This is a genomic window from Priestia sp. HNGD-A6 (assembly GCF_045784335.1).
Taxonomy (GTDB): Bacteria; Bacillota; Bacilli; order Bacillales; family Bacillaceae_H; genus Priestia; species Priestia zanthoxyli.
In genome coordinates, this window is record NZ_CP138622.1 from 1 (window position 1) to 57,671 (window position 57,671).

The 57,671-nt window shown below is 32.9% G+C and carries 67 protein-coding genes and 1 other annotated feature (1 of these 68 running past the window's edge); of the genes, 36 read left to right on the top strand and 31 right to left on the bottom strand.

Annotated features, from left to right (window positions below; translation table 11 throughout):
• On the top strand, positions 1-645 hold the full coding sequence (locus SCI76_RS26570) for a hypothetical protein (RefSeq protein WP_071277272.1): 645 nt from the start codon (positions 1-3) through the stop codon (positions 643-645).
• Positions 646-668: 23 nt separating this feature from the next.
• Here SCI76_RS26570 and SCI76_RS26575 read toward each other — a convergent pair whose 3' ends face one another.
• The 7 genes from SCI76_RS26575 to SCI76_RS26605 form a co-directional block, all read right to left on the bottom strand.
• The gene (locus SCI76_RS26575) at positions 669-953 is read right to left on the bottom strand and encodes an AbrB/MazE/SpoVT family DNA-binding domain-containing protein (RefSeq protein ID WP_155017619.1); all 285 of its coding nucleotides are present in this window, start codon (positions 951-953) and stop codon (positions 669-671) included.
• Positions 954-1,053: 100 nt separating this feature from the next.
• Positions 1,054-1,266: a hypothetical protein gene (locus SCI76_RS26580; protein ID WP_155017618.1), complete on the bottom strand. Its 213-nt coding sequence runs from the start codon at positions 1,264-1,266 to the stop codon at positions 1,054-1,056.
• Positions 1,267-1,744: 478 nt separating this feature from the next.
• On the bottom strand, positions 1,745-2,227 hold the full coding sequence (locus SCI76_RS26585) for a hypothetical protein (protein WP_155017617.1): 483 nt from the start codon (positions 2,225-2,227) through the stop codon (positions 1,745-1,747).
• A 27-nt stretch (positions 2,228-2,254) separates the two neighbouring features.
• Complete coding sequence (locus SCI76_RS26590) at positions 2,255-2,440, bottom strand: hypothetical protein (RefSeq protein WP_322745148.1); 186 nt, start codon at positions 2,438-2,440, stop codon at positions 2,255-2,257.
• 64 nt (positions 2,441-2,504) lie between these two features.
• Positions 2,505-2,654 (bottom strand): hypothetical protein, encoded by a 150-nt coding sequence (locus tag SCI76_RS26595; protein WP_170960180.1) that lies wholly within the window; start codon positions 2,652-2,654, stop codon positions 2,505-2,507.
• Between the two features lie 51 nt (positions 2,655-2,705).
• Positions 2,706-3,011, bottom strand: coding sequence for a YolD-like family protein (locus SCI76_RS26600; RefSeq protein ID WP_155017616.1), 306 nt, complete (start codon positions 3,009-3,011; stop codon positions 2,706-2,708).
• Between the two features lie 202 nt (positions 3,012-3,213).
• Complete coding sequence (locus SCI76_RS26605) at positions 3,214-4,116, bottom strand: AraC family transcriptional regulator (RefSeq protein WP_155017615.1); 903 nt, start codon at positions 4,114-4,116, stop codon at positions 3,214-3,216.
• Between the two features lie 244 nt (positions 4,117-4,360).
• Between SCI76_RS26605 and SCI76_RS26610 the strand changes: the two genes are divergently transcribed.
• Entirely contained in the window at positions 4,361-5,116 is a 756-nt protein-coding gene (locus SCI76_RS26610) for a carboxymuconolactone decarboxylase family protein (RefSeq protein WP_155017614.1), read from the top strand.
• Positions 5,117-5,198: 82 nt separating this feature from the next.
• Positions 5,199-6,179 (top strand): aldo/keto reductase, encoded by a 981-nt coding sequence (locus SCI76_RS26615; protein WP_155017613.1) that lies wholly within the window; start codon positions 5,199-5,201, stop codon positions 6,177-6,179.
• 173 nt (positions 6,180-6,352) lie between these two features.
• Here the strand turns inward: SCI76_RS26615 and SCI76_RS26620 are convergent, their stop codons facing one another.
• Positions 6,353-7,618, bottom strand: coding sequence for a Y-family DNA polymerase (locus SCI76_RS26620; RefSeq protein ID WP_407545264.1), 1,266 nt, complete (start codon positions 7,616-7,618; stop codon positions 6,353-6,355).
• A gap of 502 nt (positions 7,619-8,120) precedes the next feature.
• Between SCI76_RS26620 and SCI76_RS26625 the strand changes: the two genes are divergently transcribed.
• The 7 genes from SCI76_RS26625 to SCI76_RS26655 all read left to right on the top strand — a co-directional run bounded on the left by SCI76_RS26625 (position 8,121) and on the right by SCI76_RS26655 (position 18,785).
• Entirely contained in the window at positions 8,121-11,198 is a 3,078-nt protein-coding gene (locus SCI76_RS26625) for an NACHT domain-containing protein (RefSeq protein WP_407545265.1), read from the top strand.
• A gap of 399 nt (positions 11,199-11,597) precedes the next feature.
• Positions 11,598-13,388 (top strand): ATP-dependent nuclease, encoded by a 1,791-nt coding sequence (locus SCI76_RS26630; RefSeq protein ID WP_407545266.1) that lies wholly within the window; start codon positions 11,598-11,600, stop codon positions 13,386-13,388.
• Positions 13,360-14,979 (top strand): UvrD-helicase domain-containing protein, encoded by a 1,620-nt coding sequence (locus SCI76_RS26635; protein ID WP_407545267.1) that lies wholly within the window; start codon positions 13,360-13,362, stop codon positions 14,977-14,979. Before SCI76_RS26630 ends, SCI76_RS26635 begins: the two co-directional genes overlap by 29 nt.
• 797 nt (positions 14,980-15,776) lie before the next feature.
• The gene (locus SCI76_RS26640) at positions 15,777-16,007 is read left to right on the top strand and encodes a hypothetical protein (protein ID WP_074895535.1); all 231 of its coding nucleotides are present in this window, start codon (positions 15,777-15,779) and stop codon (positions 16,005-16,007) included.
• A 78-nt stretch (positions 16,008-16,085) separates the two neighbouring features.
• Positions 16,086-17,405, top strand: coding sequence for a hemolysin family protein (locus SCI76_RS26645; protein ID WP_099331479.1), 1,320 nt, complete (start codon positions 16,086-16,088; stop codon positions 17,403-17,405).
• A gap of 392 nt (positions 17,406-17,797) precedes the next feature.
• A complete protein-coding gene (locus SCI76_RS26650) occupies positions 17,798-18,421 on the top strand; it encodes a hypothetical protein (RefSeq protein WP_226556483.1) in 624 nt (207 codons plus the stop codon).
• Complete coding sequence (locus SCI76_RS26655) at positions 18,408-18,785, top strand: hypothetical protein (RefSeq protein WP_048018855.1); 378 nt, start codon at positions 18,408-18,410, stop codon at positions 18,783-18,785. The genes SCI76_RS26650 and SCI76_RS26655 overlap by 14 nt, the downstream gene beginning before the upstream one ends.
• Before the next feature lie 99 nt (positions 18,786-18,884).
• Here the strand turns inward: SCI76_RS26655 and SCI76_RS26660 are convergent, their stop codons facing one another.
• Positions 18,885-19,364: an Imm26 family immunity protein gene (locus SCI76_RS26660; RefSeq protein ID WP_407545318.1), complete on the bottom strand. Its 480-nt coding sequence runs from the start codon at positions 19,362-19,364 to the stop codon at positions 18,885-18,887.
• Between the two features lie 556 nt (positions 19,365-19,920).
• Between SCI76_RS26660 and SCI76_RS26665 the strand changes: the two genes are divergently transcribed.
• On the top strand, positions 19,921-20,142 hold the full coding sequence (locus SCI76_RS26665; protein ID WP_048018852.1) for a hypothetical protein: 222 nt from the start codon (positions 19,921-19,923) through the stop codon (positions 20,140-20,142).
• A 71-nt stretch (positions 20,143-20,213) separates the two neighbouring features.
• Here the strand turns inward: SCI76_RS26665 and SCI76_RS26670 are convergent, their stop codons facing one another.
• The 3 genes from SCI76_RS26670 to SCI76_RS26680 all read right to left on the bottom strand — a co-directional run bounded on the left by SCI76_RS26670 (position 20,214) and on the right by SCI76_RS26680 (position 21,889).
• Positions 20,214-20,837, bottom strand: coding sequence for a suppressor of fused domain protein (locus tag SCI76_RS26670; RefSeq protein ID WP_407545268.1), 624 nt, complete (start codon positions 20,835-20,837; stop codon positions 20,214-20,216).
• A 126-nt stretch (positions 20,838-20,963) separates the two neighbouring features.
• Entirely contained in the window at positions 20,964-21,443 is a 480-nt protein-coding gene (locus SCI76_RS26675) for a hypothetical protein (RefSeq protein ID WP_407545319.1), read from the bottom strand.
• 110 nt (positions 21,444-21,553) lie between these two features.
• Positions 21,554-21,889 (bottom strand): hypothetical protein, encoded by a 336-nt coding sequence (locus SCI76_RS26680; protein ID WP_407545269.1) that lies wholly within the window; start codon positions 21,887-21,889, stop codon positions 21,554-21,556.
• A gap of 155 nt (positions 21,890-22,044) precedes the next feature.
• Here SCI76_RS26680 and SCI76_RS26685 point away from each other — a divergent pair, with 155 nt between their 5' ends.
• The 6 genes from SCI76_RS26685 (at position 22,045) to SCI76_RS26710 (ending at position 25,295) form a co-directional block, all read left to right on the top strand.
• Positions 22,045-22,962, top strand: coding sequence for a DUF4240 domain-containing protein (locus SCI76_RS26685; protein ID WP_407545270.1), 918 nt, complete (start codon positions 22,045-22,047; stop codon positions 22,960-22,962).
• Between the two features lie 118 nt (positions 22,963-23,080).
• Positions 23,081-23,467, top strand: coding sequence for a hypothetical protein (locus SCI76_RS26690; protein WP_407545271.1), 387 nt, complete (start codon positions 23,081-23,083; stop codon positions 23,465-23,467).
• 135 nt (positions 23,468-23,602) lie between these two features.
• The gene (locus tag SCI76_RS26695) at positions 23,603-23,839 is read left to right on the top strand and encodes a hypothetical protein (protein WP_048018824.1); all 237 of its coding nucleotides are present in this window, start codon (positions 23,603-23,605) and stop codon (positions 23,837-23,839) included.
• A 24-nt stretch (positions 23,840-23,863) separates the two neighbouring features.
• Complete coding sequence (locus SCI76_RS26700) at positions 23,864-24,367, top strand: barstar family protein (protein ID WP_407545272.1); 504 nt, start codon at positions 23,864-23,866, stop codon at positions 24,365-24,367.
• Between the two features lie 89 nt (positions 24,368-24,456).
• Positions 24,457-24,726: a CPCC family cysteine-rich protein gene (locus SCI76_RS26705; protein ID WP_407545273.1), complete on the top strand. Its 270-nt coding sequence runs from the start codon at positions 24,457-24,459 to the stop codon at positions 24,724-24,726.
• Between the two features lie 104 nt (positions 24,727-24,830).
• Positions 24,831-25,295: a hypothetical protein gene (locus SCI76_RS26710; protein WP_407545274.1), complete on the top strand. Its 465-nt coding sequence runs from the start codon at positions 24,831-24,833 to the stop codon at positions 25,293-25,295.
• Between the two features lie 79 nt (positions 25,296-25,374).
• On the opposite strand, the gene SCI76_RS26715 is transcribed toward SCI76_RS26710, so the two are convergent.
• The gene (locus SCI76_RS26715) at positions 25,375-25,671 is read right to left on the bottom strand and encodes a hypothetical protein (RefSeq protein ID WP_048018827.1); all 297 of its coding nucleotides are present in this window, start codon (positions 25,669-25,671) and stop codon (positions 25,375-25,377) included.
• 200 nt (positions 25,672-25,871) lie between these two features.
• Between SCI76_RS26715 and SCI76_RS26720 the strand changes: the two genes are divergently transcribed.
• From SCI76_RS26720 to SCI76_RS26755, 8 genes are all read left to right on the top strand, one after another.
• On the top strand, positions 25,872-26,051 hold the full coding sequence (locus tag SCI76_RS26720) for a hypothetical protein (protein ID WP_407545275.1): 180 nt from the start codon (positions 25,872-25,874) through the stop codon (positions 26,049-26,051).
• Between the two features lie 31 nt (positions 26,052-26,082).
• On the top strand, positions 26,083-26,574 hold the full coding sequence (locus tag SCI76_RS26725; RefSeq protein WP_272812599.1) for a hypothetical protein: 492 nt from the start codon (positions 26,083-26,085) through the stop codon (positions 26,572-26,574).
• A 30-nt stretch (positions 26,575-26,604) separates the two neighbouring features.
• Positions 26,605-26,859, top strand: coding sequence for a hypothetical protein (locus tag SCI76_RS26730; protein ID WP_407545276.1), 255 nt, complete (start codon positions 26,605-26,607; stop codon positions 26,857-26,859).
• 164 nt (positions 26,860-27,023) lie between these two features.
• Positions 27,024-27,707, top strand: a complete 684-nt coding sequence (locus tag SCI76_RS26735) for a DUF2711 family protein (protein WP_407545277.1) — start codon at positions 27,024-27,026, stop codon at positions 27,705-27,707.
• Between the two features lie 224 nt (positions 27,708-27,931).
• Complete coding sequence (locus tag SCI76_RS26740) at positions 27,932-28,531, top strand: hypothetical protein (RefSeq protein ID WP_407545278.1); 600 nt, start codon at positions 27,932-27,934, stop codon at positions 28,529-28,531.
• A 110-nt stretch (positions 28,532-28,641) separates the two neighbouring features.
• Positions 28,642-28,866, top strand: coding sequence for a hypothetical protein (locus SCI76_RS26745; protein WP_407545279.1), 225 nt, complete (start codon positions 28,642-28,644; stop codon positions 28,864-28,866).
• 78 nt (positions 28,867-28,944) lie between these two features.
• A complete protein-coding gene (locus tag SCI76_RS26750) occupies positions 28,945-29,127 on the top strand; it encodes a hypothetical protein (RefSeq protein ID WP_078082517.1) in 183 nt (60 codons plus the stop codon).
• Positions 29,128-29,201: 74 nt separating this feature from the next.
• The gene (locus tag SCI76_RS26755) at positions 29,202-30,110 is read left to right on the top strand and encodes a DUF4240 domain-containing protein (RefSeq protein WP_407545280.1); all 909 of its coding nucleotides are present in this window, start codon (positions 29,202-29,204) and stop codon (positions 30,108-30,110) included.
• A 63-nt stretch (positions 30,111-30,173) separates the two neighbouring features.
• Here SCI76_RS26755 and SCI76_RS26760 read toward each other — a convergent pair whose 3' ends face one another.
• The gene (locus tag SCI76_RS26760) at positions 30,174-30,665 is read right to left on the bottom strand and encodes a HEAT repeat domain-containing protein (RefSeq protein ID WP_407545281.1); all 492 of its coding nucleotides are present in this window, start codon (positions 30,663-30,665) and stop codon (positions 30,174-30,176) included.
• A 166-nt stretch (positions 30,666-30,831) separates the two neighbouring features.
• Between SCI76_RS26760 and SCI76_RS26765 the strand changes: the two genes are divergently transcribed.
• Together SCI76_RS26765 and SCI76_RS26770 are read left to right on the top strand one after the other, a co-directional pair.
• Positions 30,832-31,314 carry a hypothetical protein gene (locus SCI76_RS26765; RefSeq protein WP_407545282.1) on the top strand — a complete coding sequence of 161 codons (483 nt, stop codon included), beginning with the start codon at positions 30,832-30,834 and terminating at the stop codon, positions 31,312-31,314.
• Between the two features lie 107 nt (positions 31,315-31,421).
• Positions 31,422-32,555, top strand: a complete 1,134-nt coding sequence (locus tag SCI76_RS26770; RefSeq protein ID WP_407545283.1) for an aminotransferase class V-fold PLP-dependent enzyme — start codon at positions 31,422-31,424, stop codon at positions 32,553-32,555.
• An 87-nt stretch (positions 32,556-32,642) separates the two neighbouring features.
• Here SCI76_RS26770 and SCI76_RS26775 read toward each other — a convergent pair whose 3' ends face one another.
• Complete coding sequence (locus tag SCI76_RS26775; protein WP_407545284.1) at positions 32,643-33,200, bottom strand: hypothetical protein; 558 nt, start codon at positions 33,198-33,200, stop codon at positions 32,643-32,645.
• Between the two features lie 166 nt (positions 33,201-33,366).
• Between SCI76_RS26775 and SCI76_RS26780 the strand changes: the two genes are divergently transcribed.
• The 4 genes from SCI76_RS26780 (at position 33,367) to SCI76_RS26795 (ending at position 35,084) form a co-directional block, all read left to right on the top strand.
• Positions 33,367-33,624 carry a hypothetical protein gene (locus tag SCI76_RS26780; protein WP_407545285.1) on the top strand — a complete coding sequence of 86 codons (258 nt, stop codon included), beginning with the start codon at positions 33,367-33,369 and terminating at the stop codon, positions 33,622-33,624.
• A gap of 180 nt (positions 33,625-33,804) precedes the next feature.
• Complete coding sequence (locus tag SCI76_RS26785) at positions 33,805-34,041, top strand: hypothetical protein (protein ID WP_377585973.1); 237 nt, start codon at positions 33,805-33,807, stop codon at positions 34,039-34,041.
• A 111-nt stretch (positions 34,042-34,152) separates the two neighbouring features.
• Positions 34,153-34,638, top strand: coding sequence for a hypothetical protein (locus tag SCI76_RS26790; RefSeq protein WP_407545286.1), 486 nt, complete (start codon positions 34,153-34,155; stop codon positions 34,636-34,638).
• A 149-nt stretch (positions 34,639-34,787) separates the two neighbouring features.
• Positions 34,788-35,084, top strand: a complete 297-nt coding sequence (locus SCI76_RS26795; RefSeq protein ID WP_074898420.1) for a hypothetical protein — start codon at positions 34,788-34,790, stop codon at positions 35,082-35,084.
• A 275-nt stretch (positions 35,085-35,359) separates the two neighbouring features.
• Here the strand turns inward: SCI76_RS26795 and SCI76_RS26800 are convergent, their stop codons facing one another.
• From SCI76_RS26800 to SCI76_RS26835, 8 genes are all read right to left on the bottom strand, one after another.
• The gene (locus SCI76_RS26800) at positions 35,360-35,992 is read right to left on the bottom strand and encodes a hypothetical protein (protein WP_407545287.1); all 633 of its coding nucleotides are present in this window, start codon (positions 35,990-35,992) and stop codon (positions 35,360-35,362) included.
• 357 nt (positions 35,993-36,349) lie between these two features.
• Positions 36,350-37,183 carry an STAS domain-containing protein gene (locus tag SCI76_RS26805; protein ID WP_407545288.1) on the bottom strand — a complete coding sequence of 278 codons (834 nt, stop codon included), beginning with the start codon at positions 37,181-37,183 and terminating at the stop codon, positions 36,350-36,352.
• A gap of 783 nt (positions 37,184-37,966) precedes the next feature.
• Positions 37,967-38,392 carry a hypothetical protein gene (locus tag SCI76_RS26810; protein WP_407545289.1) on the bottom strand — a complete coding sequence of 142 codons (426 nt, stop codon included), beginning with the start codon at positions 38,390-38,392 and terminating at the stop codon, positions 37,967-37,969.
• Between the two features lie 198 nt (positions 38,393-38,590).
• Positions 38,591-38,839, bottom strand: a complete 249-nt coding sequence (locus SCI76_RS26815) for a hypothetical protein (RefSeq protein ID WP_407545290.1) — start codon at positions 38,837-38,839, stop codon at positions 38,591-38,593.
• A gap of 658 nt (positions 38,840-39,497) precedes the next feature.
• The gene (locus SCI76_RS26820) at positions 39,498-40,598 is read right to left on the bottom strand and encodes a GerAB/ArcD/ProY family transporter (RefSeq protein WP_407545291.1); all 1,101 of its coding nucleotides are present in this window, start codon (positions 40,596-40,598) and stop codon (positions 39,498-39,500) included.
• A gap of 94 nt (positions 40,599-40,692) precedes the next feature.
• Positions 40,693-41,802, bottom strand: coding sequence for a GerAB/ArcD/ProY family transporter (locus SCI76_RS26825; RefSeq protein WP_407545292.1), 1,110 nt, complete (start codon positions 41,800-41,802; stop codon positions 40,693-40,695).
• Between the two features lie 21 nt (positions 41,803-41,823).
• Entirely contained in the window at positions 41,824-43,053 is a 1,230-nt protein-coding gene (locus SCI76_RS26830; RefSeq protein WP_407545293.1) for a Ger(x)C family spore germination protein, read from the bottom strand.
• Positions 43,043-44,665, bottom strand: coding sequence for a spore germination protein (locus SCI76_RS26835; RefSeq protein WP_407545294.1), 1,623 nt, complete (start codon positions 44,663-44,665; stop codon positions 43,043-43,045). The genes SCI76_RS26830 and SCI76_RS26835 overlap by 11 nt, the downstream gene beginning before the upstream one ends.
• Positions 44,666-44,797: 132 nt before the next feature.
• Between SCI76_RS26835 and SCI76_RS26840 the strand changes: the two genes are divergently transcribed.
• Entirely contained in the window at positions 44,798-45,022 is a 225-nt protein-coding gene (locus SCI76_RS26840) for a hypothetical protein (RefSeq protein WP_407545295.1), read from the top strand.
• 40 nt (positions 45,023-45,062) lie between these two features.
• Here SCI76_RS26840 and SCI76_RS26845 read toward each other — a convergent pair whose 3' ends face one another.
• From SCI76_RS26845 to SCI76_RS26860, 4 genes are all read right to left on the bottom strand, one after another.
• Positions 45,063-45,839, bottom strand: a complete 777-nt coding sequence (locus SCI76_RS26845) for a hypothetical protein (RefSeq protein ID WP_407545296.1) — start codon at positions 45,837-45,839, stop codon at positions 45,063-45,065.
• A 169-nt stretch (positions 45,840-46,008) separates the two neighbouring features.
• Positions 46,009-47,157: a tyrosine-type recombinase/integrase gene (locus tag SCI76_RS26850; protein ID WP_407545297.1), complete on the bottom strand. Its 1,149-nt coding sequence runs from the start codon at positions 47,155-47,157 to the stop codon at positions 46,009-46,011.
• 677 nt (positions 47,158-47,834) lie between these two features.
• Positions 47,835-47,975, bottom strand: coding sequence for a hypothetical protein (locus SCI76_RS26855; protein ID WP_407545298.1), 141 nt, complete (start codon positions 47,973-47,975; stop codon positions 47,835-47,837).
• A gap of 417 nt (positions 47,976-48,392) precedes the next feature.
• Entirely contained in the window at positions 48,393-49,340 is a 948-nt protein-coding gene (locus SCI76_RS26860; RefSeq protein WP_407545320.1) for a substrate-binding domain-containing protein, read from the bottom strand.
• 341 nt (positions 49,341-49,681) lie between these two features.
• On the opposite strand from SCI76_RS26860, the gene SCI76_RS26865 reads away from it, so the two are divergent.
• The 3 genes from SCI76_RS26865 (at position 49,682) to modB (ending at position 51,764) form a co-directional block, all read left to right on the top strand.
• Complete coding sequence (locus SCI76_RS26865) at positions 49,682-50,026, top strand: DUF2294 domain-containing protein (protein ID WP_407545299.1); 345 nt, start codon at positions 49,682-49,684, stop codon at positions 50,024-50,026.
• A 256-nt stretch (positions 50,027-50,282) separates the two neighbouring features.
• Positions 50,283-51,101 (top strand): molybdate ABC transporter substrate-binding protein, encoded by an 819-nt coding sequence (modA, locus tag SCI76_RS26870; protein ID WP_407545300.1) that lies wholly within the window; start codon positions 50,283-50,285, stop codon positions 51,099-51,101.
• Positions 51,102-51,107: 6 nt separating this feature from the next.
• The gene (modB, locus tag SCI76_RS26875; RefSeq protein WP_407545301.1) at positions 51,108-51,764 is read left to right on the top strand and encodes a molybdate ABC transporter permease subunit; all 657 of its coding nucleotides are present in this window, start codon (positions 51,108-51,110) and stop codon (positions 51,762-51,764) included.
• 612 nt (positions 51,765-52,376) lie between these two features.
• Here modB and SCI76_RS26880 read toward each other — a convergent pair.
• The 4 genes from SCI76_RS26880 to SCI76_RS26895 form a co-directional block, all read right to left on the bottom strand.
• Positions 52,377-53,027, bottom strand: coding sequence for an MOSC domain-containing protein (locus tag SCI76_RS26880; RefSeq protein ID WP_407545302.1), 651 nt, complete (start codon positions 53,025-53,027; stop codon positions 52,377-52,379).
• Between the two features lie 40 nt (positions 53,028-53,067).
• Complete coding sequence (locus tag SCI76_RS26885; protein ID WP_407545303.1) at positions 53,068-54,249, bottom strand: CynX/NimT family MFS transporter; 1,182 nt, start codon at positions 54,247-54,249, stop codon at positions 53,068-53,070.
• A gap of 59 nt (positions 54,250-54,308) precedes the next feature.
• The gene (locus tag SCI76_RS26890; protein WP_407545304.1) at positions 54,309-54,989 is read right to left on the bottom strand and encodes a FadR/GntR family transcriptional regulator; all 681 of its coding nucleotides are present in this window, start codon (positions 54,987-54,989) and stop codon (positions 54,309-54,311) included.
• Positions 54,990-55,101: 112 nt separating this feature from the next.
• Positions 55,102-55,746 (bottom strand): DUF7010 family protein, encoded by a 645-nt coding sequence (locus tag SCI76_RS26895; protein ID WP_407545305.1) that lies wholly within the window; start codon positions 55,744-55,746, stop codon positions 55,102-55,104.
• 221 nt (positions 55,747-55,967) lie between these two features.
• Between SCI76_RS26895 and SCI76_RS26900 the strand changes: the two genes are divergently transcribed.
• Positions 55,968-57,316, top strand: a protein-coding gene (locus SCI76_RS26900; protein WP_407545306.1) for an IS3 family transposase whose coding sequence is annotated in 2 segments (ribosomal slippage) — positions 55,968-56,412 and positions 56,412-57,316 — 1,350 coding nt in all. Because the reading frame shifts where the segments join, the coding sequence is not laid out codon by codon here.
• A gap of 240 nt (positions 57,317-57,556) precedes the next feature.
• Positions 57,557-57,671 (top strand) — a binding site (T-box leader) (it continues 101 nt past the right edge of the window).

Below are 57,671 nucleotides of genomic sequence, written 5' to 3' on the forward strand. Positions count from 1 at the left end.
GTGAGAGTAGAAGAGAAGAAAAGAAAAATTCGAAGTGACAAAAAACGAGATGTAAAACCATCACTTCCAATTGATCTTAAAGAATGTGTTTATCGATTGTCTTATATTACAAATACACCTGTAAAAAATGTAATTGAATCAATTTGTATATCAGGCCTTGCTTCTTCAAAAGTAATGGACTACCTATCAAATTATTTTAGAAGAGGATTTAGCTTTGGCAGCACTGTATATATGGGAGATATGTCCAAAGAGCCAATTAGACATCTATACAAGAATATTGAGAAGGAGCGTGTCTCTACGCGCTTAAAAGATGGACATGGAGAAACGTATGATATTCTAAAACGCTTAGCTTATGCTTTAGATTGCTCTCCAGCATTAGCAGCATCTTTCTTAATTGAAGCGAGTATAAGGAACTCTGATTTTGTTGATGAATACATGACTCGGCATTTAGAAGAAGAATTGGATCAGGGAAGAGTAAAGGAGTTAAAAGAGGTGTTAAAATTCATCAATAAAAATAACCCTTATAAAGAAGAGTACAGTTTACACAATTTAATTTCTTATATTATGGATGAATTAAAAGTAGGAGCAACTAGCTTAGGGTCTTCTGTACAAAACTGGTTAGAAAGTATACAGAATAAAAAATAGGTCGACTTAAAAAACCTTTGAATTTACGATTCAAAGGTTTTTTGCTTGTCTTTTATTTCGTTAAATAAAATTTTTGCGCCTAACGGACTGATAACCATGTTATTTGCATACCTACGGTTCTCAGGTGTTACCTCACCCGTAACCACACATTTATCATATTCTTTATATTTTTTTATTTCTATATGATCATCTTCCAATAAAATTTCTACAGAATCGTCTTTACCTATATTCAGTTCTTTTCTTAGTTCAATGGGAATTACTATACGACCCACTGCATCTATCTTTCTCAACGTACTTAGTCCCTTCATGCTGACTCTCCTTTTATATGCTCATAAGTACAACTTTCATATTATACTATAAATGTATAAATTGACCAATGATAAATTTACAAACTAGGAGAATACATTTTTAGAACTTTGTCTTAGGTTGCTCTTGTACGTAAGTACACGTACGCGCATGCTCACGTGAAAAGAAATGGTCTTGTTTATGATAAACTTTCACTCCACAAGAGGGACAAGCAAAGAAACCCACTTTAGGACCTTGAGTCACTTCGTGTGCATAAAACTCACCAGCTGTTTGAAACATCACTACATGGTTCGCTTTCTCAATCTTTGCTCTCATAAATTCATCCCCCACCTTATTTTGAGTTTATTACCATAATAAGGGTTAAAGGGGGGATTGTAAAAGAAAATGTATAGGTGCACACCTATATCTACAGAAAAAGGCAGCATTCTCATGCCATTCACGCATAAGAATGCTGCTTCTTCTCCATCTATTTCTTTTAATAGAAGGTAAATCACGGGAAGAATATAAAAAAAGACTCCCGTACAGCAGTCCTTTTTGTGATTACTTTCAATTATGTATGCTTAAATGAGGTGTTCCTTAAAGATCATATAATGCATTAAAAGCTAGTTTTTTCTTCTTCACATAACGGGATGCATAATCGTTTGCATCTCGTTTTTTTACATATATGCGCGGTATATTTTTTTATTTGTATGCAAAGATTCAATTAAGGTGAAATTGATTTGTTTCATTTGCTCTTCTGTTAAAAAGAGGTTGACGTACTTCTAGTTGTTTGTGAATGACATGATTTTGCATCTCAATCCCTGTGATTTTGTAGGCGTATCAGCAAATGGTTGAGTCTATCTGTATCTTTTTTAAAACACTTAAAAATACGAAGCATTACATGATAATTTTCTCCACCTCTAGAGGCTACCAGTTGATGTTCTTTCAATTCTTTCTCCACTTCATGTTCAAGCACTGCCACAACATCTAATTCATCTACCTCGTTTAATGCAACTCTGCAAGCAAGTAATGCGATGCAATAGTGATAACCAATGCTATCGTAGGCACGAAAGCAACTGTCGCCAAGCAACTTCAGCTCGTACGGTTGTATAGTATTAATCACAACTTCTGTTATCTCTTTAGAATCAGCAAATGGTGCCATACGTAAACAATGTTTGCGATTGAGTGGGGTAGTAGCAAATGATTTTATTTTTCGTATCAATTTCTTTAACAGCTCTTGATTTTCATTGCTTAGAGAGCTTTTTTTAGTTTCTAATATATCAACTATGTGTTCCATACTCATACTCCTTATAGCTCTTTATGATTAGATACTCTTCTTCATCCCACACTGGCGACATTCACGTAAGAAAACGCCACCTTTTACGGAACTTTTGAAGTAAGCTGAATTGCAATTATCACATCGGCCACTAATTTTATCCGGAAATGCAGCATAGTCATACACTTTATCAAAATCGATTTCTTGCTCCTTTATTTCTTCCAGGTTGATCACTCTTTTCTATTTGGCTTTTATTAGACTACCACAATTAGACCTATGTAAGAGGTGTATGTTAAAATTACTCTGGTTTTTCCACTAGTTGCATCTGAAAAATTTGTGTTTCTTGAATACCTGCTCTTTGGAGTTCCTCTTTAAATGATTCACCTTCTTTTAATTTAATGATTCTCTTTGAACCGTCACGTAACGTGTAGACTCTAAAATTGTACATGAATGTACCTCCACCCAAATAAATGATTCTTGTACACGATTTCTTTAGGAACTACGCAAAGCGAACATCGATGAGCTCGCTTAACCTCATTTTATTCTTCAACTCAAATACGTCATCAATGAAAATAAATAAATCCCCCAGAGAATCAACAAACTGAATGAATCCTGTTTCTGTTATGCATTGTCCTTTCTTATAATAGGTAAGGTGCACTTGTTTATTTGTATGTAAGGCTTCAATTAAAGTGAAATTCATCTGTTCCATTAAAACTGGTTGAGTTACTTCTGCTTGCTTATTTATCATTTCCTTTAATCCTATGTATTGCTCTGGCATAGTGGCGAATGGACGCCATTTTTTCATTTTATCAATACATGCTTTTAAAAAAGCTTTTGTTTTAATGGTTTTTATCAATGTAGCTATGTCTATATCGATAATCGTTTTTTGTAATCCTTACTCCATTAAAGCACCAGATTGTTGAAAATCTTACGATTACTATTTCTTACTGAACTAAAGCACCTTTTACTTTAGGTACAACCTTTCACAACCTAAAATCCTTCTTCATTTAAACGTAGTTTTCTCTCATTCGGTTTATATCTACTCTGGGTGGAAAGCCAAACATTCGGGAATATTCTCGACTGAATTGCGATTGACTTTCGTATCCCACCTTGAATGCGACATGAGCTATATCTGTTGACTCTGCTAATAACAAGCGCCTCGCTTCCTGCAATCTCAGTTGTTTTTGAAACTGAATGGGACTCATTGCCGTTACCTCTTTAAAATGTCGGTGTAGCGATGAAACACTCATATTCGCTATTTCAGCAAGCTCTTCAATACGAAAAGACTCTTCATAATTATTGATGATATGATCTATAACCTCTCTTATTCTAGAGGCATTGCTACCTTCTAATGCCATTTGTTCAAGCGCTTCGCCATGTGGACCTTGCAAAATCCAATAAAGAATTTCTTTTTTAAATAATGGAGCAAGAACAGGGATATGTTTTGGAGTGTCTAGCAAAGATGCTAACCTTACTACTGCGTCCAACAAAGATGGCTCTATTTTGCTAACATACATAGCTCGTTTTGCGTTCTTTCCCTGCCCAGTTTTAATATCTGTGCTATTTAAAACCTCTAAAACCTGGCTAGAGGTAAATTCAAGTTTGAAGGCTAAATATGGGGACTCGGCTGAGGCTTTGATGACTTGACCTGTAACTGGTAAGTCAACTGATGCCACAATATAATGACCAGGACCGTATAAAAAGCGTTCCTCTCCCAATAATACCTCCTTCTCTCCTTGGAGGATAATGCAAAAAGATGGCTCGTTAACTCTAGAAATGGGTTCAGTAATAATGGATTCACGGATGAGAAATAAAGATGGAATAATGGTAGGGTGAACACCGTCCTGCTTCGAAAGGCGTTCAATGAGTTTAGCAAGTTCATGTTGCTGTTTATAGGGTTTGTTAGACATAACTTATTCTCCTTTTCTTTATTTTCGGTTCATTATACCTGATAGTTATAGATTTAGTAAGGGAGTTTGAGAGGATTAGGCAAGAACTTGATAATAATAGGTTAAGGCTTTTTTGATATTTATGACATAATTAAAAACGTTAAGAAAAAAACGATTTAAAAGAAGTTCACGACCAATCAATTGTAATAAAAGTAGCTAATATAAATGTGAGCTTATGCAAATTTTTCTATCAGGAGGCTTGTTTATGAATCGTATCGAAAAGAGCAAAGAAAAATTCAAACAGCTATTTGGTGAAGGAGTACCTAGTACACATGCCACTGATCCTGATTTCCAGGACATTCTGAGCCATTTTATTTTTGGTGAAGTTTTTTATCAAGGTAATCTGGATGACAAACAGCGTGAGTTAATCACCTTGGTGGTTCTTGCTACTAACCAGACGTTACCTCAATTAAAAGCACATGTTAGTGCAGCATTGAATGTTGGGCTAACACCTGTAGAAATCAAAGAGGCGGTTTACCAATGTGCTCCGTATATTGGATTTCCGAAAACGTTAAATGCTATCAATGAAGTTAATGAGGTATTCAAAGCAAAGAATATCGCTTTACCGATGGAAAGCCAAAAGACGGTAGATGAAGATAATCGCTTTCAAAAGGGTCTTGCAACTCAAGTAGAGATTTTTGGAGATGTCATAAAAAAAATGCAGGAGAGTGCTCCATCAAATCAAAAGCATATGCAGGAATATCTTTCTGCTTTTTGCTTTGGAGATTTCTATACTCGTGACGGACTCGATTTGAAAACACGAGAGCTATTAACGCTCTGTATTATAAGTGCGTTAGGCGGTGCTGAAGGTCAAGTGAAAGCACATGTGCAGGGTAACATAAATGTGGGCAATGATAAGGAAACATTAATCACTGCTATCACTCACTGTCTACCATATGTGGGCTTTCCGAGAACACTTAACACATTAGCATGTATCAATGAAATTATTTCTGAAAATTAAGAAATCTTTCTGAAAAAAATTCTTACCGTTAAGTTTTTTTAAAAAAAGTGTATGACTCATTAGAAAAGTAGGGGGAAATTAAATGAAATATGTAAAACTTGGTAATACAGGCTTAGATGTATCTCGACTTTGTCTTGGATGTATGGGTTTTGGAGACGCCAACAAATGGCTTCACCAATGGGTACTTAATGAAGAGGACTCCCGCCTTGTTATAAAAAAAGCCCTGGACTTAGGGATTAATTTTTTTGATACAGCAAATGTATACTCACTGGGTACAAGTGAGAAATATCTTGGACGAGCTCTTAAGGATTATGCTAATCGTGATGAAGTTGTCATAGCAACTAAAGTACACGGACAAATGCATAAAGGTCCAAACGGCTCTGGTCTTTCCCGAAAAGCAATAATGAGTGAAATCGATAAAAGTCTTAAGAGACTAGAAACTGATTATGTAGATCTTTATATCATCCATCGGTGGGATTATGATACCCCTATTGAGGAAACGATGGAAGCATTACATGACGTAGTGAAAGCTGGAAAAGCAAGATACATTGGTGCTTCTGCCATGTACGCTTGGCAGTTCCAAAAGGCATTACACGTGGCTGAAAAAAATGGTTGGACTAAGTTTGTGTCCATGCAGAACCATTTAAATCTAATATACCGTGAAGAGGAACGAGAAATGTTACCTCTTTGTAAGGAAGAGAAAATTGGTATCACTCCATATAGCCCTCTTGCATCAGGAAGATTAACACGTGACTGGTCAGTAACAACACATCGTTCCGAGACAGATCAAGTCCAAAAATCTAAATACGATGCGACTGCGGATGCAGATCGATTGGTTGTAGAACGAGTAGCATCTATTGCAGAAAAACATGGTATTCCTCGTACACACATTGCACTTGCCTGGTTACTACAGAAAGAACCAGTAACAGCTCCTATAATTGGTGCTACGAAAACATCACATCTTGAAAATGCAGTAGGTTCTTTATCGGTTAAGCTAACACCTGAAGAAATTGCGTTTCTTGAAGAGCCATATGTACCACATCCAATAGTTGGTCATAACTAAATGTTTTGCTGATAAATAGGAGGAAATCCAATCTTCTGTAATGGTAAGGTTGGGTTTTTCCTTACTTTAACCTTTAATTCCGTCTCCTAATATTTATTTCTATGAATACTATAGATACTGCATATTTTTATTATTGTTTCTTTCATTCCTCTATGTTCCATCTTTTTTCCTGCTTAAGCTTTATGGCCACCCATAAGGTAATTTCGGTAACGAGCTGTCGAATGAGGAAGGTGACTAGATGCACGTAGTACGCTATTCTTTCCATAACGTAACCGAATGTCATCAATCGTTTTGGCAAGAGCATAGGCTCTTTCACGCTGATTGATATCCTCAAATAAGCTCATTTGCTCTTCTTCTTGAATGCTAGTGTTTGATAAGGAGATACCGATGGAGCGAATCGGCATGCCACTATCATAGATATGTAAAATGGTTAAACAGTAGGGAAAGATATCTTCGCTTAAGTTCGAAGCTCTCCCCATTTTCTTTTGTCTGGAGAAGCCTCCACCTGTTTGTTTGCTGTAGCCAATGGATAAATGGATCGTTTGAGCCACCACTTGATGCATCCGTAAGCGAAAGCACACATCATCTAACAGCTCTAACAGCAATAACTCCACTTCTTTTCGGTTTGTATAATCACGGAATAGAATTTGACTCTTTCCAAAGGAACGAGAGCTAGTAATGTACACATCAGAAATGCGACTGTAATCAATGCCATTCGCATGTTGGTGCAACTCTTCGCCTAGTATGCCAAATTCCTTTTGTAACATCTCTTTTGAAGAAAGAGCGAGTTCCTTTATGGAGTGAATGCCCAAACGATTTAAGCGCCTTTCCGTAGCAGACGAGATTCCCCAGAAATCCTTCATCGGATGAATGGACCACAACTTAAAGGGAATATCCTCATATCGCCAATACGCAACTCCTGTTGGGCTATTCTTTGCCTCATGATCTAAGCTCACCTTCGCCAGTAAGAGATTGGGACCGATACCTGCGGTAGCTGTCAGCCGTGTCTTGCGATAAATCTCGTTGATGATTTTATGGGCCAGTTCTTCTGGTGTTTGAGCGAATAAATGTAACGAAGCTGTTGCATCAATAAATAACTCATCAATGCTATACGCATGAAAGTCTTCTGGAGCCACATACTGTAACACCAAACTTGAAATATAGTTTGAAGCCTTAATATATCTCTCCATAGATGGATTCACCACATGGATATCTTTCCTTTTAGGAATGTCGAAAAGACGACTTCCTGTTTTGATCCCTTCTTTCTTCAATAAAGGTGTGGCAGCCAGCACAACCGATCCTGACCTTTTGATATCTCCTACCACCGCAAGCCTTGTTTTCAACGGATTTAACCCCCGTATGACAGAGGAAACCGATGCAAAAAAAGATTTCATGTCGATACAAATAATGATTCTGTTTGGTAGCTGCCCATCATCCATTAAAAGAACTCCTTAAATTAAAGAACGTGTGTTCTGTATATTATATGCGAACACACGTTCTTTAATCAATAAAAACTCTAAAGTTTTCCCGATTATTGTTACTTATAGCTTTTAATATAGGGTGATTAAAATGAAATAAATTCTTTTGATTAAGTTTGTAGTTTTTATAACTTTTATTGAAGAAAAATTCGTGTGGAGGAAAGCAAATCATAGAGCTTAAATATTATCATTAGCAGAAAATAGTTTTAATTCATTAACTTTTGTGAAGTTTTTAGCAGAATTATGAGAGATAGCGTGAATATAATCTACTATCTTTAATATTTATTCCTAATTTATACCCTGGTAACCTTCTACCAATGTCACGCATACAATCATATATATATGGTATAATATAACTAGATTAATGTAATAGATAGGTAGTTGAACAACTATTTAGATGGGGTTTATGTAAGGATTGTTCACTTAAATAATTAAGCAATATAATACAACAGGAGTGGATGGATTGTTAAAAGTAGATACTAAAGAAATAATAAATGAAATAAAAGAAATTACTAAAATAAAAAAATATCAAATGCAAGGAGTCTATCCTCTGCAAGATTTGGATCATAGGGCTTTTGAATTGCTACTCTACCAGCTTGCAGATCAGTTTAAGAGTCAGGGTTCTTTTTTAAGTTTAAATTATGATAATTGTGGATTAATGGCGGGTACTCGTGAAAAAGGAAGAGATATTGTGTTATCCGAAAACTCATCTGTTGTAGGAGTAATACAATGTAAAAGGTATCAAAAAAATCTAACGAAGAAACAGTTATTCAAAGAAATAATTAAATTCTTATGTCATTACATAGAAGATAAATCACTTATTCCTGATATAAATAAGTTTACCTATGCGTTTGCAGTAGCGAAAGGTTTTTCTAATGATGCAATAGATTTTATACATAACAGGAAGACTATACTTAATGAAAATCTAGAAGATTATATCAAAAATTGTCTTGAAGAAAATAAAACGATTAAAATCAAAATGACAAGTTCTTTAAAACAAGAGATAAGTAAGCTTCTAATGTTGCTTAATATTAAACTTTTACTCCCAACTGATATAACTAATCTGATAAGTCAAAAAGGTGTTGTCCGTGATCAGTTTTTTGAAATTGAAAAGGTAATTGATCGTAAAACATTTGAAGAAATTATACATGGGGAAAATTTAAATGTAGAAAAGTTTTTTGCTGACTATGGTAAGGCAATCATTAACAATCATTCTAGGATAAATTTTTTCGGTTTGGCTTTACCAAGGAAACCCAGAGAAGTACAATTATACTCTTTATTTGTAGAACCCAAATTAAAAATAAGAAATGATATTGAGAAACAATCGTTCTTTAATAAGGAAATAGAGAGTATATACCTTGAAAACAATCATGAGCTGTTTCATATTTGGCAAGCTAAAAAATTAATAGTATCAAAAAGAATGATAAAGCAACATAACAAAATACCTGTAGAAAAGTTCGAGAAAGCTATATTAGAGTTAGCAGCCAGAATCAACAACGTTTCTACTGGCACAATTGATACTCCTGGAGAACCATATAGAAGTATATCTTTTAGGGAATTATTTAATGATGTTGGCAAAAAAAATATGGTGATTTTAGGTAAGCCCGGGGCAGGTAAATCCTCTCTGATTAAATACACTCTGTGCAAGTTCATTGATAAAGATGACCGTATATTTGAAAACACTGAAATATATGAGAAAATTCCTTTCAGAATTGAATTAAATAAGTACAATAAAGCAAAAATGCAACATTCTTATGGTCTCATAGAGTATCTTGCCAATACTTTAGAAAGAGATTATCAGCTACATTACGTTAGTAAAAAATCTTTGATTGACTTATTTAATAAGTATAAAACAATTATATTCTTCGATGGTCTAGATGAAATTCTAGACGTTCACGAGAGAATTGAAGTTAGAAACGATATAGAGAATTTCTTAGCGAATAATATTAATGTATTTGGGTTAGTGACAAGTAGATACGAGTCGTACGAAGAGGTATATTTTAAAAAATCGAACTTCAAAGTATTGGAAGTATCTGACTTCAGTAATAGTCAAATTAATGCCTATGTTAATAAATGGTACTCTTTAGAAGAGGATGAAGAAGCTCAGAGAAAAAAAGAAATAAAAGAATTTTTAGAAGAGCTAAAAAAAATTGAAGATGAGCTAAAGACAAATCCTCTACTTTTAACGTTAATTCTTATTCTATATAGAAATGAACTTGAGTTGCCTACTTCAAAGCTCGAACTATATGAAAGTTGCACCAAAACCTTAGTAGAAACCCGTGATATTAAAGAGAAAAAAATGAATTTGGCTTTACAAATTTCGAATAAAATTGCTACTTTTTCTTCTTTAGGCTATTGGCAATATACTAATATGGACTCTAATCATCAAAATATCACCTATGAGCTTTCTCAAAAACACATTAAGGATTATTTAATTAAAAAAGGCGAGTTTGAATTTGAAGATGAGGCTTATGAAGCAGCAGATGAGTTTTTAGAATTTGCAAAAGTTAGATCTATCTATGTGGAAAATGCATTTACTCATAAAACTTTTCTTGAATATTTTACTGCTAACTATATATACACCAATACGCATGCTAAATCTAATTTTTTTGAAAGAGACAATATAATATCTAAGTATATGGGGAAATCTTCTTGGAAAGTAGTATTAGAACTTTTAATATGTAGAATTGATAAAGAACAATCAGATTTTGAGGTTATTGATTCCATTGTTTTTAAACATTTAAATGAACCTAAAGGATTAATCTTCTTCTTGCAAATTTTAAAGTATTTAAGAAATGTTAGTCCTAAAATGATTGAGGAAATTTTCAAGAAGGCTCTCAGTTACCTTATTCTTAATTATGAAACTGTTCCATTTAACGAGGTTAAGCAGATAAATTATTACTTAATTAATTTATTTAAAATAGAAAGATTTATTAAGAAAAAGAATTCAGTACTTGAACAAACGCTAGAAGAATTAAAAGAAGAAGAAGATTACAAGTATTATTATTTATTTATTCTAGAAAACGGAATTTCATTTGATTTTCTAAATAATAAAAATAAACTTAATGAGATTGTAGATAAAGACCCTTTACTCTTTATATTGTTTAATTCTCATGGTCTCCTAACAGAAGAAGAATATTATAAACTTATGAAAATATTTTTGAGCAAATTCGGAAATTATAACACATTAAAAACGTATAAACCTAGTTTTGGCAATACTATTTTTAATGGCCAGCAAGATTTTAACTGGATACTTACTGGGTTATTATCGCAAAAAAAATACGGTAGTTTCATTAAAAATGTTAATAACTTATTAAATGTAGGTATTAGCTATAAGCAGATAAAGAAGGCTATATATAATCATTCAGGTGAAATAGCAATTAGTCAGGTTGAGTTAGAAAGTTTTTTGAAACAAAAAAACAGTGAGCCTATAAGACAAATTATTCTAAACTGTTTAAGGCATTACTATAATGTTAATATTAACGACAAAAAATTAAACTCTCATCCTTTTTATAAGGGAGTAGTAAAGAAGCAAGATTAACTATTATAAATAGTTGATAACGACTTTAGGTTAGAACAACTCATTGGTAAAATTAGAGATGATATTTAAAAGAAGTAAGATAGAGATGAAGGAATTAGATTATTTAAAATCCCTTCAAATTTTCATCAAAATAAGAAGTTATAATAAAGAAGGTACAAAGCTCTATACTTTGTACCCTCTTTACTTTCTAAAGCTTTATTAATTAAATCATTTAAACAATTAAAATATCATAAATGAATTTAAAATGCCTATTATTCTAATAAGATGAATAGTACAATAATCACACTTTAAATGGTAACATTTATATTATACGGGCATAAATTCAAGAAATGAAAAAATAATAAGAAGCAAATTAAATCCATTATATGGAAATCAACATAAAGGAGATTACTTTAATTTATGAAAATAGAGTGGATAAGAATCAAAGGATTTAGAAATTTTGATGATGAGACAATTAATTTTGCAAATCAAACTTTAGTCATCGGAGCAAACGATGTAGGAAAAACTAATTTAATATATGCTTTACGCCTCCTGTTTGACCGCAGTTTAAGCGATAGGGATTTAGACTTGCTTAATAGTGATTATAACGTGTATACAAACGTAGATTCTATTGAAGTTACAGTAAAGCTTGTTGACGTGAGAGAAGATTGTTTAATAACTGTATTTAAGGGTGATTTGAATAAAGAAACAGTATATATTCAATATAAAAATTCAAAAAATGGCGAGTACAGTATCCTTTCAGGTGCCTCAGAGGAAGAATTAGAGGTGAAGAATTCACGCTTTTACATTAAACGATTAAATATGGAGTATGTGAATACAAACCGTAATTTAGATTCCTTTATGAAACGAGAAAAAAATCAAATTCTTGAGGATGCAAAATTACAATTAACGAAACAACAAACATACGCGGATGAGAAATCTATACTTAAAATTAAAAGAGGTTTAGGAGTTGTAAACAAAAGAGTTGACCGTTTAAATTATATTCAGCAATCCTTAAGTAAAGTAAATAATGAGTTAAGTTCACTCGCTATACATAATGAAAAACAAGAATTAAGCTTTAAAAATGCTAATTCAGACGCTACAAGAATGTTAGATAACCTTGATCTAAGCTATAATACCCAAGATGGCCCCTTAACTCTAGGTGGGGATGGGAGAAATAACCAAATATTCTTAGCGACATGGATTTCTAAGCAAAAAAATATAAAGTCTTTAGAAAAAGTAACATTCTATGCAATAGAAGAGCCAGAGGCACACTTACATCCCCAGCAACAACGAAAACTTTCTAGTTATTTGTTAGAGAAATTTGAAGAACAAGTTTTTATAACCACGCATTCTCCGCATATTGCATCAGAGTTTAAACCAGATAGAATTGTTAAATTATATACTAAAAAGAAATCTACCAAGGCAGCAAAAGGTGGATGTAGTGAAGAAATAAAGATTGAATTTGATGACTTTGGTTATAGATTAGATGCAATTACATCAGACATATTTTTCGTTAATGCAGTATTTTTAGTAGAAGGCCCTTCGGAAAAATTATTTTATACTGCATTAGCTAAACAATTAAATATTGATTTAGATAGATTGAACGTGTCAATCATATCTGTAAATGGTGTCGGATTTAAGCCCTATATAAAGATTTGCTTAGCATTGGATATTCCTTTTGTACTGAGAACAGATAATGATATTTTTAACAAAACAAAAAAAATTAATGATACAGATGTTGAATTATCTTTTCAAGGCGGTATATCTCGTGTTATGGGAATATATAAAGAACTTTTACAAATAGAGGAAAATGGAGAATTGATTACGTATTGGAAAGAACATGAATTAGATAATGAATGGTTAAAGACCGTAAATCGTCCGCAGACTGCTATCAATCTCGCAAACCATATTATTCGGGAAGTTGAAAAAAACAATATATATTTATCAAAAGTAGATCTTGAAAATGATTTAGTTAACAGTAATTTATTTAGCTCTCTGAAGAAATTCTATAAGACCAGAGCAATCAAAAGCACCGTAGACAAGATGCAAAAAGCAAAAGCAGAGAATATGCTTAATTTTTTAAAAGTACATTTTGATGATTTGAAATGTTTAATAGATGATAAAATTTCAGAGCCACTTCAACGAATCGAAAAATTATCTAAAAAGGTTGTTAATGGAAATGAAGAAAATGAATCATTTTTCTTATGAACAAAAGGAAATAATAGATGTACAAGGAAATTTAGTTATAACAGCTAAACCGGGTAGTGGCAAAACTTATACCATTGTAGAAAAGGTAAGTAATATATCTAAAATTTTATTAAGTTATCAAGGTGTTATAGCTATTTCGTTTACAAGAAAAGCTAGCCAAGAGTTGGAGTTACGATATAAAAGGAAAAATACAGAAAACGTTAATCATTTTTTTGGCACTATAGATAAATTTTATATTTCTGAAATTATTATACCTTTTTCGAAGCGTTTATTTCCTAAAGGATATCCTTTAGAAGTTAAAGATTCGATAGATGATTATCCTAAATATAAAGATTTAAAAAACATAAAAGAGAATAGAACTGATAAAAAGCTGTTGGAATTATTGAAGGAATCACTACGAGAAGGATTAATATTCTTAGAAATTAGTGGGGAAACAGCATTATTTATATTAAGCGAGGTACCACAGTGTTTAATATACCTTAAAGCGAGATATACTCATATTTTTATTGATGAATACCAAGATTGTGGTGAAATTCAACATGAAATATTCTTAAAGTTAGTTAATGAAGGAATTACGGGAATAGCTGTTGGGGATTTAGATCAAGCTATTTATGCATTTAGTAATAGACACTCTAAGTATTTATTATCCCTAATAGCTGATGGTAAATTTACTCATCTAGAAATTACTCGTAATTATAGGTGTCATAGATCAATTTCAGATTATTCCTTAGAACTCTTGGGAGGTTTAGGAAGGCACAAGGTAGAAGATAAAAGAGTATTTAAGGTTAACGTGACTGGAACAGATGAACAGGTTATTTATGCTATTGAAAAAAATCTAGAGGGAATTAAGGCAAGGTTTGATTTAAATAAAAATAGCGATTTTGCAATACTGTGTCGTGGAAACAATACAGCTAGAAGAGCTTCTGAATTTTTAACAATTAATAATAAATTGTTCGTAGATACGCCATTAGATAGAATTAATGGTAATTGGGCAATCTTATTGAACGATATATTAAACTCCTATTATTTATATAAGTTTAGTAAAACCACTATTCTTGATTTTGTTAGCAAGTATATAAATGAGGAATTGTATTATAGAGATTTTCGAGAAGGACTAGAATTAGTGAACAATTTATTCACTTTAGATGATAGTCAATTAGAAGCAAATATAGAAGAATTTATTAAGATAGCTCATCTAATCTACCCTGAACAAAAAGATGAGAGAATTTTACAGATACTTAAAGAGATTTTGAAAGATAAAGAAAAATTATATAGCTTCAGACCTGCTACAGAAAATGAAATAAATATTATGACGCTACATAAGTCAAAAGGATTAGAATTTAAGTGTGTATTTTTAATGGATTTATACAAGTGGATATTACCTCCTGAAGGGGAATGGGTATCTGAAGAAGAATATGTGCAAGCATTAAATTTACATTATGTTGGGGTTACAAGAGCGATTGAAGCTTGTTATATTATGCAGGGAACTAAAAGGTATAATGAATCCCGAAACAGATATTTTGATGCTATTGAGTCCCCCTTTTTATCTAGATATAATACACCGAATTTACGTGAAGAACTTAACTGGTAATGGGTATAAGTATAGGTACAAACATGAATTTTACAATCAGGATAATAATTCAATTTTATCAATTACCTTTAAGTATTTCTTATGACCTTAAAATTATTAATGTAAGAAATAAATACCAACTAATGTAATGACTAAAGAGTTATTAAAGTCTTCTCTTTATAAAAAAAAGAGGAGACTCTTCATTTTATATACACTACCTAACCATAGGAATTAGTTTTAGAACTTGTTTTTATGCAGAGTCATTTTTGATGAGCTTCCTATATATAATATAGGTTGTACATTTAGCTTACTTCCATGTAACTTAGCTAACTTGTAAAACATTGTCTTTTTACGATTGGAGTCTTTCCCCCCTTTGTTTTTTAATAAAGATATTACAAGGAGAAACACTAATTTCTTGCATGGATTGGAGCTTAAGAACCTCATTTTAATCTCAACTGTTCACACGTATGCATTCAAATTTCTTTCCTTCTTAGCTCCATCAAAAAAACGTTCGTAAAAGTGTATGAATTCCAGAGGACGTTCGTGATTTATTATCAAACTTAAACGAACAATCAAAAAGATAAATTCCTTATGAAAAAGAAAGGTTCGTAAAAGTATACGTTTACGAACTTTTCTTTTTTTAATACGAAAAACATGGTAAATTAATTCGGATAATAATATACCGAAATTAACAATAAATCATAAAAGTCATCCAGAATATCCCTTATGTTAAGTTTGATGTTATATAATTGGAATATATGAAAATATATGGAACTTTTATATATGTGAATCGTATAAGCATATAGGAGGGGATTTGGATGTTTGGTTTATTTGGAAAAAAGAAAATTGTCATTGATTTTGAAGAGAGATACTACAACCTAACTGATTTAAAAAAAGCTGTCGTAAAACATTTTCAAAACAAAGGAACGACCTGTGAAGTTATTGATACTCATACCTTATTAGTTGATCATCAGAAGTATACGTTATCTGAAAAGACGATAAGCATGGGTGGTGTTCCTTTACAACGAGTTATTTTAAAAGAAGCATAGATAGCTAGATGTTTCTACATAATGTATTTGTCATTAAATCTATTGGAGGTGTAAATCTTACTTAGGTAAGATAACTAATTGGACATAATTAACTTGTTATTGGTAGCAGTATTAATTGGATTGACTGGTTTCTTTGTAGCCACAGAATTCGCGATTGTAAAAGTACGAAGCTCTAAGATTGATCAACTTGTAGCTGAAGGTAAAAAGGGTGCTGTGTCTGCGAAAAAGGTCATTACGCACTTAGACGAATATTTATCTGCTTGTCAACTAGGTATTACAGTAACAGCGATGGGGCTAGGTGTTCTTGGTGAACCTACGGTAGAAAGGTTGCTAAGTCCTGTTTTTATGAAGTTTGATTTAAACGAGTCCATTACGCACCTTTTATCGTTTGGTATTGCCTTTATTGTGATGACCTATCTTCATGTTGTGGTAGGTGAATTAGCACCTAAGACATTTTCAATACAGAAAGCAGAAGCTGTCACGTTGTTATTTTCAGCACCCATCATCTGGTTTTATAAAATCATGTATCCGTTTATCTGGATTTTAAATGGTTCTGCACGAATATTGGTTGGAATGTTTGGGTTAAAACCTGCTTCAGAGCACGAATTGGCCCATTCAGAAGAGGAACTTCGTCTCCTGCTAGCTGAGAGCTATAAGAGTGGTGCTATTAATCAGAGTGAGCTAAAGTACGTAAACAATATTTTTGAATTTGATGAACGTCTGGCGAAAGAAATCATGATTCCACGAACTGAGATGATAACAATCTCTGAACATGACACGATTGGTGCATTTTTAGAAATGGCTGCATTGGAGCAGTATACTCGTTACCCAGTAACAACCGATGGAGATAAAGATCAAATCATAGGGATGGTAAATATAAAAGAAATCTTAAGCGATGTTGCATTTGATGACACCTTACGAAACCAACTCATTAGCTGTTACGTTAAACCCGTGATTCAAGTCATTGAATCGTACTCTATCAATAAGCTATTAAGAAAGATGCAAAAGGAACGTATCCACATAGCAATCTTACTGGATGAATATGGAGGGACAGCTGGTTTAGTAACCGTTGAAGATATTTTAGAAGAAATCGTAGGAGAAATCCATGACGAATTTGATTCTGATGAAGTACTCGATAGGCAAAAAATTGGTGAACATCACTATGTTTTTAATGGGAAAGTATTAGTAAGAGACGTAAATACACTAATGGGAACGAACATTGAAACTAATGAGGTCGATACGATAGGTGGATGGATCTTATCTCAGAAAATAGACGTTAAGTTAAATGAAGTCCTTGTGTATAATGATTTTGAGTTTATTGTGAGAGAACTTGATGGGCGAAATATTCAAACCATCGAGGTAGCAAATAAACAGCATTCTTTGAGCTTAGCTAAATAGTAAATAAAAAGCAACCTCATATCCCATGTCATTGGAAAGAGGTTGCTTTTTGTCATTCATACTCGTTGAAGAATGCATAGCACCGCAAGTGAATAATATCATATATTTACCACTAATTCTATATTTTTCTTTATTTTTATATGAATAAAGCGTGCACTTTTTATACATCCTCCTCCCACTTAGGTATCGAGTAAATGCCGTCATATCAAGGATGTATAAAAAGCTGCATAATCCATAAATATGAGAAGCGAACGAGCCCTTGTGTATCAAGGACTCGTTTTTTACGTGTCTTCCGGAAAGAGTGTTTATGTAAACTAACTTTGTATATAATATACAATTAACCGTAGATATGTTTAATTATATATATCTTTGATTTTCTAGGAGGGTTTAGATTGATAAATAAAGCTTTATCTAATGCTTACGAAACTGGTTCTTTTTATGAAGGTAATATGGATTTTAGAGAATCGATTTTTAATTTAGAGCCAAAATTAGTAGAAGTCGAGGATTTTGAAGCTTTGAGGTACTTATATTTTAAAGTAAAGGACATTTCTTTACGTCATAAATTACTCTTGGTATTACGAGATATTTATAACTCCCAACTTAGCGAGTTTTTTCGGAAGGCTTATAAGAAAGAGCGAAGTTTAAAAATGAAATTGATAGCTGTACGTGGCTTAGTGAAATATGTTGAAGAGCATGAAATAAGTAAAATTATGAGTCATTTCATGAAAATCTTGATAAAGAGACCTGAACATACTCCTTACAATTATAAGGAATATGAATATTTGCGTTCACCGAGTGGATTACCTTACCTAATTAAGGAATATGGTTATAACTGCTTTCATCAAGTGTTAGAACAAGTAGAAAAACAGTATGATGCTATGCCCTTCCAATTTAAGAATCATTATACGTATGATGCAAATGATAATATTGTCGAACTACGAACTCCTGATGAGATGGATCAGATGATTGAAGAATTCTTTAACAAACAGTTAGGAGATAACTATGAAATACTTTGAACAAGCAAAAAAAATATGGACTAAACATGTTCCTCAAAATGGGCAATCCGATATTGTAGAGGGTGAATTAATTAGAGCAATTGAAAAACTACGATGGGAAGCTCAAAGTAATGGTAATGCAAATTGGGATGAAGGCTTTGAAATGTTGGCCTCATATATTTTAGAAATATTAAATGACAACGAGGTATTTAAACCAGATGCATTATTAGAAATCAAATCTGATGTAAATACTTTACTTACTTCTGAGTATGAGCCTTATTTAGAAGATGACTTGTATGATCGTTTGGCAGATCGTGTTATAGAATGGCATCTTGCAAAGAATGGACCTATTAAAAGAGCAATAAATCCAAATCTTTATAGGTAATAAATGAAGAAAGGAAAGAGAGGAGTTATTTACAATTCCTCTCTTCCTTGTTCCTAGAATGTTGATTACGGTAACTTGATTTATATATAATATTCGTGTTTATTTTTTAACAAACATATCTTCGGCCCTAAATTTGATGACGCCGTAACCCCATGTAGAAAAAGTACTATACAGTTGATGTTCTTGTCTTGTTACAGGCCGAATTTCTGTGTATCCTTTTTGCAACATACAATTATCTGCAAAGGCTTCCTGCGATCTAAAATAAGCTACCTCTAAATTGTCTAATTCTAAATCCCTATAACCAGAAATCATGCCATCTAAGGCTGTTTCTTGTATCATTTTAATATGTCCATCACCTTGTTTAAGTATGATTCGTCCTTTCAAATCCTCACTAGTAGGTGGTTCATCTCCTACCCAATCCATTAAACCAGCGATAAAGTTTTTTGTATATTCAGGACTAGTTTCTAATACTCTGCCACAAGCAAATCTTCCGTTACTTAAAGGGATGGACCAAAATTGACCAGGTATGAGATATCTATTTGATTTTGGATAAAATGGATATGAGATTTTCTTCACTATTTATATGTCCTCCTCGAATGAAACTCAATGCTTTTTAGCATTGAGTTTAGCAGATAATTTTAATCATTTCTTCCGATAAGGTGCATTACGTTAATTAACAATCTATTGGATAAATGTGTTAAATTTAATAATATTGGGGGGATATACTTGATTTATTTAGTTTGCACAATTATAGGTTCAATAATTGTTATCTTCAACATTGTTAAAGATAGAAATTTTATATGGTTATGTATGTTTATACCTATGTTGATAGACATTCTTATAGGAAAGATTCATTTTTTAAATTTTATAACCAATGGTTACAGGACTGCTATTCTATTAATCCTTTATATCGGAATATATTTCACTTTGTTTTTATATGACATTAATAAAATAAATCCTGAAGAACAACCTGACAATTAAAGTATACTTTAATTGTCAGGTTGTTCTTAGTATTAATAAGCCGTTTTATGGTAACTAAGATTGTATGTGTTATAGATAAAAAAGACTCTAATCGTTTAATATTTGTTATTATTAATAAGGTTTTTAATTAATTTAATAGAATGAAGGAAGACAGATGATATATCTTATTTCAGCAGCATTAATTATTTTAGGAAGTGTAATCATAATTTTTTTTATTTCTTTAACAAATGATAAAGAGAACAGCGAAAAGATGGATAAAAAGCAAGGTCTATTTTTCTTTCTTTTAGATTTCACTACTACAATTTTAGGTATGGGTAATGTTCTTTTACCAATAGGACTAATCTTTTTAGGTATCTTACTCCTTATTTATCATTAATTTTTCACTACCTATAATACCGGTTATGTTAACTAATTTTGTATGGAGTATTCATAGATTACGTTTAGTGCTTACAACGTTGATTCACGTTCAGAATTACATAAAATCGCTGGATCAATATCTTTTTCAATCCATAAGTCCAATAGTTTTGTAAAGTCTTGCTTGTCTTTTATAAAGTTCTTTTCTTCTTGATGAATAGGCAATAGCCAAAATAGTTCAATACGTTTTTTATCAAAAATATCTAGTAGATAGGCTGTATTTTCTGTCTCCATTATAGGAGGGCATATCAAAAGACTATTCATTTTAAAAGATGAATGTGTTTCAGAGTTAGAAATAGTTTGTCCGTAATCCAAAGATGTATGGTTATAGAAAGGGTATTTAGAGAGACCAACCAATAATTCTATAATTTCTTGATTTGATTTTTTATTAAGCCAAATTAATTCAGATCTCAGACCATTGAGCATTTTCTGTTTAGACATGCCAATTGTAATGTATGTCCACACAGGTCTGTCGTTCTGTGGTGAAAATTCTATAATAAATAAACTATCTTTATCATTGGATACTTGAAAGTTTTCTATCTCTTCAAGCACGGATTCTTGCCACTGACACTTGTATATACGAGAAGGAGTTCCGAAAGAGTCACAATAAGTACTATAAATCTCTGTGTTTTTTAATTTCTTAAGTCTATGCAGCAAGTTATTCTCTCCCTATCTGTCTTAAATACTCTTATATTTATTATAAGATTACTTTAAGATAAGAAAAATTTCATTATTTCCTATAATTTTGATTACGGTAACTCGATTTATATATAATATTCGTGTTTATTTTTTAACAAACATATCTTCGGCTCTAAATTTGATGACGCCGTAACCCCATGTAGAAAAAGTACTATACAGTTGATGTTCTTGTCTTGTTATAGGTCGAATTTCTGTGTATCCTTTTTGCAACATACAATTATCTGCAAAGGCTTCCTGTGATCTAAAATAAGCTACCTCTAAATTGTCTAATTCTAAATCTCTGTAACCAGAAATCATGCCATCTAAGGCTGTTTCTTGTATCATTTTAATATGTCCATCACCTTGTTTAAGTATGATTCGTCCTTTCAAATCCTCACTAGTAGGTGGTTCATCTCCTACCCAATCCATTAAACCAGCGATAAAGTTTTTTGTATATTCAGGACTAGTTTCTAATACTCTGCCACAAGCAAATCTTCCGTCACTTAAAGGAATGGGCCAAAATTGACCGGGCATGAGATATCTATTTGATTTTGGATAAAATGGATATGAAATTTTCTTCACTATTCGGATGTCCTCCTCGAATGATACTAAATGCTCTTTAGCATTTAGTTTAGCAGATAACTTTAATCATTTCTTTCTATAAGGAGTGATTATGTTAACTGACTTTTTATATCTTATTCATCTAAATAAATGTTCATCATTTCTACGCCCTTTAATATATAGTTACAGCCTTCAGCCGTTTTTGAAGCCAAAAACTCATTGATTGGGTCACCATAGTATTGCCATTTATCAGAGATCGTCTCTAATAATTGAGTTAGTTCGTTAAGACTTAAATCTTTTTTCACGATTAAATTTAGTTCTACAACATACATATCATCAAATTTCCAGTAACGCTCTAATTTTTCCACGTTAGCTTTAACTACTATTTGGTTTATCTTTTCTAAACAAATCTTTAAATTTATTTTAGCTTCAGTTTTATTTTTTGCTGTAACATATAAACGTACAAACAATATTAATACCTCCTATAAAAAGGTTTCTATATAGTTCTAGGATATTATTATATAAGGGATTACTAGGGTAACTAGCTCTGTCTATTATATACACTTTTAGCATTCCTTGTTATTCTACTTATAACTAAACTTTTAATTGAAAGGAATTACATATAGTGAACTCAAAGAGAGCTGTGCAAGTAGGAGATATCTTTGCTACCCCCTTACCTGAAGATAAATATGGAGCTATTAAGATTATTGAGATAATTGACAATTCTTATCTCATTGAAATTACAAGCTATATAGACAAACAAATACCTACAATTGAATCTGAAAAAATTCATGAAGTTTTGATTACCGAACTTATAATAGGTGATCCAAAGAAACCATTATATGAATGGGTAGATGGAAGAATCCCTAAAGAGTTAATCTTTATTGGAAATACGCCCTTAACTAAAGAGGAACAGGGAATCGAGTCTAATATATTCGGAGGAAATTGGTCAAAAGACTGTGCTCTATCAGTTTATTATGAGTGGCGTAGACAAACTGATCCTGAAGGATTTGCACTTGAAATTCGGAAGGAAGAAGAAGAAGAAGAAGCACTCGCTCTAAAAAACTCTATATCAAAACCCAAAAAAATGTTGGATGAGAAAAGTTTTTGGAAGATTATTTCTTTATTAGACTGGAGTAAGGAAGATGAAGAGGCGATTGTAGAGGCTGCTATCAAAGAACTTTCTACTTTCACTGCATGGAAAATAAGACATTTTGAAGAAACTCTCTCTTATAAGCTTTTCTTATTAGATACAGAAGAGCATGCAAAAGAAATAGGAGAATATTGTTTTTCTCAACAAGATCAACATTTCTCACCTGACCTCTTCTTGTATGCACGATGTGCAGTAGTCGCTCGTGGTAAAGAAGTTTTTGAAGATGTCTTATCCAATCCTTCAAAAATGCTTAAGGACACTGAATTTGAAATCTTACTGTCCCTTTCTTCGGAAGCTTATTATGTAAAAAAGGGTAAAGAATTCGAGTATAAAAGTGGATGTAGTTATGAGACGTTTTCAAACAAAGAAGGCTGGTCAAATACTTTTTAAGAAATCAAAGTTAGCTTTTTAGCTTAGTTTTTATATCCCACCAAGGAATATGAATGTGTTAGCTACCTTTGTATATCATGTACGTACATATTAGGTACTAAAAGGGGATAAAGTTCTAATGGAAAATAATACAAAAATTATAGAATTAGTCAAAGGTGTCGTAGGAGAATTAGTTCAAAATAATATAGCGTCGTTACCTTTAGAAGATAATACGGAAACAATGGATTTGAGAGAGGAATTAGATTACTATCCAGGGGTTATGACTCTCCCTCCAGAAGAAGCTTATTATCAATTAGATGATGTTATCTACATTTATAAACAAACTGTCCCTCATTTTCGTTTAGGAAAGAATAATTTGAAGAAAAGGTTTCCTAAGTTGTTATACATGGTGGACTTCGATTTGTATTACGATAACGAACGTAGTGACTTAACTCTTCAATGTAATATTTATGAAGATAAAGATGGGGAATGGGTTATTAAAATTAGAAGTATCCATGTGATGTGATAAATTATAAATAAGGCTTTTAAGATTCAATCTCTTAAAAGCCTTTTTATATTTCCATAACGGGAAATATGTTGACTATCTCTTTATATTATATGCATGAGATAATAAAAAAATAGTTTAAAAGGAAAGATATAGATGCTTAACAAAAGGTTTTCAATTGAAAAAGCTCAATATTTAAGTGAAAGGGAAAACGACTACAAAAAATATTGCTTGGAAATTGTTTTTAAATTTGGCCATACTTTATCAGTGAGAGATAATTCAGTATATGTGTTAAAAGATGAAGAGGAAATAAAATTAATTCAACCCTTGAGCTCTAAGACGTTTTGGTATGAAATATGGTTAAATTTAAAGAGTTTTTATAGCTTAGATTAAGCTGGAACAGAGGTGTTATGTGCAATGACTATAAGCGATTTTATCCAATTAGAGGCTCCTTATTTTCATATAGCTGTAGGGGATACAGCATTATTATATAATCTACAGGTTCAAGCTAAAGAATTAAATAAGACAGAATTCAAAGTTATTAGAGGGCAAAAATGTAAGAGTGTTACAGGTCTATTGAATGAATGGGCTGCTGTTCTTCAATTCCCAGATTACTTTGGGGAAAATTGGGCTGCCTTTGACGAATGTTTAAACGACTTAGAATGGCTTCCTGCAGATAGTTATATCTTAGCCATTACGAATTCACAACTTATTTTCAAATGGAGAAAAAGGAATTTTAAAGATTTAATAAATACTCTAAAGAATGCTGTTCAAGAATGGACAGGTGGTAGGTATTACGATTCTTTTCCTACCCACCCCACTCCTTTTCATATCATTTTTCAATGTAATGAATTACACATAGAAGCGTTTCAAAAGAAACTTATTAAGGCAGGAATAGAGGAACTAAGTATTATTCAATAATAAGATGAAAGGAAAGTAAAAAAGGTTTTTAATAAACGTTAATATATTAAACTACGTATACAGAATTATGAAACGAGGTTAGTTAGTTTATGAATAGTACTTATACTTGCCCTTGCTGCGGATATAAGACACTGGATGAAGAGCCACCAGATAGTTTTGATATTTGTGAGATATGCTTTTGGGAAGACGATGGTGTGCAATTTCAAGATCCTGACTTTGAAGGTGGAGCAAATGTTATATCCTTAAGACAGGCTCAACAAAATTTTGTAAAGTACGGGGCCTGCGATGAGGAAAGCTTAAAGTTTGTAAGGAGCCCAAATAAATTTGATATAAGAGATTCGCAATGGAAGCCTCTATAATTTCAATTACTTATTCTTAGGGTCCTGATTATAATAACTAGGGCCTCTAACTACTTCTAAACCTTCAAATAAGACAAAAAACTATGAAGGAAAGGTATTGTACGATGAAAAAACAAGACCGACAAAAAAGATTAGAGTTTCTATTGGCAAAAAGAAAAGAATTAGAAAAAAAAGAGGATAAAGACCCTCTTTTTTTAGAATGTGTAAATGTTTTAGGTAGAGGCGTTACTATATATTCTCCTGAAAAAAGTGAGGAACGGTATCGCTCGTTTCAAAAAAAGGTTCCATTCACATGTTACAGAAGGATAGATTGGGATAAATTTGATAAATACTGTGTAATCACGTATTTAGAAGATGTAAAAAGCTTAATAAATGACGATGATCTTGAGATATATTGGAGTACAGACAATTTTCCTGTACTAAAGACAACATTTGAGAACATCTTAAGCGTATATGATGATGTCGTATCTGTAAGTAGTGATACCTTTCTTTATGTAGAAAATAAATACGTAATAGAAATTTATCATGACGGGGAAATTAGAATAGGTTCCTTAAAAAATTTCCTATAATACATTTGTGTTAACTAGAAGCTATGGTATACAGCCTATATTAAGGGTGTTTTTTAAAAAGAACATCTTCAGTACTAAGTTAATTCTTGTTCTCAATCTTTTCTAAGTACTCCATAAATTTATCATGGAGTTCAACTCTACCCTTTAAGGATTCTTTTGTATCCTTATCAACTAAATCCAAGGAAAAGTTTAAATTATTATTATAGCCATCTATCATTTCCATCATGGAACATATAACTGATTCAATTATTTCGTTCTGTTGTTCTTGAAGATTTAGCTTCTCTATTCCAGATTCAAGTTTTATTAATGATACATCAACCCATTGGTCTTTTATCATTCTTAACGCTTCAAATAATTGAATTTGTTTTTCATCCATAACTAAAACACCTCATTTAATTAATTCTTTCTAAATATAGTACCATAAAGGGTGATTTTACTCTTAACATTAGATACGCATTTAAGTGCTAATAAGGGCTTGTATGTTAACTAGATTTTTATCTAACATCCATTCTGATTTGTTGTATAAATTTTGATAAAATGTAATTATTAGGTTGATTTCAGTTAGGAGTGATGTAGTTGCATTTAAATTATATTGGGATGTTGGTAGGACTTATTATAGCTTTAGTAAATATTTTTGATCCCCAGTTTGAAGGGTTTATGCGCTGGGTTATTGTTAGTGGTGGTTTATTAGCATCTATACTCCATTTAAAAATAGTTTTAACTAAAAACCGGAATAAAGTAGTTAAGCAAAATTAAACAAATCCTCAAAAGTTAGGAGGAGAAATGAATGAATACTATTTTAGAGGACTTTTATGAGCTAAGAGAAATACTAAGTTCTTTTGACAGTCTTCAGAATAACTATAATTGGTTGTTAACAGACCTAGATGGATCTTTGCCAGACGTTTACCTTGATTACTTTATAGATTACAGAACTTATCCTAAAGAGGCTAGGGGAAGTACCTATTGGATTACAGGTGAAAAGCTCACAGAACTAGCTAATAAAGAGGATATCTATTTTGCATGGGGAGTTTTTTCTGCTTTCAATAAGAACGAACATATTGATTTAGATATGCTTAAGGAAGAACCTTATGCTGATGGGAATCCGGATTTTTGGGTTGAAAGACCAAAAATCCAGCATCCTAAAGCAACTACAGAATTAGTTTTATGGGATGCTGAATTAGTATTACTGTTGAGTAAGGATGAAAGAATATCTATTAATTTGAGAAATAAGTTTAAAGAATTTAAAAGCCTTGAAGTGTATAACAAAGAACCTTTCTAGAAAAATACAGTATAAGAAGGTGATTATAAGATGGAATTATATGAAAGAGTAGAAAACGTAAAGAGTCGAGAAGATTTAATTACATTTATAAATCACTTGCGAATAGATTTACAAAGTAACAGGGGTGACTGGGAAAACATAACTCTGGAAGATTTTTTAAAGGCTATGGAGGCCTGGATCAATGATATGGAAGGATATTATCTACATTCAAATCAACCAATACCAAAACAACCGTCCTGGAAGACTATTGCTGACATACTATTTGCCTCAAGTATGTATGAATAATGTTGGTCCTTAATTTATTCAAATATCAGAAACAGCATTTGAAAAAAACTTTTATTTCCCTATCAAAACAAGGGCCAATCAGGAACATTATAGGAAATAGAAGTGGGTATTCTGCACATATAAAATATACGTAACTATCTACATTGAAGGGAGATGTTAATGTATTGTTGGATTATATACGGTTAGACTGGGATTTACCTATTTTACCTCAATTACCTCGCGGCTTTAAGTCTGCTGCTATTCTATTACATCCTTTCGTTCAAATGTCACTTGGTTGGGAAAAATCAAAGAGGGAAAACCCTTATCAGCATATATATCCTAGTGATGAGGAAATGATTGACCTTGGCGAACCAATATTGTGGAAAGAGGTAATGGCCGAGAGTAATTTAAAATCTTACGAGGAATTATCCTTAGCATTGCAAACTTCTACTGGTGCGCTCAGATATAAATATGAAAGGAAGGATTTGGCCACTCTGTTGAATTCCTATCTTGAAATTACTCCTGACTTATATTATCCAGATTCTGATTGCACTTCATTATTTATAATAGATAGTTTATTAAAAGTTCTTTGTTCAAAGAACGCAAATACTCTCTATTTCTCTGAACCTATTTATGGCATGAATGGTTCATTTAAAGCCCAGGATAAGTCACCTTTAGAAATAGGTAACTTATCTCCTAACGATTTAATTATTACAGATGAAAATATGGATTTTGCATTTATGAGCCTCTATGATTCGTTTACAACATTGATTATGGCCAAAGACACAAATATTGAGAACACGATTAGATTAGTTAATCTTGAAGCTGTAATATGTGATAAAGAAACATCTCTTAGTTGGTTCCTTTAGTAAGTACTTAAAATTGTGATTATGCTAACTAATAATGAGTTCAAGTACCAATGTTAAAATGTAAACGTAAATTCCAACAGCTACTGCTTTAAGTAATGTTTTTTTGTCAATACACATCCCTCCCAATTATTCTGTTCCCTATGGTTGTATATGTTATACAGTTGTTAATCCTAAACAAGGTATACTTGAAAAGTAACACTTTTATTATGAGGAGGAATGGCTTAATGATTGATAATAGATTATCTAAGATTATGAATCATGAAGTGGATGATGCTCTGAGTGAGCTTACTGACACAGACATTTTGCTGAATTTCCAACAAGCAATTAAGAGCTTATACCCTCACCTAATTCCGATACATGCTCATGCTTATGATGCTTGGGACGATATTGTCATTCCATTGTTTTACGAGATGGTTTATAAGACATTTACTTATAAATATGGCATTGAGATTGAGCCGAATGAAACACACGCTTATATGTTCAGCTTAAGATGTTATGAAGGTATCCATCATATTGAATGCTTTCCCAAAATGGCAGCTTTTAAAGGCATACTGAATAACGATTATTTTGAGGTTAACAATGGGGAACTAAAAGGAAAAAGGCTTGTTTTCAAGTCTTTTGGAGATAGTGTTCATTATTTAACAACTGGTTTGGATACTGAAAATACTGATGCTGTTAATTTTGAACTGGTTGAGGTAGACGTTATATGTGCTCAATCAAACAGGATCACAGATATTGATGGATGTACTTCATTTTTTATTCATAAAGATGATGTAGAATTTACTTTAGTTGCAGAGACTTTTAATCAAGATTTACAAAAATAAAGAGGCGTTTCAGCTCCTCTTTTCACTTCTAGGAATACGTTTTATGTTAACTTTAAAAAGCAAAATTGTGGTAAAATATAATAATAAAGTAACTTATTGGGAGTGTTTATTTGAATAAAATGGCCGCAGGTTGCTTATTCATCTTCTTGGCAACCTTATTTATATGTACAAAGTTTATTAGTGCAGCAATTTATTCTTCTAGTGAAGCATCTTGGAGTTCAGGCACGTTTAAAGATCAATTGCATGAAATAGGCACAACGTTAAATATTTTAAGTATCATATCTTTAATCATTGGTATTGTTTATCTATATTTTGCAGAGCGTAATAAGCAATAAAGGTAAAAGATCTTATTGGTGCTAATAAGGTCTTTTTTATTATGTACCCTACAAATTCTATAAAAAAGGAGTGGTTTAATGAAGAATGTATTGTACATTCTACTAAGTATAATAGTTTGTTTAGTGATATTTGTAGTAATGGGGGCTGTGTTTAATGGTGAGTGGACTCCTTACATCACTTTAACTATATTTGCTGGAATAATAATTGGATTGCTATTACGCATTGAAAACATGATTGCTCAGAAAGTAAAAAGCAAGTAAAGCAGTTGATTTTGCATCAACTCTCCTGTCTTACTACTTATAACTAAACTTTTGATTGAAAGGAATTACACATAGTGAATTCAAAAAAGTCAGTGCAAGTAGGCGATATTTTTGCTGCTCCATTGCCGATGAATAAGTATGGTGCAGTTAAAGTAATGGATATAATTGATTGTTCTTATCTTCTTGGTATTACAAATTATATAGATGAACAGGTTCCAACAATAGAATCTGAAAAAATTCATGAAGTTTTGATCACCGAACTTATAATAGGTGAACCAAAGAAACCATTATATGAATGGGTAGACGGAAGAATCCCTAAAGAGTTAATCTTTATTGGAAATACGCCCTTAACTAAAGAGGAACAGGGAATCGAGTCTAATATATTCGGAGGAAATTGGTCAAAAGACTGTGCTCTATCAGTTTATTATGAGTGGCGTAGACAAACTGATCCTGAAGGATTTGCACTCGAAATTCAGAAGGAAGAAGAAGCACTCGCTCTAAAAAACTATATATCAAAACCAAAAAAGATGTTAGAAGAGAAAGTTTTTTGGGGAATTGTTTCTTTATTGGATTGGAGTAAACAAAGCGACGAAGAAATTATAGAGCCTGCTATTAAGGAACTTTCTACTTTGACTGCATGGCAAATAAGACATTTTGAGGAGACTCTGTCTTACAAACTTTTCTTATTAGATACGGAAGAACATGCAAGAGAAATCGGAGAATATTGTTTTTCTCCACAAGGTCAACATTTCTCACCTGACCTTTTCTTATATGCCCGATGTGCAGTAGTGGCTCGTGGTAAGGAAGTTTTTGAAGATGTCTTATCTAATCCTTTAAAAATGCTCAAGGATACTGAATTTGAAATTTTACTGTCTCTTTCATCGGAAGCTTATCATTTAAAAATGAGCAAAGAATTTGAATATGAAAGTGGATGTAGTTATGAGACGTTTTCAAACAAGGAAGGCTGGCAGAATACTCTTTAAGAAGAAAAAGTGAGCTTTTTAGCTCACCTTTTATGTTAACTACCCTTGTATGTATTATACAAATTAATCCTCTAAAAACAAATCCATAGATTCTTTTAAAAATTGAACCTTATCAGGAGTTTCTTTCAATTCTCGCTTTATTCTTTTTATACATTTTGTTTTTACACCATTTGAGATATGAAGCATCTGAGCTTCTAACAGTATAAAAGCTTGTCTACTTACTTCAAAGTTGTCTTCAAATAACAATTCAGTTATTAGTTCAGCATAGTTAGAACAATTAAATGATTCTAATGCATACAATAAGGTTCCTCTAGATTTAAGTGTCTTAGGACTTTTCAATAATCCAATGAGTGGTTCAATAGCTTGATGATCTCCAATATCGGCTAGAGCTATTGCTAGAGCATCTCTTAGGACATTATTGTTGGTACTGACTAAATAATTTATTAGAGCTGGTACTGTTGTATAATCCTGCATTAATCCTATTTTTTCAATAGTGTCTAATGCGTTTTCTAAATCTCCATTGTTTAGTTCTTTTTTAAATTTATCTAATAACATGTAAACTCCCTATTTTATGTTGGTATTGGTCGTTATTTATATAATAACTTACTAATTATTAAGATAGTGAACATTTCCGTTCCTCTAAGGTACACTGTGGTAACTATAAATGTACGACCCATACATGAGATAATAAGCACAAAAAAACGTTAAAGGAGAAACGACTTTGAAAATAGAGAATCGGAGATTCGCAGAGAAAGCGTTAAAGCATTTACTTGTTGGTAGTCAAATGGATGGAATAAAGTTCGCGTCTGAGGTTTCCTCCATTTCATTAATCTTTACTCACTATGACCGAAAAGAAGATGATGCATTCATTTTAACGATTGAAACAGCGTGGACGGTATATAATGAGGTCCCACTTGTCTATCCATCTTCGGAGAGAGAAGTCCCCACACATATCGACGAGCAGCACTTTAAGCATATTTGGGATGTCAAAAGACAAAAAATAGTGGATGTACATTTAGGTCATCGGTCGCCCCATCTCATTATTTTATTTGAATCAGGTAGCATTTTGTTTGTAAATGGTCATGATACGAACTATGAATGTTGGCAACTAGGTGATCATTGGGGAGGAAGTGACAATGAGTGGCTTTTAGTTGCCGTTCCAGGAGATGATATAGCTGTTTGGTCTCCTGAACACTTTGAATAAATCCCCAGAATACGTTTTATGTTAACTAACTTTGTACATGGTATTCATTCACTTTTTTATCTTTCTAATATGTTGAAATGTAATTTTAAGGAAAAAGGAGGAGAGAGATGAATAACTCTTTTAGTTCGTATCGTTCATTGTTTCCCGTTTTATCGGAGTATGTACATGTAGCTAGTTGCTCTCAAGGTGCTATTGCTCAGCCTGTTTCACAAGCAATTGAAGACTATCACAATGAGTTATTATTATTAGGTACTAACTGGAAACAAGCTACATTGAAACTGGAAGCGACCAGAGAAAAATTCGCTGAACTTATAAACGCTGAACCCGATGAAATTGCCATCTTACCTTCTGTTTCTGATGCTCTTTCGGCCGTAGCGACTAGTCTATCCTACCATCCTAGTAAAAATGAAATTATCGTAACGGATATGGATTTCCCTACTGTCGGCCATGTCTGGTATGCGCAAGAAAAGCATGGAGCTACTGTATCGCTCATGCGCTCATTGGATGGGGTTATCCCTTTAAAACAATATGAAAAAGACGTCACAGAGCGTACATTACTTACGTGTATGAGCCATGCTTCTTACGAGAACGGAATTGTGCAAAACCTTAAAGACATTGCCAATATTGTTCATAAGAAAGGTTCTCTTCTATTTGTGGATGCGTCTCAATCAGCAGGTCATATCCCAATTGATGTGAAAGAGATGAATATCGACATGCTCGCTACTGTCACACGCAAATACATGTTAGGGATACCAGGTGTAGCGTTTCTTTATATGAAGAAAGAGCTCGCTGAACAAGTAAAGCCTAGACATACAGGTTGGTTTGGCCAAGAAAGTGAGACAAAATTTGATATCTTTCACTCCACCTATGCTGCTGGCTCTCGTCGTTTTGAAACAGGTACACCTTCTTTTATTAGTGTGTATGCTGCACACGCGGCACTTAAGTTGTTGCTTGACGTTGGAGTCTCTCCTATTCATTTCTATTTGAAAGAGCTATCTAGGTTTACAAAAGAGTTTGGAGTGCAGAATGGCTTACAGGTTAACCTACCATTCGATACGGAAATCACTTCAGGTATTACTTCTTTTCACATGGCTAATGCTTCTGAAATTGAGCAGAGGTTAAAAGAAAAAAACATTCTCGTTTCTGCCAGAAACGATGTCATACGAATAGCTCCTCATTTTTATAACACAAAAGAAGAAGTAGCCTACGCCATCACGGAATTAAGTAAGCTTGCAAAATAAGTAAAGTATCTAAGCAGATAGTTTTCATTTCCGATAATACCTGTTATGTGAACTAAAATTGTATGTAATGTACAGATTGACAGTTATTTAATACTCATTTGTATATAAAATTTGGTTATCTTTTATGACTGAGACCTGGACAGACTCTCTGGGTACTTCAGGAGTGGTTTTTTCTGAAAGAATATATCCTTTTTGATTTAAAGATATTTTTTTTCTTACTTTTGTTCCATCTTCAAATTCCATTTCTATATATTTTCCTTCTTGAATTAATTTATTATTTGTAATATATATACCAAGATATGGAACCCCTGATAAGGCTCCTGTAACCTGTATTGGCAAGGTTTTGTCTATTGGTACTTCCACTCCCTTGTACTCTTCAATTCCTCGTCTGCTTTTTGTAAGGATGTAAGTACCTAATTTAGTATTATCTTTATATAAAATAAGAGCATGAGGATCTGGCTTAGCTTTAACATTCTCCTTTTTAAGAATAGATAGGTTAGATTTTCTTTTATGCTCTATGAAATCATTAATTTCTCTTTTAGATAGCATCTCATAATTGTTACTGTTATATAAAAAATAGCTACTAAAACCTACTATGATTAATAAACTTAGTAAAACTAATTTGGGATTACGGGATAGAGCCATATTTGTTTTCCCCTTTACTATGTTATTAAGATATAACCACATTTTAACATATAAGGGTAAAGTAAGTTCCCGTAAGTATGTTTATGTAAACTAGCATGGCATATGATATTCATTTATTTCCCTCTCTTTATAATGTGTTAAAATGTAATTATAAGGAAAAAAGGGGATGTTTACAGTGGGAATCGATGTTAAGAAAACAGAAAAAGAATTAATCATAAAATGGCAACTTGCTAAATTTAATATTGCACTAGAAGATATTATTGAAGTTACGGAAGACGATACGTATGACGGTAAACAAGCTGATGCGATCCGGATAGGTCCTCCATATGGAACGACTGATCGAATTTTTATTAAAACTAAGAAGCAAGATTATATACTTTTCACTACAAACAGGGCAACAATCTTAAACAGAATACACTCATAATCAATAATTTTCATGTACATATAATGGCTATATCTAATAATAGACGTGGCCATTAATATTTAGCTTTACTACCCGGAATATGGAGTATGGTAACTAGATTTGTATATAGTATCCATTATAAAATTGAGTTAAAATATTCATTGTATGTAATTAAATTCATAATAGTAAGGGGCAAGTTGCTTGTTAAGATTTATAGAAAAAGGTTTCTCTTATGGATTAATTTTAGGAGTATCATTAGGTGTTTTAATAGTTCCATATAAAGAGGTTGTATCGGTAGATGATAGTACAACAGAAACAACATATTTAGACCTTATTGATTTTATTATCCCTCTAATTCGCTTTAGTGTGGTTATAGGTTTACTCGGAGCAGCAATAGGTTTTTTCCTTTACCAACGTAGAAAAAAGAGCTTGGACTAATAAGTTTAAGCTTTTTTTGTGCCTAGAACTCACATTTTGGTAACTAGGATTGAACGATTTATATATTTAAAATAAACGTATCTAAGCACTTTGAAAGGAGTTATTTATTTAATGAATCTTCCTAATGGAGTAACGGGTTTTTATAGTTCCATAGATAATAAACCGAATGAAATAGATGAGAACGATTTTAAAAGTATATGCTTCGATTTAATCAGAAGAAATCAAGGGAAGATATTAAAGATTGATGAGGCAAATTTAACAAGTAATTTTTCAAAGGTAAAAGTAAATGTTTTTAATCGAGAGATATATGTGCTACTCAATGCATATTATCCTTTTCTCGCTCTTGCTGCTACTGTTGAATTTCAACATATTAATTTTATTGATGACCCTGTGTTATCAAAGGATTTTATGCCATTCTATAAAGTTCTCAGCAAAGAAGAACTTAACGAACCTTTAGATATAAGAAACAGCAAAGGAAAAGTAAGCTTAGACAATAAGAATAACTTGAATAGCAGTGAATTAGAACAAATCCTTTATTGGAAACCAACTACTGTTGGAGAAGTTATGTTCAATTTTGTGATTAATCTTATGAAATAAGCTCCTTTTACTCCAAAATTATTTCCGATAAGTGACATTATTTTAACTAAGGTTATATGTAATACACATGGCGAAATAAGCTCAATTATTTGATAAAATGGAAATATATTGATTTAAAAATAGGATAATGAATAGAGAGGAACATATCAATGCTTGGGGATACTTTTACACTTTTTAGACCGGTTTATTATTTAATAACTCTTCTTTTAGTATGTAACTTCGTGTATGTAGTTTTTTTAAACAATAAAATTAAGGCAACTAGCTATATATTATTCAATTCTTTATTCTTTGTAATAATTGCAGCAGTTTTATTGTTTCAAGAAGGGATAATTGTCGATGAAACAAACCTAGCAGGAGATCCATTAACTTTTGATTTAACGATATTTTTTGGAGTTTTACTTATAGCTAGCTTCATTTTTAGAAATAGAAAGAAGAGGAAAGCTTAAAATTTCCTCTTCTTTGTGTTGTTAACGATAATACGTTTTATGGAAACTACAAACGTATACTTTAACAAAGTACAAAGCTATCTAGGTCTTGTTAAAGAAAAAAACAAAAAAGAGCCAGCAAACTCAAAGTTTGCTAGCTCTTTACAACCATTATATTAATCGTTTTTTCGAAACGTTTTTCGAAACCAAAAGATTAATCCAAATAAAACTAAAAGAGTAATAATAATTCCTGGTATTCCAAAACTATTTAACATATGTATTCTCCTTTGTAACCATTATTTTGGATTTACTGTAAAGGTACCCCCAGAATGTTTAACAGTAACAGTACACCATGTTGAAGCATAAGCTACAACTGCAGTGTATCTTTTAGTCGCAGTTAATGTTGTATTTTTACCTGAAGTGGAAAGTGTACCTGAATATACTTTACCAACGCCTCCACTCCCAACTAATCCGTAAGCATTGTGAGATACTACTGTTTTTACAGAGGATACTTTGCTTGCTCCTGCTGTTGTACTTGTTTTTAAATTGGATGCGCTAAAACTTTGATTAACAACATTTTGGATATCGTCTTTAATTGTGCCACTTACTTTTACCGTGACACCATTAGATGAGTTGGATCCAGAAATACTTTTTGAAGCAAACAAAGTCATTGCTGAAGGTTTTTTAGCGTACATTTCAATAAAAGTTTGATCTTTTACTGAAAAAGGTTCCTCCATAGCGTATTCTTCATCAATTCTTTCAAAGTTAGCAATTACTTCATCTTGAGTTAAGTTTGCTAATTCTTCTTTGTACGCTTGTTTTTGATCTTCAGCAGTTATTTGATCAGAAGCAGCATTAACCTCAAAATTAAATGTAAGACCCAACACGAAAATAAATGGCATAGTTAAAACTAAAAATTTCTTCAACAAAACGATTCCCCCAATTTAATTCTTCTAGAACACAGTTAAATGATATATTAATTCTCTGTGTAAATAAATGGTATTATCGTTAAGAAATTGTAAAGTTTTGTTGTGTAATGAATGTTTTTTGTATGGATATATCTTTTAAGAGAGAAATATGAAAAGCAAACTAGCCCTCGTGTAGCATGAAAACGTTTTTTTGTAATGTGTACCGGAAAGCCGTTTTATGTTAACTACAGAAAAAGGGAAAAGCCAACCCTTAAGTCCCTAAAGGCAGGCTTTTCGCACGACTTTATCCAATGACACCTTATGGTATCTTGTTTAGTTTACTTAGTTTAGTGGTCTTTTATACTTAATATAAATTATTTACCCTACTGATGGTATAAAAGAATTTGTATAAGAAACAGCTTGATGTAAACTACCAAATGTCTTAATATGGTCAATTGCTATTCCTAAACTGACCATAGTTTGAGCAATTTCAGAGCGAATACCACTTAGAACAACACGTACGCCTATTAGTTGTAATCCTGCAATGACCTTAAAGAGTTGATCGGCCACCATCGTATCAATAATAGGAACAGCTGACAAATCAATAATGAGCCATTTTAATTGATACTCACTGCCTTTGGTCAATGCATTTTCCATCAGTATTTGAGCTCTTTGGGTATCTAAATCGCCTACTAAAGGGAGGATACCCGTTTCTTTTGTCATACGAACAACAGGTACCGACAGCTCATCAATCGCGTATTGAGCATGTTTTATTTGTTTTGTATAGTCCTGTAAGTATGATTTACTGACCCATTGAACTGCATCATCTACAATGGTATTAAAATGGGAGATAATTTCATAAAAAACGTTGAGGGAGAATTTTTTATCATTCGCTTCGTCTTTAATAATTTCTCCGATAATATCTCTGTAGTAACTAATTTCATCTAAGGCTAGGTCTAAAGGAAGTCCACGATTAACGAGTAGACTAGATAAATTCTCTCCCCAATCTCTAATCATATCAGCCGCAATGTCTTTCTCCACAAGAATAGAGTCAGCATAAATAGTAAGAAGGTCGAGTCGAAAAGTTGTTAATTCTGTATAAACATCATGAAGAACCGCCAGGTTTTGTTTTTTGCTTTCCGCAAGCTCTTCTTTGCGCTGGATAATCACATCTCTAATAGGATGTAGTTTCTCGATGTTTGTAAGTTGCATGTTATATGGCTCCCTTTATTTTTAGTTATATGGAAGAAATACTATATATTTCGTTTGAAAAGACAAAAGTCCTCTAACTTTTTCAAAGGTAAGAGAGCTTTTGTCATTATATCATACCTAATTTGTTACCTTTTCTTCAGGTAATATCATAACTTGCACTTGCTGAAAACTCGCTATACATCAATGTATAAAGGCAATTAAAAAGTATATGGTGATACCTGAAAATGACATTATGGTAACTAAAATTCATTCTTTTTGGTAGTGTTTAGAATTGTATATAGGGCCTCAGAAGCAGTATTTACATCGTCATACGGTGAAATTCTTCCATCAATAAGGGTAGTTACTTGAAAGCATTGAGATTCTTTGGAATAAACTAATTCAATAAGTCCAGGTATGGTATGTGTAATCCTGCTATTTTTATATTGGACTAAGATACTAAGCATTTTTTTTATTTCATCTATGCTCATGAGTAATCGTACCCCTGCCTATTATAAGGAAACTTCAGATGTGAAGAGACCAAATAATTTATTTTATTTTTTCTCCTCACATTACCATATGAAGATTAAAAAGACCATTTTTAATCTGCTCCCCTTTTTCTATTGATAACATCTATTATGGTAATTAAATAAATATATAATATAAAGCTATAAAACAGAACAACCTACTGCTCCTATACAGTAGGTCGTTCTGTTGAGAATACGAGTATGGTTTTTAGTGGTAGATACTTAACGGCATCTTAAGTAGTTTACTCCATATAGAAAATTTTATGTGAAAAACAAAAAATCAGTGTTTTCTTATCTTTATTATGTTAGCAACGTTCTCTAGATGTTTTTCTGATTCTTTTAACCGTCTTTGGGTATCTTTCAAAGATTTGTGAACAGATGAAAATGTAGTAGTTGAATCTTTCATGCTTTTTGATTCTGTACATACTAGGTGACCTACTCCGTCTTTCCATTGAATCGTACATCTAAAATTCCCAAACAAGTTGTTACGTATTTTTAACATTAGATGTTGTGTTATAGGATAAGAATTAGCGCTCTCTGAGAGCATTAATATGATTTTATCCCGGTGTTCTTCATGAATAATTGTCCATATATTAGATGTATTAGGAAAATATGAATGAGTTGTGTTGGAAGAATTCAAAATGGTACCTTTTCGATTGACTTGAAAATAAGGAACAGGAATCCATTTATTTAGCATAGTATCCATGTTCTCTCTCCTTTAAATTAATCATTTATTCCTTTTAGATTTGTATGATATACATTTCAAAAATAAAAAAACAGATATGTTGTCAACTTTAAACAGAGGCTTCGAATCCTCTGTTCTTTTTTAATAAGAGTTCCAAAAATGACTAAGATTATATATCTTAGTCGTTTTCAAAAAAAAGAAAAACCTATCTCTTTCCAGTCAAAAGAGGTAGGTTTTCTCTGTTGCAGAATGTAGTTGTATGAGGTGATACTTGGAAACATCTTGAATAGTTTGCTCAATTTGATAAATTTTATTCCTACACAACATATCCATTGCTTTTTCTATAAGTAAAATGTCTTCTTCAATTAATACTCTCATATCGTCAAGCTCAAGTTGAATATATTCTTCTTTTAAACGTTCCAATTCCCTGACGAACAGGGATCCAGTATAATACCCAGAATCTATCACTCATGCATATCCCCTTTGTGTGCTAATAGTATATTTAATTCCCCTTTACCCACACTTATAACCATTAAAAGGAGACAATTTTAAAAAATAACCCTTTGCTAATAAAGGCCAAGGGTTTTCAAATTTATTGGAATAGGGGGGAATACGTTATTAGTCTAGCCAGATTTGTAGATTCATATACATGTATCTTCAAAAATAAATGTTTTTATTAAATAGTTTATCAAAAAGTAACTTTGTTTAAGTTTTGTTGTTAGTTAAGTAAATGATAAATTATTTTATTTATTATTAAAGTTTTACTATTTACTCTAACTGACGACAAATACGAAGTTTTCTAAGACATGTCTGCAATAGAAGGCTGATGTGTCTTAATCCCACCTTAGGGGTATTTTACGGGGAAGTTGATTTAATAGCAAATAAAATATTACTTTTAAATAAAATATCTTATGGCAGTTAGTTTTTTCTAAATTTAAAGTACGCATATCCACTTAGCAAAATAGATACTGTCACAATGCAAGCAAGAGGAAATAGAATTGTATTAATAAAATGATCATAGAGCCAAGTATACAGAAGAAACACCTCTCATGGTTAGAATTCGTTCTTATAATCACTATTTTGTAATTATTGATTTTTTGTAATGAAAAATCAGTAAACAAATCTGTTATGCTTTCTGTTTCTTTCTATTTTTCAAGAATGCAACTAGAAAAAGTAGAACCGGAATAATTGCTAGTAGAGGAATATGTACAATAAACATTGCCATCTTTAATCCTTCATGGTTATGTTCTTGAACATTGCTAGCAATAGTAATTGACAAAAAGAGAATAATTAGCCCAAACGGGTACGATAACCTTGAAGGCGACTTCACATGAAATAAATTAGCTGCTCCTATTACAGCTGCATAAAATAACAAGCAGATTTTAAAGAAAATAGTGATAATTAAACCAAGCATAAAAAATACATCAAGTCGTTCTAAGAAATCGGCTACCTGGATACTTTCAACTGTACTAAGAAGAGGGAATTGGGAACGTGCAGTTAGAGTAACACCGAGCACACTAATATTAATGAGCATCGTAATAACCAAATTAATTCCACTTAACCCGGTTGCACATAACATAGTCACTTTTGCCTTCTTAGGATTGTTCAAATAAGGCAAAATCATCGTAATTACAATAACTTCAGTAAATGGGAAATATAAAGTTTGCGTAAATACCACTTTTAAGACCGGTGATAACCCATTTTCCAAAATAGGCTGTAAATTTTTAAAATCAATTAATCCAGAAGATACAATTAGAATGAATCCACCAATTGCAAGAACATACATAAATATAAAAAGTAGCTCTCCTGATCGAGCAATGACCTCAATGCCTTTTCTAACGGTGTAAATGATGACAAGAATTAATAGGGCGTTTGCGATAAATAAAGGTGTGTCTGGATAAGCAAAAGTCAACAGCATTTCACCAAAATCACGTAAAACCCTTGAAGCATCGTACATAAAGTAAAGAATGTAAACGAAGGCTAATATGCTTCCTAATACTTTCCCTAAAATTTTACGCATGTATTCGGTAGGCAAGATATCTGGGTAATAGAGATAAAGCCTGTGGTAGACGAGTAGTAAAACGAAGCTGACTAACATTCCAACCAAAATTGCGAGCCACGCATCCTGTTTTGCATCAATTGCAAGAGGTACTAATAAAGCACTTCCAAGCTCGAATAGGACCATTAAGATAAAAAGCTGACTAGCGCTAATTTTTGCTTTTTCCATCTACTTAGCCTCCTTTTATTACTGATTGTTTTGTAACAAATAATAAATTCTCTATAAAAGTAACAATAGTCTAAAAATCCTCTTTTTAAGCTAATTAAATACTTTTTCCCTTTTGCTGATTCCTATTTTTAAAAAAAGCCACCAAAAGAAGAATAAGAGGAATTATGATAAAGAGAGGAATATGCAGAACAGTTTTAACTATATGTAACCCCTCATGAAGATGTTCTTGAACATTGCTTGCAATTGTAATAGATAAAAATAAAACAATAATACCTAAAGGATATGAAAGCCTTGAAGGTGAGTTAATTTTAAATAAATTGGCTGTACCAATGGTAGCTGCATAAAATAACACAGTAATTTTAATGAAAATGCCTATGATCATGCCAACCATGAAAAATACATCAAGCCGTTCTAAGAAATTTGCTACTTGAATGCTTTCAACTGTACTAAGAAGTGGAAATTCCGAACGTTCGGTCAGGTTAACACCCAGTACACTGACATTAATAAGCATTGTAATAGCTAAATTGATTCCACTTAACCCAGTTGCACATAGCATTGTCACTTTTGCTTTTTTGGTATCATTTAAGTACGGTAAAATCATCGTAAATACAACGGCTTCAGTAAAAGGAAAATATAGCGTTTCAGACAATGCAACTTTTAATGGGTTTAACAACCCTTCTTCCAAAATAGGTTGTAGATTCTTAATTTCAATTAATCCAGAAGTTACAATTAAAATAAACCCAGAAACTGCGAGTACATACATAAAGATAAAAAGTAATTCTCCTGATCGAGCTACAACCTCAATTCCTTTTCTGACGGTATAAATAATCACAAGCATTAATAGAGAGTTCGCAATGAATAGAGGTGTGTCTGGATAAGCAAACGTTAATAGCATCTCACCAAAATCACGTAAAACTCTTGAGGCATCATACATAAAATAAAGAACGTAAACAAATGCAAGTACAGTACCGATCACTTTTCCTAAGATTTTTTGCATATATTCTGTAGGTAAAAGGGTTGGGTAATAGTTATAAAGTTTATGATAAGCTAAAAATAAAATAAGACTTCCCAACATTCCAAGCAAGATTGCAAGCCATGCGTCCTGTTTAGCTCCGATAGCAAGAGGTACTAGTAAAGCGCTCCCTAATTCAAATAGGACCATCAAAATAAAGAGCTGAATGGCACTAATTTTTGCTTTTTCCACTTAACTGGTACCTCCTTTTCTTTATTTTTGATTTTCTTTTACGCCGGAAAGGAAAGACTTATTTCGCAAGCCAGCTCGACGTATGTAGGCTTCAACTGTAATATCCACGTCTAACTTTGGAAAGTACACATCATTCCATTCTTTTTTAAATTTCTTAAATTGATTTGGCCTAGTACGATGAATTGCCTCTCCAAATCCTAAGATATCTGTTCTATTTTTTTGAGCACGTTCAATAGCTATTCTTAGATCCTTTTCAATTTTTTTTCTCACGGATTGTTCCATTTTTTTAATAACCTTTGGATTCGTAATATCAACAGGTACTTCCATATCACCAATATCTCCTTCAACACGTGTATGAACAGAAATATGAGGTTGGCCATTCTTTACTTGGGCAGAGATACTTGTTTTTTGTCGTACAGATTGATAAGCAATAGCTTCTTTCTTTCCTTTCCAATCAATATTAATATCGGTGCCTTGAATTTTATCAAGAATCCATACTGTTCCTATTGCTGGTTTTCCATATAACCAATCCACTAATTTTCCCTGCTTTAAAACAGCAATGCCTGAAGCACGAAGGGTTGCTTCTGGTGCACTTTCCTGAAGGTTATCTAGCTTTTGTGCTTGCTGATGATTACCAACCAGACGAAATCCTGATACAACTGTTCCTCTTCCAGGAGATTCAAGACTCTTCATCACCTCTTGGAGTGATGTCTTTACATTCTCTCCCCATTTTCTTTGCGTAAATTCTAAGGTTTTTAGTATCTTATTTGCTGGAATTTTATCAACTGGGGTTAACGTTTTAACAATATCAGCTGCGGTTGAATGGTTGGCAATCACAAGAGTTGACGTATTCCGAAACTCTGGATCTCGATCCAGGCCGTCAATTAATGTATCGATGCCATCTTCTTTAGCCAGTTTTTCTCCAACTACAACCAAGTTTGTATGAGCATAATACAATCGCCGAGAAATCCTTCCTGAAGCTCGTCTACTTGCTTCCACTAGATTGTCTCCTGAAGCTGAATAGATAGTAATGGGAGGGCTTTGTGTGCCTCCTCCTCCTCCTTGCATACCCCCAGCCACATTGCCCGGGTTGATAATTTGGAGCGTTATGTGATACCTTCCATCTTTTGCTTTATCAATACCCAAAGCTGCGACAATAGCAAGGTCTGTTAATTCTTTTTTACTCCAGCAACTTGTGAGTAATAAAGTTATTGTTACTATTATTAAAAGAAAAATCCCTTTACGCTTCATCGTTGTCACCCTCTTCAAAATCACGATTTACCATGCCACGAGATGTAGGAGGACGAGGTTGTTGATTTTCAGCTTCTCTAATCGTGTTAGCAGTAACTAATCGAGGTCTCTGTCTCAGCGTCCACCACGGCATCCTTACAACAGTGTCTCCATTGTTCACAAGAATAAAGGGAGCAAACGGGGACATATAGGGAATTCCAAATGATCTTAGACTGCATAAATGGACAACCATCATTAGGAGACATAAAATAATGCCATAGAAACCAAATGTTGCTGCGCCAATCATAAACATAAAACGAATTAAGCGAGCTGAGATAGCCATATTAAAAGAAGGTGTAGCAAAACTTGCAATGGCTGTAATGGATACGATAATAACCATTGCAGGTGAAACAATACTTGCTTGAACAGCTGCTTGACCAATTACAAGGGCTCCAACAATAGAAACTGCTGAACCAATAGCTTTAGGTAAACGTATCCCTGCCTCCCGTAAAATCTCAAAAGTTAATTCCATGAGTAGAGCTTCCACGAACGCAGGGAATGGGACAGCCTCTCTTTGTGCTGCAATTGCTACAATGAGCGTTGTTGGCACCATTTCTTGGTGAAAGGTTGTAACCGCAACATATGTAGCTGGCGCGATAAGCGAAATCATGAACATAAAAATACGCAAAAACCGAATGGAAGTTGCAATGTCAAATCGCGCATAATAATCTTCAGCCGATTGGAAAAATTGTATAAATACAGCTGGCGCAATGAGTACAAAGGGAGTTCCGTCCACGAATATAGCAATTCTTCCTTCTAACAAGTTCCCTGCTACAACGTCAGGTCTTTCCGTATTGTATACAGTTGGAAAAGGAGTGGCTGTTTGATCCTCTATTAGTTGTTCAATGTATCCAGATTCCAAAATGCTATCGATATCAATTTTCTGTAATCGTTGACGAACTTCACTAACGATTTTATCGTTAGCAATGCCATGTATGTACATGAATGTTACATCTGTCTTTGTTACACGCCCAACTTTTAAAGACTCCATCCATAAATCTGGAGTTTTAATAATACGACGTACCATAGCAGTATTGGTGCCAAGAGATTCTGTGAAAGCTTCCTTTGGTCCTCGTACTACCATCTCGGTAGTAGATTCTGTAATAGAACGTTTCTCTCCACCTGCTGTGCTAGCACTCAATGCTTGATTTACTCCATCTACTAAGATAAGTGTATCTCCAGCCATTAAAGAGGAAAATAGATCATCTGAATTAGTGATTGAAGTTATGTTTCCAACTGTCATTATATCTTCAGAAAGTAGGCCCATCGCATTGTATTGATTAATTTCTTCCTTATGGTTATCTTTCATCATAGATTGAAGTATATATGCTTGAATCGACTGGTTGTCTACAATTCCTTCTATGTAAACAATCGCCGTATTAATATCAGCTTTGCCGCCTAATTTTATTTCACGAATAATGACATCTGAACTTTTTCCAGTTTTCTGTTTAATCATATTAAGGTTATTTGATAATGAAACTTCTAGCTGTTCTTTTTGATGATTAGCAGTTTGATGCTCTTCATCCTGTGGTCGTTTCTTTTCTTGTTTGCGACTTTTAAAAAACGAAGACATAAATTTAAGCACCCTTCTTTAAGTTTTTATTACTTTAACCATATAAGAGTTTTTTATGTAAAAATTAACAATAAATATGTACGTATCGTCGTAGAAGAAATAGTAGAACCTATTAAATGGATCGTGATAGATATGAAAATTCTAGGTATTAGTGTTTTAATGATGGGATGCTTAATGGGCTTTTCTTTAGGGATTGATATTAGTCAAGGATTTGATGTTTCTCAGGCGCTTTACAATGCTATCAGTCCTTTTAGAGTAATGGAATTAGCTGAATTATTCGTTCTCTTTTTTCTTCTTTTTCTCTTTTTTACTGAGTCTTTATATCTTTTTATAAAGAGGAAGAATCAAAGAAATTAAACATATATTCATCAATCATTATTTTCAATGGGTTCTTTTATTAATTGAGATCTACATAGAACAGTTCATTCTTATCATTGCTTAGTTGGGTTTTTATCCATTCCTTCACGTTGTTCATTCTAGAATCGAATGCCATTTGAAAGAGACCAGTTAACTGAAAATCAGTAAAATCCATTCCTTTTAATTGGAGAAAAGCCTCGTCGTATGAAGAGAAATGCAGTTGTTTGAATAAAAAATAGTCCATAGCCTCTCGAATATATTCTTCATTTTTCCAACAGTTCATAGGAACATGGGCGAATTGCCAAGGCCTGAAGACACCGGGATAAATTGCTTCAACTATTTGAAAAGGAGAGTAACCTAAAAGGGCAAAGGCACCACCTAAACCATGCTGTTTAAAAAAATGGAAATTAACCTTAAAGGGTACTTCTTCCATGGAGAGTTTCAACTTATCCTCTATTACATATTTTACTGCCTCAACAGCTCGTCTTTCACCTTCTTCTCCGTTCCAATATTTATCAGGAGCTTGTTGAAATTGCCAAGGTTTAAATTTTCCAGGGTAAGCATTATCAATAACTTCATAATAATTCCAACCATATAGCATAGCAGGTGGTCTTAGACGATGAGACCATAATGTATTTGCGGTTACTTGAGAAGGAATTTCATCGATTGGGACTGTTAAGTGTTGCTCAAGTAAATAACATGTCACATAACGCATATATTTTTTTCCTTCATCACCTACAAAGAAATAATTCGGAAAACGTTTTCTTCTCTTGGTTAGAACATCTTGGTAAATTTTAATGACTTGTTCTTTATTCACTACTGAAAGCTCCTTTTAAGAGAGTTTATTTTTATTATTATGCATAATAATATGAGTTATATACAGATCGGTTTAAAACCGGATAAGATACATACCAGAAAGACAAGAAGAGCTACTGGAAAAAATCAGTAGCTCTTCTTTAAGATATATTGTCAACTCGCAATAATAGTTAAAAATCTTGTTCCTTCCACATCAGCCCAATTTCTTGTTCACGCTGCAAAACCTTCTCTAGATACCGTTCCGTTGTTTTACGGTCACTATGACCAAGCTCCTTTTGAATTAAAAAGATGTCGGCACCCTGCTGCCTACTATAGATGGCATAAAAATGACGAAAGTAATGAGGGGTAATTCTGTCAGTACGTTCTTTTACAAATGGTAAATCTGTTCGTTCAATAATACGTACAATATAATTACTTAGGTTTTTGTATTGATAATAGTCTCCATCTTTGGCTGGAAATAAGGGGCCTTGATCACTTGTGTTTAATGCTGTACCGACATGACGTCGGTCTCGAAAAGCGAGAATGCGTTCGTATAGCGATGGATGAAGTAACTTATCAAATTTCTTTCCACCCTTCCCTACGCCTCTTAGTCGATAATGGCCACTTAAACTGTCTAGATATACATCCCCCCACGAAGCTCTAGCTATTTCCTGTACACGCAATCCTGTCATGGCCAACATCGTTAATAATCCATAGTTAATCGGATGATTTTTATAGTAGTCTAGGATTTGCTTAACTTCATGGTAATACAAATCACGGTTTGGAATTTCTTGCTCAGATAGTGACGTGCTTAAGATTTCTTTATGTAAGGGATGTTGAATATACCCCGTTTCATGTAGCCATTTCATAAAACTTTTTAAAATCGTCATTTTCGCGTCTAAAGTTGCAGGTGAATAAGGTTTCCCCCCCTTACCTAACAACGCGGAACTTAAATACGTCTGATAGTTTCGTATATGCCAAGGACGTAGGTTTTTTAAAATATTTTCTTCTATATAATCGTCTACATCTTGGCGTAAGAACGATTCACTTTCTACAGCATAACGATAAAACTGCAGCAGTATCCGTACGTATTCGGTTTTGGTATTTTCTTTTCGTTCTCGATCCTTTCGAATATGCTTTCGTTGGTGGACATAGTAGTACATCATTTCTTCGTCCGTAAAATCATTGAACATCTCTTCGTTTTTTCGCTGGTGATGCTCATTTCTTTCTTCTAAGGCATCATAATACGTATTATCCAGCATCAATGAAACTATTTTATTGAAATCCCCTTTTCTTTCCCTTACTTCTGTTCCTATGTGTACTAACGAGAAATCTTGCATAAAACCTCTCCTTTCGTAAATCATGTCTTCTTATTTATAGATCTTCATTGTATAGAAATAGTTTCTTCTCTATGTGAGGGTTAAAGTTATATTTATATGTATATAGATAGTTAAAAACTTTTACCATGTAATAATAATATTACATACAAAATTCAAATTACTAATTGTTTTAAATAAATGCTTAATGTTTTTATAATTAAGTATTTATTTAAACTTATTTATTATACTTATTACTTATTAATTGTAACCTATTTAAAAGTAAAAGTGTAAACTTACTTTTTATATAAATAGTTTAATATTTATATCTTTTGTAGAAAAATGATCTATTTGTCGTCACCTAAAGTAAATAGTAAAACTTAAATTTTAATAACATACTTTATACATTTACTTCTTTAAATGATATAAATTTAATATTTGATTGGATTTGCAATTACTTTATTTAATTCTTATTAAATATAAATCATTATAAAATTTATATTTAATAAGAATGTTTTTAATAATTTATTTAAAGTTAAGAATATATAATAGCCAGTTATACGAAGTAGAGATATTCGCTTTTTAACACAATGAACGTGTAGACGAAATACAAATAGGCGACTTGTTCCTTCTATTAAGAAAGGTCAAGTCACCTACACTCTTTTTCATCCATCATCATTAATCCTTTCAACGCTTAAAATTTATTGATTTACATGTTCCTTTTCTAATTCATTTACTGCATTCTCCTGGCACTCATTGATAAATAGATAGGTAAGGTACGAATGTAGGTCAAATCGTTCTTCTTTAATAAATGTAGAAAAACCCTGTTTATGTTCGCTCAATCGTTTTACCCCCTTTGTTCCAGCTCTTATTTTTCATTATTGCCTAACTAGCAATCTCTTATACATACAAATTAACAACGTATTCTGTAGATAAGCTATTTTTATCTTGTACGGGCCCCGCCTACGCCATATACAGTGACAGCCACGCTTGCTATCCAACCTAAATATCATTATATATGAAAACGCTTACAAAATAAATACAATAGATAGAATATTCTAATTGAAAAAGCATTTTAAAGGAAATATGAAAAAAATTTATAAATAGATAATAAATCAACAGATTAAACTGAGATTAAAGTAGTTGTATGAACTTAAAGGAAAAAGCATCTTAAACTAAGGTTAAGATGCTTTTTTTAACGTCTCCAATTATAGTTGAGAATTTATCCAATAAAACCTTATCATATTTGTTTTTAGCTATTAATCTGTTTCAAAAATGATTGAGCCCGTTTTTGAAACATCATAGCCTTCAATAGAATGGATTTTTTTCTTAAAATCGTCTAAATTTAAAATTTCGAGTAGGGATTTAATTAATTTACTATTTTGTTCAGATTTCATAACAACTAAGTCATATTGTTCCTTAACTAAAGGGACAAAGTCCACATTTACCATTTTGGCAGCCTTCTCAATTCCCACTCCTACATCTGCTATACCTTGAGCAACCGCGGTAGCAATACTGACATGATTTTTTTCTTCATTTTTATAACCATTAATCTCTTTTGGACTAATACCATGAATCTGTATTTGTTCATCTACTAAGACCCTTGCTCCTGATCCTTTTTCACGATTAATCATGGTCACATTAGGATGAGCTAGATCCTCCCAAGTAGTAATGTCTTTAGGATTTCCAGGCTTTACAAAGAACCCAGCCGACCTGGATACTAAATTTATGACGATATATGTATGACCCGTTAAAATACGTTTAACAAAAGGCAAATTATACTCACCAGTCTCTCCATCAAATAAATGAGAACTAACAATTGTGCATTCTCCATTGTACATGGAAATTAGGCTATTTAAACTGCCATTATAATCTCTTAGTGTTTTAAATCCTTCTGTCTGAATACTATTTGCCAGTATATCTAATGTTAAATCTTGTCCACTGATAATAACAGTATCATTAGGTTGAATATCTGAGATTTTCCCTTCTACTTCAGTAGAATTCACACTTATATTTTTAGAGTTAGTAATATAATTTTCCAAATCACTTGCATCAATTCTATTTTGTCTTCCGACACGATAGGCAGGTAGTTGTCCTTTTTTAATTAGATCGTAAACAGTCAATTTAGACACTCTTAATAGTTTTGCTGTTTCTTCAGTAGTATATGAACGTTGTTCTTTCACAATCTTATCACTCCTTCCTTTTATCATATCTTTTCCAAGAAAAAATTCATATCTTTAAAAAAACAATTTACAAATAATTATAACTATTTATAATTAGATATAACTAATTATAATAAAATTTCGTTATTTCATAAAAATTCATTAATACAATGTGGTAACGGGTTGCTTCATGTCCTTTTTTATTACGTATAGTGAGATGGATGTCTAATAGAAAAATATGTTTGATCCTTAGTCCAGCATAAAATAAATGTGTGTTGAACTCATATCCACACATCTATTTCATGTTGGATTATTTTTTATAAGCCCTGACTGACTCTTATCATCGGCAAGAATTAAATATATTCAACATACAGGAGGTTCTTAGAATGTCGAAAATGATGCAAGAGTTTAATGATGTTATTTATAAAATTCATAAGGAGATTTTAGGGCAAGAATCGAAAAAAATCCAAAGCGTTTTTATTGAAAATATAGCTATCGTAAAGTCATATGGGAGTCTAACGCCAGCTGAAGAATTTATGGCAAAAACACCTCGAGGGGCTGAAATGGTCTGTTGGGCAAAAAAGAAAGTGAACAAAGAGATGTATTCTACAAGCACGAAAAAAGGAATTGAGAAAGTATTAGGAGCGAAGCTAATTCACTTGTTTTCAGATATGAACATAGCTGGAGATCTAGCAATTTTAGTGTTTGTGTTTGATAAAAATATAGTATAAAGGAGCTGTTTTAAATATTATTATCAAAAAATTTTGAAGTTTACTCTACGGGACTAATTACCTCATAATGCTATCCAAAATAGAGTTCTCAATGTACTTGAGTGCTTGCTGATAGAAGGTATGATCATCTCAACCTAACACTTGATCCAACTTTAGCTACAGAATATCCCTGAATATTAAAAACAGTTAACGCATTATAAGTAAATATAGTACGTTATCTTTACATAAATTGAATGTGAATCTAGGAGGAATTATATTGTTTAAAAGGTATTATTTATTTACTAGCATTATGCTGACATTTATCTTATTGTTTGGGTGTTCTAATCCAGAAGCGACTAAAAATACAAACGACAGAAACGATTCAGAGCAAACAGCTTCCAAACAAAAAGTAGAAGTAACCATGTCAGCTGCAGCAAGCTTACAGGATGCTCTAACGAACATTGAAAAAAAATATGAAAACGAGCATAAAAATGTCGACTTAAAGTTTAACTTCGGCGCTTCGGGTGCTTTAAAACAGCAGATTGAACAAGGAGCTCCTGTAGATTTATTCTTTTCTGCTGCAGAAGATAAGTTTGATGAACTTGTTCAAAAAGGTGAAATTCCTAAAAGCCAAGGTGTAGATTTAGTAGGTAACGATTTAGTACTTGTTGTACCAAAGGATACAAAAAAAGACATTAAAGATTTCGCAGATCTATCGACAAAAACGAATAAAATTGCATTAGGAACACCCGATGCAGTACCGGCGGGAAATTATGCGAAACAGACATTGGAAAAATTACATGTATGGAATGATGTAAGTAACAAAATCGTCTATGCAAAAGATGTGCGTCAAGTTCTGTCATATGTGGAAACAGGGAATGTAGATGCAGGTATCGTCTATAAAACAGATGCACTTATTTCAAACAAAGTTAAAATTGTGGCAACAGCTGACGAAGCAACACATGACCCGATTGTCTATCCAGTGGGCGTGATAAAAGATACGAAACATCCAAAAGAAGCAAAAGAATTCTATAAGTACTTACAAGGAAAAGAAGCATTAACGATTCTAAAAGAATATGGATTTGTATCAAAGTAAGAAGGGATGCTTAAGGATTTTTTAGAGCCAGTTCTGTTATCATTAGAAATCTCATTTGCTTCTGGAATACTGGTTATCATTTTGGGGACGCTTGTTGGCTGGCTTATGGTCAAAAAAGAGTTTAAAGGGAAGGTAATTATAGAAACCATCTTCTTACTTCCTCTCGTACTTTCACCAACCGTCATTGGTTTTCTCTTAATTGTTATATTCGGAAAAAACAGTTGGTTAGGACAGCTGATTGAATGGATTTTTCATCAACCGATTCTATTTACATGGTGGGCGGCTGTTATTGCTTCTTCAGTAGTGGCTTTTCCACTTATGTACCAAGCCGCAAAAGCTGGATTTCAGGAAATCGATTCGGATATAGAAGGTGCCGCCTCAGTAGATGGAGCGACTAAATTCCAAGTGTTTATATATATTTCAGTGCCTTTGGCATCAAAAATGTTATTTGCAGGAAGTATCATGAGCTTCGCCAGAGCACTTGGAGAATTTGGAGCGACTTTAATGTTTGCAGGAAATATACCTGGAAGAACTCAAACCTTGCCTACTGCCATATATGTGGCTATTGATTCTGGAAATATGGTTCTGGCTTGGTTATGGGTCGCAACGACAATTCTTATTTCATTTCTTATGTTATTAGTCATACATGCTAAGAGTGAATAAGTGCCTCTTCGATATAAAAAGTCTAGTTAGTACGTTATGGACTTTGTCTAATTGTAGAAGGAAGAGGAAGTAGATTTGTAGTAGCAAGGGAGTATGCTCTTATGAAATAAACATTTGTGTTAGAAAACATAACAAAGATGTAGTCTAATTGTGTAAGTTACTACTATTATGTAATTAGTTGATTGAAAAGTGTAGAAAATCCTTTGTTGACACAGAAGCAGCACCTGATAATACAGGTGCTGCTTTGTTTTCTTATCTAATTTCGTTATCTATGCAGAATAACTGCGTATTTGTCGTCACTGATAAAACCTTAAAAATACACCAAATACTTTAGTGTTTACTTAATGAATTGTGTAGCATAGATGAAACGAAAGGGTTTCTTTTTTCTAAAGAGAATCCATTACACTCTTTATTTTTAAAGTTATATGTATATGAATCTACAAATCTGGACAGACTAATAACGTATTCCCCCTATTCCAATAAATTTGAAAATCCTTTGCATATCAGCAAAGGATTCTTTTTTTGTTTCATAATTTTTGTCTTTTTTAAGATGGATATAAATGTTCCTCGTAATAATCATCACCTTGCGCTGTCAATACTAGGTTGACCACATCATCTAGAGTCATATTGCTTTAGTAGGACTGTTTTTAAACTGTTTGACAATGCATTTACTTGTAGAATTCTATCTAGTTTCTCTTTATTAAACCTGTCTTTAAATTTAACATCGTTAACTAATGATATAGACACCTCATGTGGTTCTTTCTCCAAAAGTATTAACTCGTCTCTTACCGAGACAATTCCTTCTTGAAGGACTCGAAATAGAAATCCTGTATAACCTGTTTCTCTCATTTGAACAACCATATCAGGTACTTCATATTTCGCCGCAAGCTTGTAACAAGGATTTCTAGGTTCGGATACTTGGATAACGGCTTCTCCAAACGTGAACACATCTCCGACATGAGCATTTTCTTCTGTTAATCCTACACTTGTTATATTTTCACCGAACAAAGCTGTTTCAACGGAATTTTTGATAATGTTATTCCAGTATCTATAATAGTCATAGGGATACAAACATAAGGCTTTGTCCACTCCACCATGATCTTTATAGGCCTGTTCATCGCCTGCTAAGCCTAATTTACTTAAGAAGATTGGCTCATTGGTCGCTGTTTTTTTAATTGCTGATTCAAATGTTCGTTTTCCATAAGTAAGAGTTTCGATTTGTCCATAGTTAAGCGATTGAATTTTATATTTACATGCCGCCACTATACGATCTCTCCTTTTCTCTAAATGAATATATCTACTTTTATCCATGTGATAATTCGTTTCGAGTAGCTCGCTCATGCATGAATACAGTGAGTACCAACAAACTAACTGTTAACACAATTAAGATAAAAAATACTTGTGTGTTTGTATGAAAAGTATCGCGTACGATACCAGATAAAACCGGAATAAATCCTCCTAATATATATCCCCCTGATTGCATCATAGCTGTCCATGAGCTTGCTTCTTTTGATGTCTGGGTCTCATTTAAGGGAAGCATAAGAGCTAAAGGAAAAAGTCCTCCAAGTCCTACTCCTAATAAGATCGAAGAGATCCACAGCGTCGTTATGGGATAGACGATAAGTAATAAACCAATTAATACAAATAAGGTACTACTTACAAGCCAAAATGTTCGATTCTTATAGTAATCAGCTAATGTTGGAATAAAGAAGCTAAACGCCATTTGAACAAACGTAAAAACAGTAATAAGTGTACCAGCTTCTTTATTCGTCATGCCCAGATCATGTGCTGTTGGTGCTAGCCATGTTGTAACCGAATAGAAAATACCAGCCTGCAGTCCAAAGAAAAGCGTAAATAGCCAAGCTTTTTTACTTTTTAAAGGTAGTTGATTTTTTTGTGAGCCAGACGCTTGCTGAGCTTTACGTTCCTGTAATATAGGATACCAAACAATAAGAGCAATAATGGCAAGCACACTCCAGCTAGCAAGAGCTAAGCTCCAAGAATTGTGTAACAGATGCTGTAAAGGAACCGTTAACCCTGCACTTAAAGAGGCGCCCGTCCCCATTCCAACTGAGTAAACACCTATCATGGTGCCAATCCTGTTAGGGAATTTCTTTTTTATAAATCCTGATAATAAGGGTCCAGCAATGGCTATACCAATACCTAAAATTAAAGCGCTACTTAAAAGAGCAGATATTGAATGTGCGGCAGCCCTCATACAAGTTGCACCGCCAATAATGACTAGACAAAGAGCAATGACCTTTTCAGCTCCCCATCTCCCTTCAAGCTTTCCTGTAAACAAAGCAAATAATCCCATACATAAAACCGGAATGGCTGTTAGAAAACTAACCGTAAAATTACTCATCCCTAATTGGTGCCGCACCACTTCCAGCACAGGTGATATGGATGTAATACCTATACGTAAATTAATCGAAACTAAAAATAAAGCGATCACATACACATATATTCTCTCTTTTGATTTCATTTCTTTCTCCTTCTGTAATTCAGTATATCATCTGATGTTTAATTTTTAAAAAAAGGAACTTATTTAAGCTCCAAGTTTTGAATGGCATATTCTTTCGCTTTTTCTATATCTTGATTCAAAATAGCCATAAATAATTTTTCATGGATGATGGAATTATCCTTATAATCCACAGTTTTTAAAATTAACTGGCTCAATGTATGTCGCAGTATCGGTACAAATGATTGATATAAATCCAATAAAACCATATTTTTACTTGCTTCTGCAATTGAAAGATGAAACTGAATGTCAGCATCTATATATTCAGCATAGTTACCTTTTTCAAGCTCTTTTTTTCGCTTATCTAAGTGGCCTTTCATCTTTAACAAGTCCTCTTCTGTTCGGCGATTCGCAGCTAATATAGCAACTTGCAGATCCAACATTTCTCGCGCTTCATAAATATGGTCCATGTCTGCATTTTGTAGCCTTTCTTCAAACGAATCTTGTGTGAAGTTTAATGATTTAATCCGCGTTCCTTTTCCTTGTTTAACTTCTAATATATTTGCATGAACGAGAATTTTAACTGCTTCTCGCAATGTAGATCGTCCTACTCCTAGCTCATCCATTAATTGAGGCTCAGCTGGAAGTTGATCCCCAACCTGATACTGACCCGAAAAAATTTTATGCTGAAGCTGTTCCAACACTTCATCGACTAGCTTTCGACGTGGAACTTTAGAAAACGATTGTTTATTATTAATATTCATCTGCTCATCTCCTGTTTGTTTCATATATATAATAAACAAATTCATCTTGTTTAGCAAGAATACGAGTGAATTTTAGTTAACATAATGTCATTTACCGGTAGCGAAAAGCACATTATAATCTTGTAGATACCTTACTATTTTCATCTCCATGCTGAGCTAAGCTAAGTAGCCTAAATCCTTTAAGGCAAACGATTACTCCAGTTCCCCATAATATTAGAGCTGAGCCAAAACCTAGAGATACCCACCATGCCATAATTTGATGATCGCTTATTATTATTTTCACAGGAAAAGTTAACATGATAATAGTTGAAAGTAAGCAAAGAAGTGTGCCCGTAATATAATAAATTGGGACTTGAAACAGAGATGCTAGAGGGAAAAAATGAGCACCGACAATAAGGGCCATAACAGGAACAAACAAATTTAAGTGATTAGTAGATATACAAATAAAATTAGCAATAGCAATCAAGAGACCTTCTAAACTGAAAATAATACCGAACCATCTATTCTTTTTTCTCCAACGATTCCCATCCTTTTTAATTACTTCATTAGTTAATTGACGAGAATTCTTTATTAATGCAATTGCACAGATAAATAATACGACTCCAATCAATAAAGATAGGGTGATAAGTACAGGAAATTCAAACCCTTGCATTCCTCTAATTCCAATTCCTGCCCAAAGAGTGCCGAAAAATGCCATGAAGATAACTCCAGAAGCTGTACCACGCACAGCAGCTCTGGGAATAGTAGTTCGGGACATACATTATAACCTCCTTTTTTATTTCAATCTAAGCTATCCTATTTTTATAATTTATAAACCAATTGTATAACTTATTCTATTGAAACTATCTATGATGAATAAAAATTTGTTTATTGAGCAAACTACGAAAGCTTATCTGTTTGTAGATAAGCTTTTGTATGTTGATTTGAACTGCACCCCAATTGTTAGACAAAAACTAATAATTGGAGGTGCAGTTTTTTATGTCAAAACACACACTTGAAACAAAGTTAAAAGCTGTAGATTTTTACATCAATAAGCAATATTCATATAAAGAAACAGCTGAGTTATATGGTGCGAATACATCAGATGTTATTCAATGGGTGGCATTATTTAAAAAACATGGGAAAGAAGGTTTAGAATCAACGTATACAAAGTACTCTGCCGAGTTTGAAATGGACGTATTAACGTATATTGAAAAAACGGGAGCGTCTATTCGTGAAGCATCTTCTGTATTTAATATCCCTTCATATTCAACGGTTATAAAATGGAGAAGGATCTTTGAAGAACAGGGCATGGACGGCTTGTATGCCAAGACCAGGAGGCCGCCAAAAGTGAAGAAGAATCCGATTAAAAATAATGATTCACAGAAAACAAATGAAGAGCTAGTAAAGGAACTTGAATATTTACGAATGGAAAATGCGTACTTAAAAAAGTTGAACGCCTTAGTACAAACATCAAGGGAATTAAAGAGCGAGAAAAAGCCCAAGTAGTGTTTGAATTAAGGCATGAGTATAAGGTCGTCGACCTTATCAAAGTAGCTAGAATCGCTCGTAGTACGTATTATTATTGGATAAAAGCCTTTAAGCGCCCTGACAAGTATAAAGAAGTTAAAGAAACCATTCATCATATCTTTCATAAACACAAAGGGAGGTATGGTTATCGTCGTATTACGCTAGAATTACACCGTCTAGGCTATCTTATTAATCATAAGACGGTCTGTCGATTGATGAAAGAGCTAGGCTTAAAGTGCCTCGTTCGGCTCAAAAAGTATCGTTCTTATCGTGGGAGAACAGGAAGAATCGCTCCAAATATCCTTAAACGTGATTTTAAAGCATCTAAACCAAATGAAAAATGGGTAACCGATATCACAGAGTTTCACCTATTCGGAGAGAAGCTTTACTTATCGCCTATTTTGGACCTTTTTAATGGGGAAATTATCTCCTACCATATCGACAAGAGACCTGTATTTTCACTGGTCACTACGATGTTACATAAAGCATTTGACTGTTTAAATGAGGGAGACTGCCCTATTCTTCATTCTGATCAAGGATGGCACTACCAAATGACCAAATATCAGCATTTATTGAAGGGAAATAACATTACTCAAAGCATGTCCCGTAAGGGTAACTGTTTAGATAATGCGGTTATTGAAAACTTCTTTGGTCTATTAAAATCAGAGTTACTCTATCTACAAGAATTTGAAAGTATAGAAAAGTTCAAACAGGAATTAGAGGCCTATATCCTATATTACAACCATCTACGAATAAAAGAAAAATTAAAAGGATTGACCCCTGTAGAATACAGAATTCAATCCTCATTAGCTGCCTAAATAACGTGTCTAACTTTTTGGGTTCAGTTCATTCTCGTGCAGTAGTTTTTCTATTTAGATAAGTATATAGTTCAACTATAGTACACATGACTGATTGGAAAATAAATAAGGAAACCTAATAATATATTTATGCAACTCTCAATAACGCTTCTTATAATTTTACATGGAGTAAAATATATATTGACTTTTAATTCTAAACTAACTAAGATGATATACATTACATATGATTTAATTTAATAAACAAAAGCGAAGATAGGACCGTAAGTAACTTTAACCTCCCTGTTATAGAGAGCTGACAATAGGTGGAAGTCAGTACAAAGATTAGAGATGAAATTCACTCCTAGAGCTTCCTCTT

Bases quoted from the DNA above. Each gene is read 5' to 3' on its own strand.
- SCI76_RS26605 (WP_155017615.1), bottom strand. From the start codon at position 4,116: ATGTCTAACAAACCCTATAAACAGCAACATGAACTTGCTAAACTCATT.
- SCI76_RS26850 (WP_407545297.1), bottom strand. From the start codon at position 47,157: ATGCAAGATTTCTCGTTAGTACACATAGGAACAGAAGTAAGGGAAAGA.
- SCI76_RS26795 (WP_074898420.1), top strand. From the start codon at position 34,788: ATGCTTGGGGATACTTTTACACTTTTTAGACCGGTTTATTATTTAATA.
- SCI76_RS26780 (WP_407545285.1), top strand. From the start codon at position 33,367: ATGTTTACAGTGGGAATCGATGTTAAGAAAACAGAAAAAGAATTAATC.
- SCI76_RS26575 (WP_155017619.1), bottom strand. From the start codon at position 953: ATGAAGGGACTAAGTACGTTGAGAAAGATAGATGCAGTGGGTCGTATA.
- SCI76_RS26695 (WP_048018824.1), top strand. From the start codon at position 23,603: ATGCTTAACAAAAGGTTTTCAATTGAAAAAGCTCAATATTTAAGTGAA.
- SCI76_RS26865 (WP_407545299.1), top strand. From the start codon at position 49,682: ATGTCGAAAATGATGCAAGAGTTTAATGATGTTATTTATAAAATTCAT.
- SCI76_RS26750 (WP_078082517.1), top strand. From the start codon at position 28,945: ATGAAGAATGTATTGTACATTCTACTAAGTATAATAGTTTGTTTAGTG.
- SCI76_RS26805 (WP_407545288.1), bottom strand. From the start codon at position 37,183: ATGCAACTTACAAACATCGAGAAACTACATCCTATTAGAGATGTGATT.
- SCI76_RS26690 (WP_407545271.1), top strand. From the start codon at position 23,081: ATGGAAAATAATACAAAAATTATAGAATTAGTCAAAGGTGTCGTAGGA.
- SCI76_RS26790 (WP_407545286.1), top strand. From the start codon at position 34,153: ATGAATCTTCCTAATGGAGTAACGGGTTTTTATAGTTCCATAGATAAT.
- SCI76_RS26890 (WP_407545304.1), bottom strand. From the start codon at position 54,989: ATGAATATTAATAATAAACAATCGTTTTCTAAAGTTCCACGTCGAAAG.
- SCI76_RS26595 (WP_170960180.1), bottom strand. From the start codon at position 2,654: ATGTACAATTTTAGAGTCTACACGTTACGTGACGGTTCAAAGAGAATC.
- SCI76_RS26640 (WP_074895535.1), top strand. From the start codon at position 15,777: ATGTTTGGTTTATTTGGAAAAAAGAAAATTGTCATTGATTTTGAAGAG.
- SCI76_RS26740 (WP_407545278.1), top strand. From the start codon at position 27,932: ATGATTGATAATAGATTATCTAAGATTATGAATCATGAAGTGGATGAT.
- SCI76_RS26635 (WP_407545267.1), top strand. From the start codon at position 13,360: ATGAAGAAAATGAATCATTTTTCTTATGAACAAAAGGAAATAATAGAT.
- SCI76_RS26615 (WP_155017613.1), top strand. From the start codon at position 5,199: ATGAAATATGTAAAACTTGGTAATACAGGCTTAGATGTATCTCGACTT.
- SCI76_RS26715 (WP_048018827.1), bottom strand. From the start codon at position 25,671: ATGGATGAAAAACAAATTCAATTATTTGAAGCGTTAAGAATGATAAAA.
- SCI76_RS26835 (WP_407545294.1), bottom strand. From the start codon at position 44,665: ATGTCTTCGTTTTTTAAAAGTCGCAAACAAGAAAAGAAACGACCACAG.
- SCI76_RS26770 (WP_407545283.1), top strand. From the start codon at position 31,422: ATGAATAACTCTTTTAGTTCGTATCGTTCATTGTTTCCCGTTTTATCG.
- SCI76_RS26820 (WP_407545291.1), bottom strand. From the start codon at position 40,598: ATGGAAAAAGCAAAAATTAGCGCTAGTCAGCTTTTTATCTTAATGGTC.
- SCI76_RS26885 (WP_407545303.1), bottom strand. From the start codon at position 54,249: ATGAAATCAAAAGAGAGAATATATGTGTATGTGATCGCTTTATTTTTA.
- SCI76_RS26585 (WP_155017617.1), bottom strand. From the start codon at position 2,227: ATGGAACACATAGTTGATATATTAGAAACTAAAAAAAGCTCTCTAAGC.
- SCI76_RS26710 (WP_407545274.1), top strand. From the start codon at position 24,831: ATGAAAAAACAAGACCGACAAAAAAGATTAGAGTTTCTATTGGCAAAA.
- SCI76_RS26830 (WP_407545293.1), bottom strand. From the start codon at position 43,053: ATGAAGCGTAAAGGGATTTTTCTTTTAATAATAGTAACAATAACTTTA.
- SCI76_RS26705 (WP_407545273.1), top strand. From the start codon at position 24,457: ATGAATAGTACTTATACTTGCCCTTGCTGCGGATATAAGACACTGGAT.
- SCI76_RS26725 (WP_272812599.1), top strand. From the start codon at position 26,083: ATGAATACTATTTTAGAGGACTTTTATGAGCTAAGAGAAATACTAAGT.
- SCI76_RS26700 (WP_407545272.1), top strand. From the start codon at position 23,864: ATGACTATAAGCGATTTTATCCAATTAGAGGCTCCTTATTTTCATATA.
- SCI76_RS26630 (WP_407545266.1), top strand. From the start codon at position 11,598: ATGAAAATAGAGTGGATAAGAATCAAAGGATTTAGAAATTTTGATGAT.
- SCI76_RS26775 (WP_407545284.1), bottom strand. From the start codon at position 33,200: ATGGCTCTATCCCGTAATCCCAAATTAGTTTTACTAAGTTTATTAATC.
- SCI76_RS26620 (WP_407545264.1), bottom strand. From the start codon at position 7,618: ATGGATGATGGGCAGCTACCAAACAGAATCATTATTTGTATCGACATG.
- SCI76_RS26665 (WP_048018852.1), top strand. From the start codon at position 19,921: ATGATATATCTTATTTCAGCAGCATTAATTATTTTAGGAAGTGTAATC.
- SCI76_RS26580 (WP_155017618.1), bottom strand. From the start codon at position 1,266: ATGAGAGCAAAGATTGAGAAAGCGAACCATGTAGTGATGTTTCAAACA.
- modB (WP_407545301.1), top strand. From the start codon at position 51,108: ATGCTTAAGGATTTTTTAGAGCCAGTTCTGTTATCATTAGAAATCTCA.
- SCI76_RS26730 (WP_407545276.1), top strand. From the start codon at position 26,605: ATGGAATTATATGAAAGAGTAGAAAACGTAAAGAGTCGAGAAGATTTA.
- SCI76_RS26810 (WP_407545289.1), bottom strand. From the start codon at position 38,392: ATGGATACTATGCTAAATAAATGGATTCCTGTTCCTTATTTTCAAGTC.
- SCI76_RS26655 (WP_048018855.1), top strand. From the start codon at position 18,408: ATGAAATACTTTGAACAAGCAAAAAAAATATGGACTAAACATGTTCCT.
- SCI76_RS26840 (WP_407545295.1), top strand. From the start codon at position 44,798: ATGAAAATTCTAGGTATTAGTGTTTTAATGATGGGATGCTTAATGGGC.
- SCI76_RS26760 (WP_407545281.1), bottom strand. From the start codon at position 30,665: ATGTTATTAGATAAATTTAAAAAAGAACTAAACAATGGAGATTTAGAA.
- SCI76_RS26895 (WP_407545305.1), bottom strand. From the start codon at position 55,746: ATGTCCCGAACTACTATTCCCAGAGCTGCTGTGCGTGGTACAGCTTCT.
- SCI76_RS26610 (WP_155017614.1), top strand. From the start codon at position 4,361: ATGAATCGTATCGAAAAGAGCAAAGAAAAATTCAAACAGCTATTTGGT.
- SCI76_RS26600 (WP_155017616.1), bottom strand. From the start codon at position 3,011: ATGAAAAAATGGCGTCCATTCGCCACTATGCCAGAGCAATACATAGGA.